The organism is Streptomyces sp. NPDC059534 (assembly GCF_042743475.1).
Taxonomy (GTDB): Bacteria; Actinomycetota; Actinomycetes; order Streptomycetales; family Streptomycetaceae; genus Streptomyces.
Window position 1 is genome coordinate 114,015 of record NZ_JBHWAQ010000014.1, and the last position, 56,796, is coordinate 170,810.

Annotated in this window: 51 protein-coding genes (2 of these 51 running past the window's edge); 23 read left to right on the forward strand and 28 right to left on the reverse strand. The window is 72.4% G+C overall.

The window, feature by feature from the left end:
• The 5 genes from glgP to ACFVZH_RS18615 all read right to left on the reverse strand — a co-directional run.
• A protein-coding gene (gene glgP / locus ACFVZH_RS18595) for an alpha-glucan family phosphorylase (protein ID WP_384898440.1) crosses the window boundary here: on the reverse strand, positions 1–33 show its 5' portion. Its footprint begins 2,523 nt before the window's first position; only the first 33 of its 2,556 coding nucleotides appear in the window; it begins with the start codon at positions 31–33; its stop codon lies off the left edge, out of view.
• Positions 34–145: 112 nt separating this feature from the next.
• Positions 146–1,498 carry an FAD-dependent monooxygenase gene (locus ACFVZH_RS18600; RefSeq protein WP_384898441.1) on the reverse strand — a complete coding sequence of 451 codons (1,353 nt, stop codon included), beginning with the start codon at positions 1,496–1,498 and terminating at the stop codon, positions 146–148.
• 23 nt (positions 1,499–1,521) lie between these two features.
• On the reverse strand, positions 1,522–2,658 hold the full coding sequence (locus tag ACFVZH_RS18605; protein WP_384898442.1) for a monodechloroaminopyrrolnitrin synthase PrnB family protein: 1,137 nt from the start codon (positions 2,656–2,658) through the stop codon (positions 1,522–1,524).
• Positions 2,659–2,764: 106 nt separating this feature from the next.
• Positions 2,765–4,195: a 4-hydroxyphenylacetate 3-hydroxylase family protein gene (locus ACFVZH_RS18610; RefSeq protein WP_384898443.1), complete on the reverse strand. Its 1,431-nt coding sequence runs from the start codon at positions 4,193–4,195 to the stop codon at positions 2,765–2,767.
• Positions 4,196–4,335: 140 nt separating this feature from the next.
• Positions 4,336–5,304 (reverse strand): AraC family transcriptional regulator, encoded by a 969-nt coding sequence (locus tag ACFVZH_RS18615; RefSeq protein WP_384898444.1) that lies wholly within the window; start codon positions 5,302–5,304, stop codon positions 4,336–4,338.
• A 116-nt stretch (positions 5,305–5,420) separates the two neighbouring features.
• Here ACFVZH_RS18615 and ACFVZH_RS18620 point away from each other — a divergent pair, with 116 nt between their 5' ends.
• The 5 genes from ACFVZH_RS18620 to glgB all read left to right on the forward strand — a co-directional run bounded on the left by ACFVZH_RS18620 (position 5,421) and on the right by glgB (position 14,936).
• A complete protein-coding gene (locus ACFVZH_RS18620; protein WP_384898445.1) occupies positions 5,421–6,362 on the forward strand; it encodes an SDR family oxidoreductase in 942 nt (313 codons plus the stop codon).
• A gap of 417 nt (positions 6,363–6,779) precedes the next feature.
• Positions 6,780–8,765, forward strand: coding sequence for an alpha-1,4-glucan--maltose-1-phosphate maltosyltransferase (locus ACFVZH_RS18625; RefSeq protein ID WP_384898446.1), 1,986 nt, complete (start codon positions 6,780–6,782; stop codon positions 8,763–8,765).
• Entirely contained in the window at positions 8,762–10,456 is a 1,695-nt protein-coding gene (gene treS / locus ACFVZH_RS18630; RefSeq protein WP_384898447.1) for a maltose alpha-D-glucosyltransferase, read from the forward strand. Before ACFVZH_RS18625 ends, treS begins: the two co-directional genes overlap by 4 nt.
• Positions 10,457–10,702: 246 nt before the next feature.
• Positions 10,703–12,052 (forward strand): maltokinase, encoded by a 1,350-nt coding sequence (locus ACFVZH_RS18635; protein ID WP_384898448.1) that lies wholly within the window; start codon positions 10,703–10,705, stop codon positions 12,050–12,052.
• 616 nt (positions 12,053–12,668) lie between these two features.
• On the forward strand, positions 12,669–14,936 hold the full coding sequence (glgB, locus tag ACFVZH_RS18640; protein ID WP_384898449.1) for a 1,4-alpha-glucan branching enzyme: 2,268 nt from the start codon (positions 12,669–12,671) through the stop codon (positions 14,934–14,936).
• Here glgB and ACFVZH_RS18645 read toward each other — a convergent pair.
• The 4 genes from ACFVZH_RS18645 to ACFVZH_RS18660 form a co-directional block, all read right to left on the reverse strand.
• Positions 14,923–17,184 carry a HelD family protein gene (locus tag ACFVZH_RS18645; protein ID WP_384898450.1) on the reverse strand — a complete coding sequence of 754 codons (2,262 nt, stop codon included), beginning with the start codon at positions 17,182–17,184 and terminating at the stop codon, positions 14,923–14,925. The genes glgB and ACFVZH_RS18645 overlap by 14 nt on opposite strands.
• A gap of 162 nt (positions 17,185–17,346) precedes the next feature.
• Positions 17,347–17,685, reverse strand: coding sequence for a thioredoxin family protein (locus ACFVZH_RS18650; RefSeq protein WP_384898509.1), 339 nt, complete (start codon positions 17,683–17,685; stop codon positions 17,347–17,349).
• A gap of 5 nt (positions 17,686–17,690) precedes the next feature.
• On the reverse strand, positions 17,691–18,107 hold the full coding sequence (locus ACFVZH_RS18655) for a MerR family transcriptional regulator (RefSeq protein ID WP_384898451.1): 417 nt from the start codon (positions 18,105–18,107) through the stop codon (positions 17,691–17,693).
• Between the two features lie 55 nt (positions 18,108–18,162).
• Complete coding sequence (locus tag ACFVZH_RS18660) at positions 18,163–18,687, reverse strand: Lrp/AsnC family transcriptional regulator (RefSeq protein ID WP_384898452.1); 525 nt, start codon at positions 18,685–18,687, stop codon at positions 18,163–18,165.
• A gap of 67 nt (positions 18,688–18,754) precedes the next feature.
• Here ACFVZH_RS18660 and ACFVZH_RS18665 point away from each other — a divergent pair, with 67 nt between their 5' ends.
• Positions 18,755–19,651: an NAD-dependent epimerase/dehydratase family protein gene (locus ACFVZH_RS18665; RefSeq protein WP_384898453.1), complete on the forward strand. Its 897-nt coding sequence runs from the start codon at positions 18,755–18,757 to the stop codon at positions 19,649–19,651.
• Positions 19,651–20,553 (forward strand): aldo/keto reductase, encoded by a 903-nt coding sequence (locus ACFVZH_RS18670; RefSeq protein ID WP_384898454.1) that lies wholly within the window; start codon positions 19,651–19,653, stop codon positions 20,551–20,553. The genes ACFVZH_RS18665 and ACFVZH_RS18670 overlap by 1 nt, the downstream gene beginning before the upstream one ends.
• Positions 20,554–20,626: 73 nt before the next feature.
• Here the strand turns inward: ACFVZH_RS18670 and ACFVZH_RS18675 are convergent, their stop codons facing one another.
• Positions 20,627–22,009 (reverse strand): cation:dicarboxylate symporter family transporter, encoded by a 1,383-nt coding sequence (locus tag ACFVZH_RS18675; protein WP_384898455.1) that lies wholly within the window; start codon positions 22,007–22,009, stop codon positions 20,627–20,629.
• A gap of 169 nt (positions 22,010–22,178) precedes the next feature.
• On the opposite strand from ACFVZH_RS18675, the gene ACFVZH_RS18680 reads away from it, so the two are divergent.
• The 6 genes from ACFVZH_RS18680 (at position 22,179) to ACFVZH_RS18705 (ending at position 27,272) form a co-directional block, all read left to right on the forward strand.
• A complete protein-coding gene (locus ACFVZH_RS18680; RefSeq protein ID WP_384898456.1) occupies positions 22,179–23,885 on the forward strand; it encodes an ATP-binding protein in 1,707 nt (568 codons plus the stop codon).
• On the forward strand, positions 23,882–24,577 hold the full coding sequence (locus ACFVZH_RS18685) for a response regulator (protein WP_384898457.1): 696 nt from the start codon (positions 23,882–23,884) through the stop codon (positions 24,575–24,577). Before ACFVZH_RS18680 ends, ACFVZH_RS18685 begins: the two co-directional genes overlap by 4 nt.
• A 146-nt stretch (positions 24,578–24,723) precedes the next feature.
• Complete coding sequence (locus ACFVZH_RS18690) at positions 24,724–25,356, forward strand: helix-turn-helix domain-containing protein (protein ID WP_384898510.1); 633 nt, start codon at positions 24,724–24,726, stop codon at positions 25,354–25,356.
• Between the two features lie 9 nt (positions 25,357–25,365).
• Complete coding sequence (locus tag ACFVZH_RS18695) at positions 25,366–26,106, forward strand: tyrosine-protein phosphatase (RefSeq protein WP_384898458.1); 741 nt, start codon at positions 25,366–25,368, stop codon at positions 26,104–26,106.
• Between the two features lie 109 nt (positions 26,107–26,215).
• Positions 26,216–26,788 (forward strand): NIPSNAP family protein, encoded by a 573-nt coding sequence (locus ACFVZH_RS18700; protein ID WP_384898459.1) that lies wholly within the window; start codon positions 26,216–26,218, stop codon positions 26,786–26,788.
• Between the two features lie 226 nt (positions 26,789–27,014).
• Positions 27,015–27,272: a hypothetical protein gene (locus ACFVZH_RS18705; protein WP_384898460.1), complete on the forward strand. Its 258-nt coding sequence runs from the start codon at positions 27,015–27,017 to the stop codon at positions 27,270–27,272.
• A gap of 10 nt (positions 27,273–27,282) precedes the next feature.
• Here ACFVZH_RS18705 and ACFVZH_RS18710 read toward each other — a convergent pair whose 3' ends face one another.
• Positions 27,283–28,410 carry a helix-turn-helix domain-containing protein gene (locus ACFVZH_RS18710; RefSeq protein WP_384898461.1) on the reverse strand — a complete coding sequence of 376 codons (1,128 nt, stop codon included), beginning with the start codon at positions 28,408–28,410 and terminating at the stop codon, positions 27,283–27,285.
• A gap of 451 nt (positions 28,411–28,861) precedes the next feature.
• Positions 28,862–29,887: an ATP-dependent 6-phosphofructokinase gene (locus ACFVZH_RS18715; RefSeq protein ID WP_384898462.1), complete on the reverse strand. Its 1,026-nt coding sequence runs from the start codon at positions 29,885–29,887 to the stop codon at positions 28,862–28,864.
• Positions 29,888–30,189: 302 nt separating this feature from the next.
• Between ACFVZH_RS18715 and pta the strand changes: the two genes are divergently transcribed.
• From pta to pyk, 3 genes are all read left to right on the forward strand, one after another.
• Positions 30,190–32,283, forward strand: coding sequence for a phosphate acetyltransferase (pta, locus tag ACFVZH_RS18720; RefSeq protein WP_384898463.1), 2,094 nt, complete (start codon positions 30,190–30,192; stop codon positions 32,281–32,283).
• Positions 32,280–33,545, forward strand: coding sequence for an acetate kinase (locus ACFVZH_RS18725; protein ID WP_384898464.1), 1,266 nt, complete (start codon positions 32,280–32,282; stop codon positions 33,543–33,545). The genes pta and ACFVZH_RS18725 overlap by 4 nt, the downstream gene beginning before the upstream one ends.
• A gap of 82 nt (positions 33,546–33,627) precedes the next feature.
• Positions 33,628–35,058, forward strand: coding sequence for a pyruvate kinase (gene pyk / locus ACFVZH_RS18730; RefSeq protein WP_384898465.1), 1,431 nt, complete (start codon positions 33,628–33,630; stop codon positions 35,056–35,058).
• Positions 35,059–35,140: 82 nt separating this feature from the next.
• Here the strand turns inward: pyk and ACFVZH_RS18735 are convergent, their stop codons facing one another.
• The 4 genes from ACFVZH_RS18735 to ACFVZH_RS18750 all read right to left on the reverse strand — a co-directional run bounded on the left by ACFVZH_RS18735 (position 35,141) and on the right by ACFVZH_RS18750 (position 39,360).
• Positions 35,141–36,436: a hypothetical protein gene (locus ACFVZH_RS18735; RefSeq protein WP_384898466.1), complete on the reverse strand. Its 1,296-nt coding sequence runs from the start codon at positions 36,434–36,436 to the stop codon at positions 35,141–35,143.
• Positions 36,426–37,007, reverse strand: coding sequence for a DUF6114 domain-containing protein (locus ACFVZH_RS18740; protein WP_384898467.1), 582 nt, complete (start codon positions 37,005–37,007; stop codon positions 36,426–36,428). Before ACFVZH_RS18740 ends, ACFVZH_RS18735 begins: the two co-directional genes overlap by 11 nt.
• A 118-nt stretch (positions 37,008–37,125) precedes the next feature.
• Positions 37,126–37,791, reverse strand: a complete 666-nt coding sequence (locus tag ACFVZH_RS18745) for a DUF6230 family protein (RefSeq protein WP_384898468.1) — start codon at positions 37,789–37,791, stop codon at positions 37,126–37,128.
• Positions 37,792–38,394: 603 nt separating this feature from the next.
• A complete protein-coding gene (locus tag ACFVZH_RS18750) occupies positions 38,395–39,360 on the reverse strand; it encodes a tetratricopeptide repeat protein (protein WP_384898469.1) in 966 nt (321 codons plus the stop codon).
• A gap of 299 nt (positions 39,361–39,659) precedes the next feature.
• Here ACFVZH_RS18750 and ACFVZH_RS18755 point away from each other — a divergent pair, with 299 nt between their 5' ends.
• Positions 39,660–40,286, forward strand: a complete 627-nt coding sequence (locus tag ACFVZH_RS18755) for a TetR/AcrR family transcriptional regulator (protein ID WP_384898470.1) — start codon at positions 39,660–39,662, stop codon at positions 40,284–40,286.
• 115 nt (positions 40,287–40,401) lie between these two features.
• On the opposite strand, the gene ACFVZH_RS18760 is transcribed toward ACFVZH_RS18755, so the two are convergent.
• The 4 genes from ACFVZH_RS18760 to ACFVZH_RS18775 all read right to left on the reverse strand — a co-directional run bounded on the left by ACFVZH_RS18760 (position 40,402) and on the right by ACFVZH_RS18775 (position 44,500).
• Positions 40,402–42,102: a methylmalonyl-CoA mutase gene (locus ACFVZH_RS18760; RefSeq protein ID WP_384898471.1), complete on the reverse strand. Its 1,701-nt coding sequence runs from the start codon at positions 42,100–42,102 to the stop codon at positions 40,402–40,404.
• Positions 42,103–42,173: 71 nt separating this feature from the next.
• A complete protein-coding gene (locus ACFVZH_RS18765) occupies positions 42,174–42,506 on the reverse strand; it encodes a DUF3817 domain-containing protein (RefSeq protein ID WP_384898472.1) in 333 nt (110 codons plus the stop codon).
• A 44-nt stretch (positions 42,507–42,550) separates the two neighbouring features.
• A complete protein-coding gene (locus ACFVZH_RS18770; protein WP_384898473.1) occupies positions 42,551–43,060 on the reverse strand; it encodes a MarR family winged helix-turn-helix transcriptional regulator in 510 nt (169 codons plus the stop codon).
• A 9-nt stretch (positions 43,061–43,069) separates the two neighbouring features.
• Positions 43,070–44,500 (reverse strand): MFS transporter, encoded by a 1,431-nt coding sequence (locus tag ACFVZH_RS18775; protein WP_384898474.1) that lies wholly within the window; start codon positions 44,498–44,500, stop codon positions 43,070–43,072.
• Positions 44,501–44,571: 71 nt separating this feature from the next.
• Between ACFVZH_RS18775 and ACFVZH_RS18780 the strand changes: the two genes are divergently transcribed.
• Both ACFVZH_RS18780 and ACFVZH_RS18785 read left to right on the forward strand, forming a co-directional pair.
• A complete protein-coding gene (locus ACFVZH_RS18780) occupies positions 44,572–45,564 on the forward strand; it encodes a DUF5937 family protein (protein WP_384898475.1) in 993 nt (330 codons plus the stop codon).
• Positions 45,565–45,640: 76 nt separating this feature from the next.
• Positions 45,641–46,657, forward strand: a complete 1,017-nt coding sequence (locus ACFVZH_RS18785; RefSeq protein ID WP_384898476.1) for a glycoside hydrolase family 6 protein — start codon at positions 45,641–45,643, stop codon at positions 46,655–46,657.
• Positions 46,658–46,688: 31 nt separating this feature from the next.
• Here the strand turns inward: ACFVZH_RS18785 and ACFVZH_RS18790 are convergent, their stop codons facing one another.
• From ACFVZH_RS18790 to ACFVZH_RS18820, 7 genes are all read right to left on the reverse strand, one after another.
• On the reverse strand, positions 46,689–48,650 hold the full coding sequence (locus ACFVZH_RS18790) for a galactose oxidase-like domain-containing protein (protein ID WP_384898477.1): 1,962 nt from the start codon (positions 48,648–48,650) through the stop codon (positions 46,689–46,691).
• A 3-nt stretch (positions 48,651–48,653) separates the two neighbouring features.
• Positions 48,654–50,492, reverse strand: a complete 1,839-nt coding sequence (locus ACFVZH_RS18795; RefSeq protein WP_384898478.1) for a glycosyltransferase family 2 protein — start codon at positions 50,490–50,492, stop codon at positions 48,654–48,656.
• A 90-nt stretch (positions 50,493–50,582) separates the two neighbouring features.
• Positions 50,583–51,263 (reverse strand): TetR/AcrR family transcriptional regulator, encoded by a 681-nt coding sequence (locus ACFVZH_RS18800; RefSeq protein ID WP_384898479.1) that lies wholly within the window; start codon positions 51,261–51,263, stop codon positions 50,583–50,585.
• Positions 51,260–51,943, reverse strand: a complete 684-nt coding sequence (locus tag ACFVZH_RS18805) for a DUF4166 domain-containing protein (protein ID WP_384898480.1) — start codon at positions 51,941–51,943, stop codon at positions 51,260–51,262. Before ACFVZH_RS18805 ends, ACFVZH_RS18800 begins: the two co-directional genes overlap by 4 nt.
• On the reverse strand, positions 51,940–52,662 hold the full coding sequence (locus ACFVZH_RS18810) for a hypothetical protein (RefSeq protein ID WP_384898481.1): 723 nt from the start codon (positions 52,660–52,662) through the stop codon (positions 51,940–51,942). The genes ACFVZH_RS18805 and ACFVZH_RS18810 overlap by 4 nt, the downstream gene beginning before the upstream one ends.
• A gap of 159 nt (positions 52,663–52,821) precedes the next feature.
• Positions 52,822–53,115 carry an MTH1187 family thiamine-binding protein gene (locus ACFVZH_RS18815; protein ID WP_384898482.1) on the reverse strand — a complete coding sequence of 98 codons (294 nt, stop codon included), beginning with the start codon at positions 53,113–53,115 and terminating at the stop codon, positions 52,822–52,824.
• Positions 53,112–53,456: a DUF3817 domain-containing protein gene (locus ACFVZH_RS18820; protein ID WP_384898483.1), complete on the reverse strand. Its 345-nt coding sequence runs from the start codon at positions 53,454–53,456 to the stop codon at positions 53,112–53,114. Before ACFVZH_RS18820 ends, ACFVZH_RS18815 begins: the two co-directional genes overlap by 4 nt.
• A gap of 107 nt (positions 53,457–53,563) precedes the next feature.
• Between ACFVZH_RS18820 and ACFVZH_RS18825 the strand changes: the two genes are divergently transcribed.
• The 4 genes from ACFVZH_RS18825 to ACFVZH_RS18840 all read left to right on the forward strand — a co-directional run bounded on the left by ACFVZH_RS18825 (position 53,564) and on the right by ACFVZH_RS18840 (position 56,240).
• Positions 53,564–54,202 carry an AIM24 family protein gene (locus ACFVZH_RS18825; RefSeq protein ID WP_362561796.1) on the forward strand — a complete coding sequence of 213 codons (639 nt, stop codon included), beginning with the start codon at positions 53,564–53,566 and terminating at the stop codon, positions 54,200–54,202.
• Positions 54,202–54,852, forward strand: coding sequence for an AIM24 family protein (locus ACFVZH_RS18830; RefSeq protein ID WP_384898484.1), 651 nt, complete (start codon positions 54,202–54,204; stop codon positions 54,850–54,852). The genes ACFVZH_RS18825 and ACFVZH_RS18830 overlap by 1 nt, the downstream gene beginning before the upstream one ends.
• Positions 54,849–55,631 (forward strand): AIM24 family protein, encoded by a 783-nt coding sequence (locus tag ACFVZH_RS18835; RefSeq protein ID WP_384898485.1) that lies wholly within the window; start codon positions 54,849–54,851, stop codon positions 55,629–55,631. Before ACFVZH_RS18830 ends, ACFVZH_RS18835 begins: the two co-directional genes overlap by 4 nt.
• Positions 55,632–55,763: 132 nt before the next feature.
• Complete coding sequence (locus tag ACFVZH_RS18840) at positions 55,764–56,240, forward strand: MarR family winged helix-turn-helix transcriptional regulator (protein WP_384898486.1); 477 nt, start codon at positions 55,764–55,766, stop codon at positions 56,238–56,240.
• A 70-nt stretch (positions 56,241–56,310) separates the two neighbouring features.
• Here ACFVZH_RS18840 and meaB read toward each other — a convergent pair whose 3' ends face one another.
• On the reverse strand, positions 56,311–56,796 hold the 3' portion of the coding sequence (gene meaB, locus ACFVZH_RS18845) for a methylmalonyl Co-A mutase-associated GTPase MeaB (protein WP_384898487.1). Its footprint extends 471 nt past the window's final position; 486 of the gene's 957 nt are visible here — the last part of the coding sequence; its start codon lies off the right edge, out of view; the stop codon is at positions 56,311–56,313.

The window sequence follows — 56,796 nt, forward strand, 5'->3', positions numbered from 1 at the left end:
GGGACGCACGGTGAATCGACGGATTGCCTTCACGTTGTCCACCTTCGCAGGCGAGTACGGAGCGGAGCGGGCGCACCACGCTGTGCGTCCGGCGTGCCGCCGACGTTAGGTCACGGCGGGGGCGGCGCTGCCACGGCGCACGGGGTCATGCGGTGGGCACCGTCACCTCGTACGGGGAGCCCAGGTTCACCGTCCGCGGGTCGAAGGCGCCGGTGGCCGCGTACCGGCTCGCGACGGCGGCGAGTTCCTCGGCGGGGATGACGTCGTGGATGTCGGTGAAGCCGTGCGGGGCGCGCGCGTGGGCGAGGCCGATGACGGCCTCGGGGCCGAGTTCCCGGTTGGCCTGCTGGAGCGCGGTGGTGACGGGCCGCCGCTCGCGCTCGTACGCGGCGAGGCCCTCGGCGGGGTCGGCGTGGTGCGCCAGGGCGTGGGCGAGGGCCCGGGCGTCGACGACCGACTGCGTCGCCCCGTTGGAGCCGACGGGGTACATGGCGTGGGCGGCGTCGCCGATGAGGGTGGTGCGGCCGTGGCTCCAGCGGTCGAGGGGGTCGCGGTCGACCATCGGGTACTCGTGTGCGGAGTCGGCGGCGCGCAGCACGTCGGGGACGCTGACGCCGTCGAACTCCCAGCCGTCGTAGAAGGGGAGGAACGTGTCCACGGGGACGGCGCGGTTCCAGTCGCCCCGCAGCCGCTCGGCCGCGGACGCGCAGGCGGCCCCGGCCGGCCGGGCCAGCGCCCAGTTGACCAGCACCTCCCGGCCCGGCCCCGTCGGCCGGCCCATCGGGTACACGACGGCCTTCTGCCGGTCGTCGCCCGCGATCAGCATGAAGGAGCCGACCGCCCGGGCGGGCATCCGGGACACCCCCCGCCACACCAGCATCCCGTTCCAGGGCGGGCAGCCCTCGCCCGGGTGCAGCGCCGCGCGGACCGCCGAACGGATGCCGTCCGCGCCCACCAGCACGTCCGGTTCGAGGGAGGCGCGGCCCCGCACGGCCCCGTCCCGGTGTTCGAGGAACAGCCGCGGCCGGCCGCCCGGCAGCAGCTCCACCCCGCTCACCCGGACCCCGGTCACCAGGGCCGCGGGTCCGAGCCTGGCCCGTACCGCCCCGGCGAGGACCTGCTGGAGATGGCCTCGGTGGACCGACAGCTGGGGCCAGCGGTACCCCGCGCCGAGGCCGCGCGGCTCGCGCGCGATCAGGCCGCCCGACCGGTGGTAGTAGCGCAGCTCGCGGGTGCGCAGGGCGCCCGCCTCCAGTGCGTCGAGCAGTCCCAGCGCGTCGAGTTCGCGGACCGCGTTCGGCATCAGGTTGAGCCCGGCGCCGACCGGCCGGATCGCGGGCGCCGCCTCGACGACCGTCACCCGCTCGAATCCGGCGGCGTGCAGGGCGAGCGCGGCGGTGAGACCGGCGACCCCGCCGCCGGCGATCACGATGTGCGGGCTCTGCCCGTGGAAGGACGGGGCGGGGACCGGGGCGGGTGACACGGGGTGGGGCGACATCTCGGCTGCTCCTCTTCGCGTCGTTAGGCGGCGGTCGGCCCGGCGGGGGCGGCCGCGGCGGGACGGCGTCGCACGGTCGTGCGGCGCACCATGGTCTCGTTCTCCCTGGTCAGGTCCAGGATGGAGCGCAGGAGCGCGACGGGGGCCCCGCCGCTGCCCTCCTCGTACAGGCGCACGTCGTCGCGGTACGCCTTGCGGGCGATGCCGAGGTGCCGGGCGCGGAACGTCTTGAGGATCCGCAGCACGCGGCCGAGGGCCTCCGCGCTCGCGGCCAGCGGCGGCGGCAGCCGGTCCGCCCCCACCCGGCCGACCGCCGCCGCCAGCTTGCTCACCGCGGAGACGCCGCCCCGGTGGCGGTCGTGGAAGTCCCGCCAGGCGGGCAGTCCGTACGGCACCGACTCGGCGAGGAAGGCGTCGTACGACGGGTCCGTGCGGTCGCACTGCCACAGCGTCAGGTCGACCAGCCAGAGCGGCACCTGGGCGGCGGCCGGGCCCAGGTAGTCGCGGCCGCCCACCTCGACCTCCTCGAAGTACGGGCGCAGCGTCAGCGCGAAGTACTCCGGCGAGACCTCGGCGACGGTGAGGTCGATGGAGTCCACCATGGCCCGTACCCGGTGGGCGATCCGGTCCAGGGCGCACGCGAATCCGGCGTCGTGGGGTTCGAGCCGGGCCACCCGGGCGCAGTCGTCGAGCGCCCCGGCCAGGCCGGGGAAGACCATCCGCACCGCCTCCTGGAGGAGCGCCTCCGCCGGGTGACCGGTGTACGAGCGGCGGCGGGGGCCCACCGGGTTCCAGGTCGTGTAGTGGTGGACGGTGTCCCGGGGCACCATGTCCGTGCGGCGTCCGAGGAGTTCGAGCACGGGCAGTGCCTCCGGGACGGCGGCCAGCGGCTGCACGCCGTGCCGCTTCAGCGAGCCCAGCAGGATGCCGAGGTCCCGCATCGCCGCCGCCGCGCCCGCGACGCTCCACAGCGCGGCCCGCTCCCGGTCCGGCAGCAGCGTGCGCAGCGCGACCGTGAGCGCGGCGACGTCGGCCCGCTCGTTCATCCGCGGCACCGCGGCGAGCAGCGCGTCGGCGCCCAGCGGGTCGGCGGCGCGTATGTCCTCGGTGCGGTGGCGCGGGTCGCCGAGCAAGACCGGCTCCTCTCGGGTTCGGCTCACTCGCCGGTGGTGGACGACAGGGGGTGCTCCGGGGACCGTTCCGGGAGGTGGAGCCGTACGGAGAGGAGGGCGAGCGGGCCCCGCCGCGGCCCGGGTGGTGGTGCGCTCACCGGGCGGTCCCGAGGCCGTAGCCGTCGAGGCACGCCTGGGCGAGGTTCTCGCACTCCCCGGCGGAGCCGGCCCAGGTCTGCATGGTCAGGTAGACGTGCGGGGCGCCGTGGTAGAAGCGTTCGTACTGCTCGTGGCGACCGGCGAACTCCGAACCGAGCGCGTCCCAGGCCAGTTTGAGGAGTTTGACGCGGTCCTCGGCCGGATGGCCTGGGGCGGCGAAGTAGCGGTGGACGAGCGGCCCGAGTTCGGGGTGGAGGAGGTCGCGGCCGCTCGCGGGGAGCTGGACGAGGGCCCCGCCGGCGAGCAGCTTGATGTCCTGGACCGCCCGGGGGTACAGCTCGCCGGCCATGATCCGCTGGGCGTAGGAGATCTCCTGGCCGGGGCGGACGCCGCCGCGGCCCCCGTCGACCTCCTCGTACGAGGCTTCCGCGGCGAGGACGAACGCCTTGGCCTGGGCGACCATGCCGAGGAGCCGGCCGAGGGCCTGGGTGACGGGCGGCAGGTTCTCGGTGCCGTGGGAGCGGCTGACGAGGATGGCGAGACCGGTGAGGAAGGAGAGCTTGGTCCAGAAGCGGGTGGCGGACTGGTGGACGAGGTTCAGGTAGGCGGGGGTCTGCCACCAGATGGCGCCGGTGGTGGCGGGGTCCCGGTAGGTGAGGACCCGTTCCCAGGGCACGAAGACGTCCTCGCAGACCAGCATCGCGTCGTTCTCGTCGTACCGGGAGGACAGCGGGTGGTCGAAGACGGAGCGGGACCGGCCCTCGTAGGAGGTGCGGGAGATCAGGCGGACGCCGGGGGTGCCGGGCCGCACGGCGAAGGTCACGGCGTGCTCGGTGTCGCCCTCGGCGAGCGGTTCGATCGTGCCGACGAGGAGTTCGTCGGCGAAGGCCGCGCCGGTGCCGACGGTCTTGGCGCCGCGGACGACGATCCCGCCGTCGCGTTCCGCGACGACCCGCAGGGTCCGGTCGTCCTCGCCGCCCCCCGAGGGCGGGTTGGTGAGGGTCAGGGCGGTGTGCAGGTCGCCCTCGGCGAGCCGGCGGTGGAAGGCGAGCGCGTGCGCGGCGCCGTCGAAGCCGGCGCCGGTGAAGACGGCAGGCGCGGCGGCGAACCCGGCCGCGCCGGCGGCCAGGTAGTCGGGGGTGCGGCCGAGGAAGCCGTAGCTGGCCTCGGCCGTCGTGCGGAAGGCGCGGCGGCGGGCGACGAGGTCCTCGTAGGAGCGGGGGACGGCGTAGGCGCGGCGCACCCCGTCCCGGACGAGGACGGGGTGGTGGACGGGGTCGTCGGCGAGGTCGTACAGGCCGGCGAAGGAGGCGGCGGAGGAGCGGAACGCGGGGTGCGTGGTGACGTCCTCGACCCGCTCCCCGTCGAGCCAGACCGCCCGCCCGTCGCGCAGTCCCTCCAGATACTCCTGCCCGGACCTCGTCACCGGTCGCCTCGCCTCTCCTCGGGTGTCACGGCTGTGCCGGTCCCGAGCCTGTCCCGGCGCGTTCCGCCCGGACAATGAGCGTCCGTCCAGGGCTCCTTAAGAACCGTCCAGCCGTCCCCGAAGATGTCAGGTCGGGCGGATCAGGCGGCCCTGGCCTCGCCCGCGCGGTGTTCGCCGGGGGTCACCCCGAACCACTTGCGGAAGGCGAGGTGGAAGCCGACGGCGCTCTGGTAGCCGACGCGGGCGGGCACCGCCGACTGGGGCAGCGAGGTCTCGGCGAGGAGCCGGCCGGCCTCCTGCATGCGGCGGGCGGCGAGGTACCGGGCGGGAGAGTCGCCGACCAGGTCGCGGAAGGCGGCGGTGAAGGCGGACCGGGACATGCCGACCTCCCGCGCGACGGAGTCGATGGTCCAGGGTTCGGCGAACCGGGTGGCCATGATGACGACCGCGCGGCTGATCCCGGGGTGGCGCAGCAGCGGCAGCGAGGCCGGGTTGTCGGCGAGTTCGCGGAGCAGCGGGCGCAGCGCGAGGACGAGCGCCATCTCGAAGGCGCGCAGGGTGATGAGCCGGTCGCCGGGTCCGACGGGCCGGTCGGGCGCGGCGAGCAGCCGGAGGGTGTCGCGGAGCAACGGTTCGCGCGCGACCTGGGCGCCGTCGAGGACGAGCGCCCAGGGCAGCGAGGTGTAGAGGCCGGTGGCGGCGCTGGCGTCGTAGTGGAGTCCGGCGCACAGCAGCCGGCTCTCGGGTCCGGTGCCGTCGATGACGATCTCGCCGGAGGTGCCGGGATGCCGTTCGGGCAGGACGGCCTTGAGGGGGAGGCCCTGGCGTTCGGGCCGGTCGGAGAGGCGGTGCGCGGTGCCGGTGGGGAAGACGACGAGGTCGCCCGCGTGCAGTTCGACGGGGGGCTCGTCGTCGGTGGTGATCCAGCAGTCGCCTTCGACGACGTAGTGGAGGACGGCGCAGCTGCGCTCGGCGTCGCCCTCGATGGCCCAGGGGGCGCGGACGTGCCAGCGGCTGTCGAAGACTCCGGTGAGCCGGAGGGGTTTCAGCAGTTCGCTGAGGAGGTCTTCCCCGTGCTGGTCGTGACGGTCGGTTCCCACGGTTTCCATGGACGATCCTTCAACTTCCGCCCCGGTTTGTTAATTGAACGGCCGAAGCCGCCGCGGCGAGCCTGGAAGACGCCGACACGACAGCGGTGACAGCCTAGCGAAGGGCCTCAGAACACATGTCCAGTGAGATTCCGATGCGGGTGGCCGTGGTGGGTGCGACCGGCTTCCAGGGCGGCGCGGTCACCCGGCTCCTCGCGGAGCGCCACCACCGGGTGCGGGCCCTGACCCGGCGCCCCGAGGCGGACCGGCCGCCGGTGCCCGGCGCGGTCTTCGTCGCCGGCGATCTGGCGCGGCCGGCGGCGGTGCGGCGGCTGTTCGAGGGGACGACGCACGCGTTCGTCACGATGCCGCTGGTGTACGACGCCGAGCGGGTGGAGGCGTACGCGCGTCATGTCGCCGAGGCCGCCCTGGCGGCGGGGACGCTCCGGCTGGTGTTCAACGCCAACACCCGCCTTCCGCTGGGTCCGACGGACGTTCCCGCCTTCGAGACGCGGCGCCTGGCGGAGCGGGTGCTGCGGGACAGCGGGGTGCCGCTGGTGGTGATCAGGCCGCCGGTGTACCTGGACAACCTGTTCTCGCCGTGGAACGGTCCCGCGCTGGTCGACGACGGGGTACTCGCCTATCCGCTGCCGGAGTCCGCGCGGACGGCGTGGCTGTCGCACCGGGGCCTGGCGGAGGCGGCGTTCGCGGCGCTGACCCGGGATGGCCTGGAGGGCCGGACGTTCGACATCGGCGGCGAACGGTCCCTGACGGGCGGGGAACTGGCGGCCGCCTTCGGCCGGGGGCTCGGGCGCGCGGTGCGGTACGAGGAGCTGGATCCGGTCGTCTTCGAGCAGTCCCTCGCACAACTCCTGGGCCGGGAGACGGCCGCCGGGGTGGCCGGGATCTACCACTACATGGCGACCGGCGCCGATCCGCTTCTGCTGGCGGACGACGACGGGGTCTCGGCCGAGGCCCTGGAGGTCGGCCAGGCCCCGGTGGAGGAGTGGGTGGCCCGCCAGCCCTGGCAGGTGTGGGCCACGGACGCGGAGGAACCGGACGCCTCACCGCGCCCCTGACGACAACGCCGCCTCACCGCGCCCCTGACGGCAGTGGCGCGTCACCGCGTCACAGGCGCCCCGGACGCCTCGCCGCGCCACCGGCCGGACGGCCGGAAACAGAGCCCCGCCCCACAAAGGCGGGGCTCGTTTCTTGTCCGGCCCGGGTCCTTGCCGGTGCGGCTACGCCCGAGTAGTTAACAAAGCGCCGGATTGCCCGCCCGGGGACGGTGGAAGGCTCCTGCGGTACACCCCCGAAACCGTCCCCCGTGACCCCCGTACACACCGTGGACCCCCGTACTCCCTGTGGACCCGCCATCCGAGTGAACGCGGACAGGAGCGGCCATGCCCGCAACCCGCCGGCCGTCGACGGAGCTAGAAAGAGCGCACCACCACCCGCACCCCCGTAACCCGTCAGGTGATGCTGTGAATCCGCTCATGGGACGCATTCCCGTACTGGACGTACGCCCGCTGGTCGACTGTGGCCGGCACCCCGCGAAAGCGGTCGCCGGAGAGACCTTCGAGGTGACGGCGACCGTCTTCCGCGAGGGCCACGACGCGGTCGCCGCCAATGTCGTGCTGCGCGGCCCCTCCGGCCGCCCAGGCCCGTGGACCCCGATGCGCGAACTGGCCCCCGGTACCGACCGGTGGGGTGCCGAGGTCACCCCGGACGCCGAGGGCCTGTGGACGTACACCGTCGAGGCGTGGAGCGACCCGGTGGCCACCTGGCGCCACACGGCGAGGATCAAGATCCCGGCCGGGATCGACTCCGAACTGGTCCTCGCCGAGGGGGCCGAGCTGCACGAGCGCGCCGCGAAGGGCGTCCCGAAGAAGGGCGGCGGCCGCGAGGCGGTGCTCGCGGCCGCGGACGCGCTGCGCGACCCGTCCCGGCCGGCCGCCGTCCGGCTCGCGGCGGCGCTGGCGCCCCGGGTCGTCGACTCCCTCGAACGCCACCCGCTGCGCGAACTCCTCTCCTCCTCTCCCGCGTTGCCGCTCCAGGTGGAGCGGGAGCGGGCCCTCTTCGGCTCCTGGTACGAGTTCTTCCCGCGCTCGGAGGGCGTGCGGAAGGTCAGGGGCCGCACGGTGCCGGGGAACTTCCGCACCGCGGCCGAACGCCTGCCGGCGATCGCGGCGATGGGCTTCGACGTGGTGTACCTGCCCCCGGTGCACCCGATCGGCGAGACGCACCGCAAGGGCCCGAACAACTCCCTGTCGGCGTCCCCGAACGACGTGGGCGTGCCCTGGGCGATCGGTTCGCCCGAGGGCGGGCACGACGCGCTCCACCCGGACCTCGGCACGTTCGACGACTTCGACGCGTTCGTGGCGCGGGCCCGGGAGCTGCGCCTGGAGATCGCGCTGGACTTCGCGCTCCAGTGCTCCCCGGACCACCCGTGGGTGGAGAAGCACCCGGAGTGGTTCCACCACCGCGCGGACGGCTCGATCGCGTACGCGGAGAACCCGCCGAAGAAGTACCAGGACATCTACCCGATCGCGTTCGACCAGGACATGGACGGGATCGTCGCGGAGACCGTGCGGGTGCTGCGGTTCTGGATGGACCACGGCATCCGGATCTTCCGGGTGGACAACCCGCACACGAAGCCGGTGGTGTTCTGGGAGCGGGTGATCGGCGAGATCAACCGGGCGGACCCGGACGTGATCTTCCTGGCCGAGGCGTTCACCCGGCCGGCGATGATGCGGACGCTCGGGGCGGTCGGCTTCCAGCAGTCGTACACGTACTTCACCTGGCGCAACACCAAGGAGGAGCTGACGGAGTACCTCACCGAGCTGTCCGGGGAGACGGCCGCGCAGATGCGGCCGAACTTCTTCGTGAACACCCCCGACATCCTGCACGCCTACCTCCAGGAGGGCGGCCGGCCCGCGTTCGAGGCGCGCGCGGTGCTCGCCGCGACGCTCTCGCCGTCCTGGGGCATGTACGCCGGGTACGAGCTGTGCGAGAACGCCGCGCTGCGGGACGGCAGCGAGGAGTACCTCGACTCGGAGAAGTACGAACTCCGGCCGCGCGACTGGGAGTCGGCGGAGCGGGTGGGGGCGACGATCACACCGCTGATCACCGCCCTGAACCGGATCAGGCGCCGTCATCCGGCGCTCCGACGCCTTCGGAACCTGTCGTTCCACGACACCGACAACCCCCAGGTGATCGCGTACTCGAAGCGCTCGGGTTCGAACATCGTTCTGGTGGTCGTCAACCTCGACCCGCACCACACCCAGGAGGCTTCACTCTCGTTGAACATGCCGGAACTCGGCCTCGACTGGCACGAGACCGTGCCGGTGCGCGACGAGCTCACCGGCGATACCTACCACTGGGGCAGGGCCTGTTACGTGCGCCTGGAACCGGGTGTCACACCCGCGCACGTCCTCGTCCTGCGACCGTCCCCGCAGACCGGAGGGTCACCCACATCATGACCGTCAACGAGCCCGTCCCCGACACCTTCGAGGACACCCCCGCCAAGGACCGCGACCCCGACTGGTTCAAGCGGGCCGTCTTCTACGAGGTCCTCGTCCGCTCCTTCCAGGACAGCAACGGGGACGGAGTCGGCGACCTGAAGGGCATCACGTCCAAGCTGGACTACCTCCAGTGGCTGGGCGTCGACTGCCTCTGGCTGCCGCCGTTCTTCAAGTCCCCACTGCGGGACGGCGGCTACGACGTCGCCGACTACACCTCGGTGCTCCCCGAGTTCGGGGACCTCGCCGACTTCGTCGAGTTCGTCGACGCGGCGCACCAGCGCGGAATGCGCGTGGTCATCGACTTCGTCATGAACCACACGAGCGACCAGCACCCGTGGTTCCAGGAGTCGCGGCGCGACCCGGACGGACCGTACGGCGACTACTACGTCTGGTCCGACGACGACAAGCAGTACGCGGACGCCCGGATCATCTTCGTCGACACCGAGTCGTCCAACTGGACCTTCGACCCGGTGCGCAAGCAGTACTACTGGCACCGGTTCTTCTCGCACCAGCCGGACCTGAACTACGAGAACCCCGCGGTGCAGGAGGAGATCCTCTCCTCGCTGAAGTTCTGGCTGGACCTGGGGATCGACGGGTTCCGGCTCGACGCGGTGCCGTACCTGTACCAGCAGGAAGGCACCAACTGCGAGAACCTCCCCGCCACCCACGCCTTCCTCAAGCGGGTCCGCAAGGAGATCGACGACCACTACCCGGACACGGTGCTGCTCGCCGAGGCCAACCAGTGGCCGGAGGACGTCGTCGACTACTTCGGCGACTTCCGCTCGGGCGGCGACGAGTGCCACATGGCCTTCCACTTCCCGGTCATGCCGCGGATCTTCATGGCCGTACGGCGCGAGTCCCGCCACCCGGTCTCCGAGATCCTGGCCAAGACCCCGGAGATCCCCTCCGGCTGCCAGTGGGGCATCTTCCTCCGCAACCACGACGAGCTGACGCTCGAGATGGTCACGGACGAGGAGCGCGACTACATGTACTCCGAGTACGCCAAGGACCCGCGGATGCGGGCCAACATCGGCATCCGGCGCCGGCTCGCCCCGCTCCTCGACAACGACCGCAAGCAGATGGAGCTGTTCACCGCGCTGCTCTTCTCGCTGCCGGGCTCCCCGGTGCTGTACTACGGCGACGAGATCGGCATGGGCGACAACATCTGGCTGGGCGACCGCGACGGGGTCAGGACCCCGATGCAGTGGACCCCCGACCGGAACGCCGGCTTCTCCTCCTGCGACCCCGGGCGGCTCTACCTGCCGACCATCATGGACCCGGTCCACGGCTACCAGGTGACGAACGTCGAGGCCGGGATGGCCTCCCCGTCCTCGCTCCTGCACTGGACGAAGCGGATGATCGAGATCCGCAAGCAGAACCGGGCCTTCGGCACGGGGACGTACACGGAACTCCCGGCGTCCAACCCGGCGGTGCTCGCCTTCCTCCGCGAGGACGGCGACGATCTGGTCCTCTGCGTGAACAACTTCTCGCGGTTCGCGCAGCCGACCGAACTCGACCTCCGCCGCTTCGACGGCGTGCGGCCGGTGGAGCTGATCGGCGGGGTGCGGTTCCCGGCCATCGGCCAGTTGCCCTACCTCCTGACCCTTGCGGGACACGGCTTCTACTGGTTCCGTCTCAAGAAGGGCTGACCGACGGTCAGTTCGGATTCGTCCGGGGTGGGACGGTTTTCACCCGTCCCACCCCGGGCACTGTGACCCACACACGTTCCACGCCACGATTCAGGTCCATCCGGGCCCACTTGGCGGACCCGTACGGATCTTCCCCTCCCGACACGTCCCGCACATCCGGACAGCCATAGCCGCAATCCGGGACACTCTGCGCATTTGAACGCACACGAAACCCAACTGCGCGCCCCGGGGAAAGGACGCGATGCCATGCCGGAGACCGCATCCACCACCCGGGCCCCGGACGCCCTCCTTCCGTCCCTCGCCCCCCTGCTCCACGAATGGCTGCCACGGCAGCGCTGGTTCGCGGGCAAGGGCCGCCGGGTCACCGGATTCACGCTGGACGCGGCCACCGAGCTGCTGCCCCTGGACGGCGCGGGCCCCGGCCTCCTCCACCTCCTCGTACGGGTCGAACAACCGGGACGCCCGGCCGGGACACCCGCCGACTGCTACCAACTCCTCCTGGGCGTCCGCACCCAGCTGCCGCCCCGCCTCGCCCCCGCCCTGATCGGGCGGATCCGGCAAGGGCCCCTCGCCGGACGAGCCGTGTACGAAGGGCTGCGCGACCCTCGGCTCGCCGGACTCCTCTACGAGCGGCTGCGCACCCCCGGCCGGACCGGCCCCCTGCGCTTCCACGCCACCACCGCCCTGCCCGCCGCGCTCGCCCCCCGCATGCTCGACGCCGAACAGTCCAACTCCTCGATCGTCTACGGCGATTCGTACATCCTCAAGATCTTCCGCCGGGTCAGCCCCGGCGCCAACCCCGACCTGGAACTCCCCCTCGCCCTCAGCCGGGCCGGCTGCGCACGGGTCCCGGCACCCGTCGCCTGGTTCGAGTCCGGAGCCTCCACCCTCGGCGTCCTCCAGCCCTACCTCCGCGACTCACGCGACGGCTGGAGGCTCGCGCTCGACGCGCTCGCCGACGGCCGCGAGTTCACCGGCGAGGCACGGGCCCTCGGCCGCGCCACCGCCGAGGTGCACCTCGCCCTCGCCGAAGCCCTGCCCACCCGCCGGCTGGAACGGGCCGAGACCGAGCAGCTGGCGGCCGCCATGGACCGGCGCCTGCACGCGGCCGCCCAGGCGGTCCCCGCGCTCCTCCCCCACGTGCCCGGCCTCCGGGCCGTCTTCGCCGCGGCCGGCGGCGCGGACGGCACCGGAGTCCTCCAGCGCATCCACGGCGACCTGCACCTCGGACAGACCCTCCGCGGGTCCGACGGCGGCTGGGCCGTCATCGACTTCGAGGGCGAACCCGCGAAACCGCTCGACGAGCGGCGCAGCGTCCAGCCCACCGTCCGCGACGTGGCCGGCATGCTCCGCTCCTTCGACTACGCGGCCCGCACCCACCGCCCCTGGAACGCCGACTGGGCGGCCCGCTGCCGCGCCGCGTACTGCACCGGATACGCCGAGGCGGCCGGCGCCGACCCCCGCACCGATCCGGCACTGCTCCGCGCCTACGAGACCGACAAGGCCGTCTACGAGGTCGTCTACGAGGCGCGGCACCGTCCCGACTGGCTCCCCGTCCCCATGTCCGCCATCGAACGCCTCTCCACCACCCCATGACCCCACCCCACCCGCCCACCGACCCGCACACCCGTGCGACCGCGGGCCCCGGCGCCCCGCCCCGGGCCCGCCTCCGTGTGAGCCCGGGCCCCGGCGCCCCCGCCCTGCCGCACGCCCGCGCGGGCGCCGTACCCGGCGCCCCGCCCCGGGCCCACCCCCGTGTGGACGCCGACCCCGAGGCCCCACCCGGGGCCCACCCCCGTCTGACCACCGGCCCCGGCGCCCCGCTCCGGCCCCACCTCCGTGTGGGCAATCGTCCCGCTGGGCGGGACGGGTGGGCACACGGGACGGCGCCCCCTGCCGGGCCTAGGCATTCCGTGCCTGAGCCCGTACCCCGGGTGCGGCGCCGCCGTGGGTTGTGCCCACCCGTTCCGCCCCAGCGGAACAGTTGCCCACAACGCGTGGAGACGGCGACGGGCCCCTCGGCCCGGCAGTGGCACGGCCCGTGTCGTGTGGAGGTGGTGGGGGTACCCCGATCGGAGCAGTGGGGGGCGGGGCGGGGGGCCGTGCGGCCTGGGGCGTCGGGGAGGGCGCCCGTTCGGCCGAGTGTCCCGGCGCCTCGTCGAGACGTTGCGCATCCGTACCCCCGTTCCCCTCGCCCTTCAGGAGGCCCCCGGTGACCGCCCGATCCGCAGGCAAGTCGTCCCGCAGCAAGAAGACGCCCGCGCCGGACCGGGCCGCGGTACGCGAGGCGCCACCGCTCGATCCGGGCGACCGGGCCCGGCTGCTGGCCGGTGAGCACCACGACCCGCACGGGGTGCTCGGCGCGCACCCGGTGCGGGGCGGTGTGGTGGTCCGGGCGCTGCGGCCGTTCGCCCGTGAGGTGACGGTGGTGGCGAAGGGCCGCCGTGTCCCGCTCCGCGCGGACGGCGACGGCCTCTTCTCGGGCCTGCTGCCGCTGCTGCGCAAGGTCCCGGCGTACGAGCTGCGCGTGCGGTACGAGGAGGGCGCGGAGGAGATCGTCCTGGAGGATCCGTACCGTTTCCTGCCGTCTCTCGGCGAGCTGGACCTGCATCTCATCGGGGAGGGCCGGCACGAGGAGCTGTGGACGGCGCTGGGCTCGCGGGCGATGGTCCACGAGGGCGTCGCCGGCACCCGGTTCGCCGTGTGGGCGCCGAACGCCCGCGGGGTGCGGGTCACGGGCGACTTCACGTGCTGGGACGGCACGGGGCTGCCGATGCGGTCGCTGGGTTCCACGGGCGTGTGGGAGCTGTTCGTGCCGGGGATCGGCGAGGGCGCCGTCTACAAGTTCGACATCACGCGCCCGGACGGTTCGCACACCGTGCGCGCGGATCCGATGGCCCGCCGCGCGGAGTGCCCGCCGAACACCGCGTCGGTCGTCACGGAGTCGCATCACACCTGGGACGACGCGGAGTGGATGGCGCGGCGCGGGGCGCGTCCGCATCACGAGGCGCCGCTGTCGGTGTACGAGCTGCATCTGCCGTCGTGGCGTCCCGGTCTGTCGTATCGGGAGCTCGCCGAGCAGCTGCCGGAGTACGTGCGCGACCTGGGCTTCACGCATGTGGAGTTCATGGCCGTCGCCGAGCACCCGTTCAGCGGTTCCTGGGGCTACCAGGTGACCGGTTTCTACGCGCCGACGGCCAGGTTGGGCACTCCGGACGACTTCAGGTACCTGGTGGACGCGCTGCACCGGGCCGGGATCGGGGTCCTGATGGACTGGGTGCCGGCGCACTTCCCGAAGGACGACTGGGCGCTGGCCGAGTTCGACGGGCGCCCGCTGTACGAGCACGAGGACCCGCGCCGCTCGCACCATCCGGACTGGGGGACGCTGGAGTTCGACTACGGCCGCAAGGAGGTGCGGAACTTCCTGGTGGCGAACGCGGTGTACTGGTGCCAGGAGTTCCACATCGACGGGCTCCGGGTGGACGCGGTGGCGTCGATGCTCTACCTGGACTACTCGCGAGAGCACGGCGAGTGGCTGCCGAACGAGTTCGGCGGCCGGGAGAACCTGGACGCGGTGGCGTTCCTGCAGGAGATGAACGCGACCGTGTACCGGCGCTGCCCGGGGATCGTGACGTTCGCCGAGGAGTCGACGGCCTGGGACGGTGTGACGCGGGCGACGGACCAGGTGGGTCCGGGCGGCTTCGGCGGTCTCGGGTTCGGCATGAAGTGGAACATGGGCTGGATGCACGACTCGCTCGGCTATGTGGAGAAGGAGCCGGTGCACCGCAAGTACCACCACCACGAGATGACGTTCTCGATGGTGTACGCGTACAGCGAGAACTACATCCTGCCGATCTCCCACGACGAGGTCGTGCACGGCAAGCGGTCCCTGGTGTCGAAGATGCCGGGCGACTGGTGGCAGCAGCGGGCGAACCACCGGGCGTACCTGGGGTTCATGTGGGCTCATCCGGGCAAGCAGCTGCTCTACATGGGGCAGGAGTTCGCGCAGGGCGCGGAGTGGTCGGCGGAGCACGGCCCGGACTGGTGGCTGCTCGACCCGGCGTACGGGGCGGAGGCGGACCACCGGGGCGTGCGGGACCTCGTGCGGGACCTGAACACGGTCTACGCGGCGAGCCCGTCCCTGTGGGAGCGGGACACGGCCCCGGACGGCTTCCAGTGGGTCGTCGGGGACGCGGCGGAGGACAACGTCTTCGCGTTCCTGCGCTTCGACGCGTTCGGCTCGCCGCTGCTCGCCGTCTCGAACTTCTCGCCGGTCGTCCGGCACGACTACCGGATCGGGGTGCCGGACACCTTCGCGGCCTGGGCGGAGGTCCTGAACACGGACGCGGCCCGGTACGGCGGCGGGGACGTGGTGGGCACCGACCCGGTGAAGACCGAGTCGGTGCCGTGGCACGGCCGTTCGGCGAGCCTGCGGATGACGCTGCCGCCGCTGGCGACGGTCTGGCTCAGGCCGGCGTGATGTCCGGCGCGGCGTCCGCGGGCCGGATGATCCCCAGGCGCTGAGTGGCCCGGGTCAGTGCCACGTACAGGTCGTTGACACCGTGCGGGGCGCCGGCCCGGATGGCGTCCGGGTCGACGACGAGGACGGTGTCGAACTCCAGGCCCTTGGCCTGCCGGGGGTCGAGCAGGACGACGGGCCGCGTGAGGTCGGGCTTCGGGCCGTACGCGGCGTCCGGGAGCGCGGCGAGGAGTCCGGGGTGGAGGGCGGGCGGGGCGATGACGGCGAGCCTGCCCTCGGCCCCGGCCTCGGCGGCCACCGCGTCGGCGGCCTCCTTCACCGGGTCGTCCACCGTCCGGTCCCAGGGTTCCACGCCGGTGGAGCGCACCGAGCGGGGCGGCTCGAACCCGGGGTCGGCGGCCCGCCGCACCTCGGCGGCGACGTCCATGATCTCGGCGGGCGTGCGGTAGTTGACGCCGAGCCGGACGTGGTCCCAGCGGTCCTCGACGTACGGGCCGAGGATGCTCTCCCAGGCGCCGACGCCGGCCGGGTCGCCGGTCTGGGCGGGGTCGCCGACCAGGGTCATGGAGCGGTTGGGGCTGCGGCGCATGAGGAGCCGCCAGGTCATCGCGGAGAGTTCCTGTGCCTCGTCGACGATGATGTGGCCGAAGGCCCAGGTGCGGTCGGCGGCGGCGCGTTCGGCGGCGGTCCGGTGGTCGGCCTCCTCGTGCCGTTCGGCGAACCGCTCGGCGTCGATGATGTCGTGCGCGGAGAGGACCTCGGAGGCGTCCTTGTCGAGTTCCTCCTTGTCCTCGAACTCGTAGGTGCGCGAGGCGAAGGAGACGTCGAGGACGCCCTGGGCGTACTGGATCTGCTTCTGCCGTTCGGCCTCCTCGGCGGCGCGGGCGGCGGAGTCGTCCTCGCCGAGGAGTTCGGCGGCCTCGTCGAGGAGGGGGACGTCGCCGGGGGTCCAGGGTCCGCCGTCGCGGCGGATCGCCGCGGCGGCGGCCTCGGGGAGGTGGGTGGGCTCGGCGAGGTAGTCGGCGAGGAGGTCCTGCGGGGTGAGGGCGGGCCAGAGGGTGCCGATCGCCGTGTACACGTCGGGGTTGGCGGCGATGCCCTTGGCGAGCAGGGCGATGTCGTCGGGGCCGAGGAAGTTGGGGCCGCCGTAGGGGTCGGCGCCGATCCGGTCGGCGAGCTGTTCGGCGAGCGCGTCGAGGATCCGGAAGACGAAGTACGGCCGGGCGAGGTTGTGCGGGAGGGCGGTCTCGCGGGCCTTGTGGCGGGCCTCCAGGGCCATGTCCCAGTCGATGACCAGGTCGCCGTCGTCGTGCGGGACGATCAGCGGCTCGCCGCGTGCGGGGACCTGCTGGCGGTCGCGTACGGCCGCGGCGAGGGCGTCGGCCATGGCGGCGGAGCCCTTGACGGCGGCGGCTTCCGGGGTGTCGGTGCCGGTGGCGCGGACGCCGGGGAACAGCTCGGCGGGGGTGGCGAGGAGGACGCCGGTCTCGCCGAGGGAGGGCAGGACGTTGCCGATGTAGCCGAGGAAGGCGGGGTTGGGGCCGACGATGAGGACGGCCCGCTTGGCGAGCTGCTCGCGGTGGGCGTAGAGGAGGTACGCGGCCCGGTGCAGGGCGACGGCGGTCTTGCCGGTGCCGGGGCCGCCCTCGACGACGAGGACCCCGCGGTGCGGGGAGCGGATGATGGCGTCCTGCTCGGCCTGGATGGTCTGCACGATGTCGTGCATCCGGCCGGTGCGGGCGGCGTCGAGCGCGGCGAGCAGCACTTCGTCGGCGTCCCGGCTCTCGTGGCCGGTGCGGGTGGCGTCGGCGAGGTCGAGGACCTCGTCGTGGAGCGCGGTCACGGTGCGGCCGAGGGCGGTGATGTGCCGGCGGCGGGTGAGGCCCATCGGCTCGTAGCCGGTGGCGAGGTAGAAGGGGCGGGCGATCTCGGCGCGCCAGTCGACGACGAGCGGGGTGCGGTTCGGGTCGTCCTCGCGGAGGCCGAGCCGGCCGATGTGGTGGTCGCGCCCGTCCTTGAAGACGAGCCGGCCGAAGCAGAGTCCGCTCTCCCCGGCGTTGAGCGCGGCGAGCAGACCGGACTGCTCGGCGACGAGCACGTCCCGTTCCAGCCGGCCCTGGTTGCCGCCCGTCCCGGGGGTGCGCAGGGCCCGGTCGACAGCGGCTTCCGCCTGGTCCCTGAGGTCGTCGAGCCGTGCGTACAGATCGGTGATGAATTGCTGCTCTTTCCGAAATTCCTCGGTTGACAATTCGACTCCCGGCGCGATACAGTGCGTTTATTGAACTTCTCCGCGTCCTTGGCGTGTCCGGACACGGAATCCATGAATATACGCGACACAATGCCCCGACTGTCAATTCTAGTCGGGGCATTTCTGTATGTCCTGATCCGCCGGAGCGGCCCCGCGCGGGGCTCAGTCCAGTACGTCCTCCAGTTCCGCCAGGAGGCGGCGCTTCGGGCGGGCGCCGACGAAGGACCTCACCGGCTCGCCCGCACGGAACACCATGAAGGTGGGGGTTCCGAGGACCCCGTACGTCAGCGCGGTCCCCGGGTTGCGGTCCACGTCGATCTCGACGATCCGCAGCCGTGCCGCCTCCTCGGCGGCGATCGCGCCGAGCACCGGCTTCATCTGCCGGCAGGGTCCGCACCACCGTGCGGTGAAGTTCACCAGGACCGGCAGTCCCGCCGCGAGCACCTCCGTGCCGAAGTCCGCGTCCGTGACCTCGGCCACGGCCTCCCCGTACGTCGTCATCTCCGTCACCCGTCCCTCTCCGTTTCCGTCTCGGCGTCGAGTTCGCACCGGGGCTCCGGGCCGTGCGGCAGCTCCGCCTCGGCCCGCAGCAGCTGGGCGCCCATCCGGGCGCGTACCTCGCGGAGCTCGGCGATGAGCGCGTCCAGCTCGGCGACCTTCCGCCGGTAGACGGCGATCGACGCGGGACAGGAGTCCCCCGCCGGATGGCCCGCGCGCAGGCAGTCGACGAACGGCCGCGTCTCCTCCAGCTCGAACCCGAAGTCCTGCAGGGTCCTGATCTGCTGGAGGAGCCGCAGGTCGTCCTCGTCGTACGTGCGGTACCCCTGCTCCGTACGCCGGGCGGTCAGCAGACCGCGGGACTCGTAGTAGCGCAGAGTCCGCGTGGTCGTACCGGCCCGCTCGGCCAGCTCTCCGATGCGCATGTCCCCGACCGTAAGCCTTGACGCCGACGTCAGGGCAAGGAACCGGGGCGGGCGGTCAGGGGCGCGCCGACGGAAGGAGGGGTTTGCGGACCACCGGGGACGACAGGACGATCGAGGTCGTGGTGCGGCCGAGCGCCGAGGTCTGCTCCAGGACCTCCTCCAGGTGGATCGTGTCGGTGACGGCGACCTTGAGGATCCAGCAGTCCTCGCCGACCACGTGGTGGACCTCCAGGACCTCCGGGCGCGCGGTGAGCTCCAGGGTGCGGGGGTGCTTCAGGGTGTAGCCGCCGTGCGGGTTCACCCGGATGAACGCCTGGATGCCGTACCCGAGCCGGGCCGGGGAGACATGGGCGCCGTAGCCGGTGACCGCGCCGCTCGCCTCCAGGCGGCGGACCCGTTCGGTGACGGCCGCGGGGCTGAGCCGGACGCGGCGGCCGAGTTCGCTGAGCTTGATGCGGCCGTCGGTCTGGAGGAGGTCCAGGATCTGCCGGTCGATGGGGTCGAAAGCGGTCGCCGAGGTTTCGTCGGCGGCGGCGCGCGCCTGCCGTGGTTCCTTCGGCGGGACGGCCTGCACTCCCATGTTTCCCCCTTCATTCAGCGAGCGCACAACGTAACACTTGTCCCCGGAAGCAAAGGAGTTGGGATTCATGGACATTCTGGTCATCGGCGGAAACCGCTATTTCGGAAAGCGGCTCATCGCGCTGCTGCGGGAATCCGGGCACCGGATCACGGTGCTCAACCGGGGCTCTTCCGCGGCTCCCGCGGGAATCGAGCAGCTGGTCGCCGACCGCGACGACGAGACCGCTCTGGAATCCGTTCTCGCGGGCCGTTCCTTCGACGTCGTCGTGGACCAGGTCTGCTACACCCCGCGCCAGGCGGAGATCGCCCGCCGCGTCTTCGCGACGCGCACCCGACGCTATGTGATGACGTCGACGGTGGAGGTGTACGCGTACGAGGACTCGGCCGTGCCGGTCGCCGAGTCGGCCCTCGACCTGGGCACGGTGACCGTCGACACCGGCCTGGCCTGGGAGGACCCGGAGTTCCGCGAGGCGCACTACGGGGAGGGCAAGCGGCAGGCCGAGGCGGTGTTCGCGGCCGGCTCCCCGTTCGCCTGGGCGTCGGTGCGGGTGGCGCACGTGCTGGGCGGCGAGGACGACTTCACGGGCCGCCTCGACCACTACGCGCGGCGCATCCGCGCGGGCGAGCCGATCGCCGTGCCGGCCGTGAACCACCCGGCGACGTACGTGTACGTGGAGGAGATCGCCGCGTTCCTCGCCTGGGCCGTCGAGGGGGAGTTCACCGGACCGGTGAACGCGCATTCCCACGGGCCGCTCACCACGGCCGACCTCTGCGCCGAGATCGAGAAGAGGGTGGGCGGCCGCACGGTGTTCCGGACGGTGGAGGTCGGCGAGGTCTCGCCGTTCTCCTTCGCGCGCTCGTACGCCATGGACAATTCCCGTGCCGAATCGCTCGGATATTCCTTCACCCATTCCGGCGCGTGGCTCTCCCGGGCCGTCGCCGAGACCGTCGGGGCGGTGCGCTGATGCGGTACCGGATGCTGGGGGACGTACGGGTCTCGGCGGTCGGGCTCGGCACGATGCCGCTCTCCATCGAGGGTCGGCCGAACGAGGCCCGGGCCGTCGCCACCGTGCACGCCGCCCTCGACGCGGGGGTGACCCTCCTCGACACCGCCGACTCCTACCACCCGCCGGACGGCGCGCCGGGCGAGGGCGAGCACCTCGTGGCGCGGGCCCTGGCCTCGTACGGCGGCGGCACCGACGGCGTCCTGGTGGCGACGAAGGGCGGCCGGGGGCGGACGGCGGACGGCGGCTGGACCGTGGACGGCCGCCCCGGGCACCTGCGGCGGGCGGCGGAGGGCTCGGCGCGGCGGCTCGGCGGCGACGCGATCGGCCTCTACCAGCTCCACAAGCCCGACCCGGCCGTCCCGTACGCCGACTCCCTGGGCGCCGTACGGGAGTTGCTCGACGCGGGCACGGTCCGGCTCGCGGGGATCTCCAACGTCGACACCGGACAGATCCTGCTGGCCCGCGAGATCCTGGGCGACCGGCTGGTCTCCGTACAGAACCGGTACTCGCCGGCGGTCCGGGACAGCGAGGCGGAGCTGCGGCTCTGCGCGGAGCTGGGCCTCGCCTTCCTGCCGTGGAGCCCGCTGGGCGGGATCTCCCGGTCCTCCCTCGACGGGGTGTCCGCCCTGGAGGAGGACCCGGAGTTCGGCGCCTTCCACCGGGTGGCACGGGAGCGCGGTGTCAGCCCGCAGCGGGTGGCGCTCGCCTGGCTGCTCGCCCGCTCGGGGACGGTGCTGCCGATCCCCGGGGCGAGCCGGCCGGAGACCGTACGGGACTCGGCGGGTGCGGCGGACCTGCGTCTGGGCGCGGCGGAGCTGGCGGAACTGGACGGCGTCGGCCGCCCGGCAGCGCGGAGGTGAGAAGGGCGGCCCCGCCGGGGCCGCCCTTCTCCCGGGGCCCGGATCCGGCTCAAGGCCCGGGACCCGGGGTCCGTCAGACGCCCGCGCGCGCCTTCTCCTCGCCCTCTTCGGACCGCTGGTCCGGGACGGCGGCCGGGGCGTGGTCGTCGACGAGGGTCCGCTCGTCGAAGGGGACGCGGCCCGCGAGGACCTCGGTGACCCGCGCCTTGTCGATCTCCTTCGTCCAGGTGCCGACGAGGACGGTGGCGACGGCGTTGCCCGCGAAGTTGGTCAGGGCCCGCGCCTCGCTCATGAAGCGGTCGATGCCGACGATCAGGCCGACCCCGTCGACCAGCTCGGGCCGGTGCGACTGGAGGCCGCCCGCGAGGGTGGCGAGCCCGGCGCCGGTGACGCCCGCCGCGCCCTTCGAGGCGATGATCATGAAGACGAGGAGCGAGATCTGCTCGCCGAGCGAGAGCGGGTCGCCCATCGCCTCGGCGGTGAAGAGCGAGGCCATCGTCAGGTAGATCGCGGTGCCGTCGAGGTTGAAGGAGTAGCCGGTCGGCACGGTGATGCCGACGACCGGCTTGCTGACGCCCAGGTGCTCCATCTTCGCGATGAGCCGGGGCAGCGCCGACTCCGACGAGGAGGTGGAGAGGATCAGCAGGAACTCGCGGCCCAGGTACTTCAGCAGGGACCAGATGTTGATCCCGGCGACCAGCCGAAGAAGCGCGCCGAGGACGATGAAGACGAAGAGTCCGCAGGTCAGGTAGAAGCCGATCATGATGACGGCGAGCGACTTGAGGGCGGCGGCGCCGGTCGCGCCGACGACGGCGGCGATCGCGCCGAACGCGCCGACCGGTGCCGCCCACATGATCATGCCGAGGATGCGGAAGACGAGCCGCTGGATGTGCCCGATCCCGCGCAGCACCGGCTCCCCCGCCGTCCCCATGGCCTGGAGCGCGAAGCCGGCGAGCAGCGCGACGAGCAGCGTCTGGAGGACCTCGCCGCCGGTGAACGCGGAGACGAGGGTGGTGGGGATAATCCCCAGCAGGAAGTCCGCCGTGGACTCGCTCGCGCCCTCGGCCTGCTGGGCGCCGGCCTCGGCGATCTCCTTGGTCAGGTGGAGCCCGGAGCCGGGCTCCAGGAGGTTGCCGACGAGCAGACCGATCGCGAGGGCCACGGTCGACATCACGAGGAAGTAGCCGAGGGCGAGGCCGCCGACGGCGCCGACCTTCGCGGCCTTCCGGACCGAGCCGACGCCGAGCACGATCGTGCAGAAGATGATCGGCGAGATCATCATCTTGATCAGGTTGACGAAGCCGGTCCCCAGCGGCTTGAGCTCGACGGCGACACCCGGCGCCAGGAAGCCGACCGCGATGCCGAGCAGTACGGCGCCGATGACGGCCAGATACAGGAAGTGCGTACGGTCCCGCCGTGCGGCCACGGGGTCCTCCTCGTGCTGATGGATGTCCACGTCCCGGTGGACCTCCGCGACTATCCACCAGCCTGTGACCCGGGTCACGGTTGCGTACGTTTCGTTCACGGCCGAAGCGCCGGGCGGGGGACAAGACGGACAAGCGGGAAGAGAACGATTCGGGAACGCGCCTGCCCCGGCGCCCGGTCCGCCGTGCACACTTACCCGCATGCGCCTCCCCCTCCCCCGCAGCCTGGCCGGCCAGCTCTTCGCCATGCAGGTCGTGCTGGTCGCCGTGGTCGTGGCGGGGTGCGCCGTCTTCGCGTACGTCACGGACCGGGCGCAGGCGGAGGAGACCGCGCGGCGGCAGTCCACGGCGACCGTCGCGGCCGTCGCCGACTCCCCGGCCGTGGCCGCCGCCGCCCGCTCCGCCGACCCGACCGCCGTCCTCCAGCCGTACACCGAGTCGCTCCGCCGCCACGCGGACGTCGCCTTCGTGGTGATCATGGCTCCGGACGGCACCCGCTGGACCCATCCGGAACCGGAGCAGATCGGCCGCACCTACCTCGGCCACATCGAGCCGGCGGTGGCGGGACGGACGTTCTCCGAGACCCACCTGGGGGTGCTCGGCCCCTCCGTGCGGACGATCGCGCCCGTCTACGACCACGGCCGCGTCGTCGCCCTGGTCAGCGCGGGCATCACCATCGAGCGGATCAGCGCGCAGGTACGGGAGCAGGTGACCGCGCTCCTCGGCATGGCGGGCGCGGCGCTCGCGCTCGGCGGCGCGGGGACGTACGTCGTCAACGCCCGCCTGCGCCGCCACACGCACGGCATGAACGCGGCGGAGCTGAGCCGGATGCACGACTATCACGAGGCCGCGCTGCACGCGGTCCGCGAAGGGCTCGTGATGCTCGACGGACGACGGCGGATCGCCCTGATCAACGACGGGGCGCGGGAACTCCTCGGCCTGGACGACGGCGTCGTCGGCCGGCCGGCGGCCGAACTCGGCCTGCCCGCACCCCTGACGGGGGCACTGCTGTCCTCCGAGCCGCGCGTCGACGAGACGCACCTGACGGCCGACCGGCTCCTCGTCGTCAACACCCGCCCGGTGGTGGGCGGGCAGCGGCGCGGCACCGTCGTCACCCTCCGGGACAGCACCGAACTCCAGGCGCTCTCCGGCGAGCTGGACTCCGAGCGGGGGTTCACCGAGGCGCTCCGCTCCCAGGCCCACGAGGCGGCCAACCGGCTGCACACCGTCGTCTCGCTCATCGAGCTCGGACGGGTCGCCGAGGCGGTGGAGTTCGCCACCGCCGAGCTGGAGCTCGCGCAGGCGCTCACCGACCGGGTCGTCGACGCGGTGGGCGAGCCCGTCCTCGCGGCCCTGCTGCTCGGCAAGGCGGCCCAGGCCCACGAGCGGGGCGTCGAACTGGTCCTCACCGAGGACAGCCGCATCGACGACGGCCGGGTGCCGGCCGCGCTGCCCTCACGGGACCTGGTGACGATCCTCGGCAACCTCATCGACAACGCGGTCGAGGCGGCCGGCGGCAGCCCCCACGCGCGCGTGACGGTCACCGTCGCCGCCCGGGCCGGCGACGGCGAGCTCCTCCTCCGCGTCGGCGACAGCGGCCCCGGCGTCCGCCCCACCGACCGCGAGGCCGTCCTCGGCCGCGGCTGGTCCACCCGAGGCCCCGGCCGCGGCCTCGGCCTCGCCCTCGTCGGCCAGGCCGTCGCCCGCGCCTCCGGCACCCTGACCGTCGCCGACGCGCCCGCCGGCGGCGCCGAGTTCACCGTACGGCTGCCCCTGCCGGCCTCGTCCGCCCCGTCCGCCCCGGACGGGTCCCCGGCGGACGGGGCCGAAGCGGACGGGTCCCGGGCGGACGGGTGCCGGGCGGACAGGTTCCCGGCGGACCGCTCCCCTGCGGAGGTGACCGCGTGAACGCCGCTCCCCTGCGGGTCCTGGTCGTCGAGGACGACCCCGTCGCGGCCGACGCGCACGCGCTGTACGCGGGACGGGTCGAGGGCTTCACCGTCGTCGGCGTGGCCCATTCGCGGGCCGCCGCGGTGCGGGTCCTCGAACGGACGCCGGTCGACCTGATCCTGCTCGACCTGTACCTGCCCGACGGCCACGGCCTCCAGTTGCTGCGGGCACTGCGGGCGGCCGGGCACGCGGCCGACGTGATCGCCGTGACCTCGGCCCGCGACCTGGCGATCGTCCGCGAGGGCGTGTCCCTGGGGGTCGTCCAGTACGTCCTGAAGCCGTTCGCCTTCGCCACGCTCCGGGACCGGCTCGCGCGGTACGCCGAGTTCCGGGCGGCGGCCGGGGAAGCCTCCGGGCAGGACGAGGTGGACCGGGCGCTCGGCGCGCTGCGCGCCCCGCAGCCGGCCACGCTCCCCAAGGGCCTCAGCGCCCCCACCCTGGAATCGGTCACCCGCACCCTGCGGGCCACACCGGCCGGGCTCACGGCGGCCGAGGCCGGGACGGCGGTCGGGATCTCCCGGATCACCGCCCGCCGCTATCTGGAACACCTGGTCACCGAGGGCCGGGCGGTACGGGCCCCGCAGTACGGTCAGATAGGGCGGCCCGAGCTCCAGTACCGCTGGCTCGACGGCCGGACCCGCGGTTACTGACCGGTTCCGACGTTCCTACGACCCCGCACGTTGGGGGAACGAACCGTAGCCAGCCGTCACCCTCCGCACCTACCGTGACCCGGGTGCACCAACCCTCCCCTCCCTTCGACGCCCCGGCCGCGCGCCGGCTGCGCGAGGACCTCGGCATGGCCCCCGGACACGTCGCCTACGGCCTGCGCGCGCAGTACGGCCTCTTCGTCGCCCCCGAAACCGTCGTCGCCTGGGAGCGCGGCCGGGCCGTCCCCGACGAACAGGAGCTGACCGCGCTCGCCGGCGTCCTGTGGTGCTCCCCCGCCGAGCTGATCGCCACCGCCACCACCCTCCGCGAGCACCGGATGGCCCGCGGCCTCGGCCCCGAGGACCTGGCCCGCCTCGTGGGCGTGAGCGCCCCCGCGTACCAGCGGATGGAGGACGCGGGACAGTGGCGCGGCAACGAGCGCCAGACCGCCGCCCTCGCCGAGGTCCTCGGCCTCGGCCCGCAGGCCCTGGTCACCGCGACCGGCGGCGACGAACGCCTCGCCGAGCTGCTGCGCGACGCCGCCACCACCCGCTGGCAGGCATACGTGAAACCGGCCGTGAAGATCCTCCCCCTGCCCCGGCGGACCCTGGAGGCCGCGCTCCAGCAGCTGCACACGGAGTACCACGCCCGCATGACGGCCTCCAGCAGCTGGGGCGCCACGCGCGCGACCGGCGACGAGGGGCGGGCGTACCTGGACGGGATCACCGGCCACTTCTGGGCGGCCGCGGGGTTCCTGGATCAGGGGGGAGCGGGGACATAGATTGGCCCCGTGAGACGACACATAACGTTCGAACGACTCCACAACTTCCGTGACCTGGGCGGCTATCGGACCGCCGACGGCGGGACCGTGCGGTGGGAGACCCTCTACCGCTCCGACTCCCTCGCCAAGCTGACGGAGGCGGACCCCTCCGATCTGCAGCGCTTCCGCGCGCTGGCCGTGACCACGGTGATCGACCTGCGCTACCCGTGGGAGATCGCCGCCAAGGGCCGCCTGCCGGAGACCGAGGACGTCTCCTGGCACAACCTGTCCATCGAGCACCGCCCCTATGACCAGGCGGAGATCGACCCGGACCTCGACCCGTGGCGCTACCTCGCCGACCGCTTCGCCGAGGTCGCCGAGGACGGCGCGGAGGAACTGCGCACCGCCCTCGAACTGATCGCCTCCACCGACGGACCGCTCGTCTTCCACTGCGCCTCGGGCAAGGACCGTACGGGCCTGCTCGCGGCCCTCGTCCTCGGCCTCCTCGACGTCCCGGACGACGCCATCCTCGCGGACTTCGCCCTCACCGAACTCGCCACCGAGCGGCTGATCGCCGACTGGCGCGCGACGCACCCCGGCCGCGAACTCCGCTGGCCGGGATACGGCCGGGCCCCCGCCGACGTCATCCGGCTCTTCCTCGCGGACCTCCGCGCACGGTACGGCTCGGTCCACGGCTACGTCACCGGCCACGTCGGCCTCGACCCGGCGACGGTGGTACGACTCAGGACCCGCCTGGTGGAACCGGCCTAGGGCCGGTCGGTATCGACTGACCGCAGCTGTCAGCAGCCGGCTATAACCTGCGGCGCATGGACGACAACCGCACCATGGACCGCACGCGCACCGGGGAGCAGGCCACCGCATGAGCATCGTCGAACTCCGGCAGTACACCCTGCATCCCGGCGCGCGGGAAACGCTGATCGAGCTGTTCGAGCGCGAGTTCGTGACCGGCCAGCAGGCGGTCGGAATCACCGTCGGCGGCCGGTTCCGCGACCTGGACGACCCGGACCGCTTCGTCTGGCTGCGCGCGTTCCCCGACATGGCGCACCGCCGGCGCGCGCTGGAGGCGTTCTACACCGGCCCGGTCTGGCGTGAGCACCGCGACACCGCCAACGCCACCATGATCGACAGCGACGACGTCCTGCTGCTGCGCGGCCCGGGCTTCACGCCGAAGCCGGGCACCGGCGAGTCGCTCGCGACCGTCTGCCACCCCACCGACGCCGCCGACTTCGACGCCTACGCCGCCCGGCACCTGGGCCCGGGCCACGCGCTGCACCGCACCGAGCACGCCGAGAACGACTTTCCCCGCCTGCCCGTCCGGACCGGGGAAGACGTCAGGGTCTGGTTCGGCCAGGCCGAACCGGCACCCTGGCCGACCCGGCGGCTGCGACTGGAGCCCGTGAAGCCCTCGGACGCGGCCCGCCGGGGCCAGTAGGAGCTCCCCGCGTCCACGGGGAGGAGTACGGGCCCGGCGGGCGGTGGGACCGGACAGACCGCCCCGGACACCTCGCCGCCGCCGACGCGACCGCGCAGGCGCGGGAAGACACTCGCCCTCGTCGCCGTCCTCCCTCGCACTGCCCTCGCTCGACCGGGACACACAGCGGGACTCCTCCGTCGTCCACGCTGCCGAGGTCTGGTGGAACCTGAAGCTCCCCACGGCCGTGAGGGGCGAGGCGACGGACCGTCAGCGGGCCGCGTGCACCGAGCAGTCGGCGGGCGGCCGCGCGGTGGACCTCGCCTCCGGCGACGAAGCGTCCTGGACGCCCGCGTCGGGCAGCGAGGACTGCGTCCCGCGGGTGCGCGACGGCCATCTCGTCGTCCGCGTCGCCGTCGCGTACAACGACGACGCCGCGGCCGCGAAGGGCTGCGAGCCGAAGGCCGCGGACATCGCCGCGCGCGCCCTCGCCGCCCCGCGCTGACCCCGTCCCGTCAGTCCCGCCGGTCGAAGTCGAAGAGCTGCCCCGCCGCGTCCGGCGCGCAGGGCGCCTGGGCGAGCCGCGCCCAGGCCGCCGAGCGGTCCCCGACCACGGTGACGCAGCTGCCGGGCGTCGCCGAGCCCGCCGGCACGATCCGGAAGCCCTGGACGGGAGTGCCGTACGCCTCCAGGGTGAAGGACTCCACCCGGCTCGGGTCGCCGCACTCCGAGTCCTCGAAGGCGGCGCCGGGTATCCGGCCGCCGGAGGGTATGCCGGAGCAGCCGGGACCGTAGTCGGGATGGTCCGACACGATCCTCCACCTGCCTCCGCCCGTCTCCTCCAGCGAGTACAGCGGCACCCCCGCCCCCGCGCACGGCACCTGGTGGATCTGCCCCGTCCGGGCCCCGCGCCGCTCCCCCAGGCAGTGGTCCGTACCGCTCACCCTGATGCGTACGTCCCCCACCGCCGGCGCGGTCACCATGTGCGGCGGATGCCCCCCGCGTCCGTCCCTCAGCACCGCGACGACGCTGACCCCCGCGAGCACCAGTCCCGCCAGCGCGACCGCCGCGACGACCGTCCGCCGTATCCGGGACCGCGCCCCACTCCCCCCGGCGGCCCCGGCCCCCGGCTCCCCGGGCCACGCCGGCACACCCGACACGTCTCCCGCCGCCGTCCCGTCTCCCGGCGCCACGGCGGCACCCGACTCCGTCCGCCCACCGGTCTCCACCGATCCGGCCGGCCCCGCCTCGCCACCGGCCCCCGCCCCGTCCGTCGGGTCTTCCGGGTCCGTCGAGTGCATCGGGTCCGTCGGGTGCGCCAGGTCCGCCGGGTCCGGGTCTCCGGCCGGATGCGGGCGACGCCCCGCGAGCCGGCCGCGTACGGTCCGCCAGGTCTCCAGCTCCTCCGGTGGGAGTCCGCAGGCGCGGGCGAAGACGGTGAGGAGCTCTTCGCGGGGGAGGGTGGGGCGGGTGAGCATGTTGGCGACGGTGGAGCAGGGCAGGACGTCGCCGTGCGCCTCCGCGCGTGCCGCGAGCTCGCGGTAGGTCAGGCCGGACCAGTCCTTGAGGGCCTGGAGCCGCGCGAGGAAGTCGGCGGGACTCCGTGCCTCCCGCGGGTCAGGGGCCCGTTCGCCCGGCGTCATCCGCGTCTCCCCCTTCCGCCGGACAGGGTTGGGACATGTCCGGGACAGGCCCCAAGCCTTGTTGATCTCCCCTCCGGACTCAAGAGTGGAACCCGGCATTTCCGCGAGGGCCGGTGATGCCCGCACGGACGAGTGGCCCCGACCGTCCACGGGGGGACGGTCGGGGCCACTCACCGCTGTCGGGGTCCCGGCACCGGTCCGGGACCCGTCGGGACGGACGTCCCACCGGTGCGGGCCGTACGTCCGCAGATCCGGGCGGCGCGGCCCCCGGGGCCGGCCTGAAACCGACCCGGCGGGGCCGGGGAAACGGCCGGGAAGACCGACCCGGCGAGGCGGTGGACCCGGCGTGGACGACCGACCCGGCAAGGCGGTGGACCCGGCGTGGACGACCGACCCGGCAAGGCCGCCGGACCCGGCTGGAAGACCGGCCGGGCGCGGCTGAGCGGACCGGCTAGAAGACCGACTCCGCCTCGCGCATGCGGTCCTCGGGGACGGTCTTGAGCTGGGTGACGGCCTCGGCGAGCGGGACCATCTCGACGTTCGTGCCGCGCAGCGCCGTCATGCGGCCGAAGTCGCCGCGGTGGGCGGCTTCGACGGCGTGCCAGCCGAAGCGGGTGGCGAGCACCCGGTCGTACGCGGTCGGCGTGCCGCCGCGCTGGACGTGGCCGAGGATGACGGGGCGGGCCTCCTTGCCGAGGCGCCGCTCCAGCTCGACGGCGAGCTGATTGCCGATGCCCTGGAAGCGCTCGTGACCGAACTGGTCGATCTCGCCCTTCTTGTAGTCCATCGAGCCCTCGGCCGGGTGGGCTCCCTCGGCGACGCAGATGACGGCGAACTTCTTGCCGCGGGCGAAGCGCTCCTCGACCATCTTCACGAGGTCGTCGACCTGGAAGGGGCGCTCGGGCAGGCAGATGCCGTGGGCGCCGCCGGCCATGCCGGACTCCAGCGCGATCCAGCCGGCGTGGCGGCCCATCACCTCGACGACCATGACCCGCTGGTGGGACTCGGCGGTGGTCTTGAGGCGGTCCATCGCCTCGGTGGCGACGCCGACGGCGGTGTCGAAGCCGAAGGTGCGGTCCGTGGACGAGATGTCGTTGTCGATCGTCTTCGGGACGCCGACGACGGGCATGCCGGCGTCGGCGAGCATCCGGGCGGCGGTCAGGGTGCCCTCGCCGCCGATCGGGATGAGGACGTCGATGCCGTACTGCCTGGCCAGGTCGGGGGCGGATTCGGCGGCCTCGCGCAGCCGGTTCCGCTCCAGGCGGGCCGAGCCGAGGATGGTGCCGCCGCGGGCCAGGATGCCGCTGACGGCGTTGAGGTCGAGGGGGCGGAAGTGGCCGTCGAGAAGGCCCTTGAACCCGTCCTCGAAGCCGATGACTTCGTCGTCGTGGCCGGTCAGCGCCCGGTGCACGACCGACCGGATCACTGCGTTCAGGCCGGGGCAGTCGCCGCCTGCGGTGAGAACTCCGATGCGCATCGTGCTGTGTCTCCTGCTCGGTCGCGGTCGGTGGTGAGCATCGCAATTCTCACACGGCGGACCTGGCGGGTGCGCTCGTCGCGGTTCCGCGCGTCCCTCGCGGGGACCCCGCGGAGGGCTTTCGTCCCATGGTTTCGGGCCCTTCGCCCGGCGGGCGACCTAACCATCCACGGAGGTATTGTCAAGGGGGTAATGCCGCCCTATCGGGGCTTTCTGAGCACTGTCGATTGACGCACGGGCCGCGAAGGTGCCGCGAGGGCACCGCTCGGCCCCTTCCGCAGGACTGGACAGGAGACCACGGCGTGACGCGCAGCGTGTACGTGACCGGGATCGACCGCGGTGACGGCCGCCAGGTCGTCGAGCTGGGAGTCATGGAGCTCCTCACCCGCCAGGTGGACCGGGTGGGAGTGTTCCGGCCGCTGGTGCACGACGGACCCGACCGGCTGTTCGACCTGCTGCGCGCCCGCTACCGGCTGACGCAGGACCCCTCGACGGTCTACGGCATGGACTATCACGAGGCGTCGGCGCTCCAGGCCGAGCAGGGCACCGACGAGCTGGTCTCCCAGCTGGTCGACCGGTTCCACACGGTGGCCCGCGACTACGAGGTCGTCCTCGTCCTCGGCACCGACTTCGCCGCCACCCAGCTCCCCGACGAGCTCGCGCTCAACGCCCGCCTCGCCAACGAGTTCGGCGCCTCCGTCATCCCGGTGGTCGGCGGCAAGGGCCAGCCCTCGGAGTCCGTACGGGCCGAGGCGCGCAACGCCTTCCGGGCGTACGACGGACTCGGCTGCGACGTACTCGCGATGATCGTCAACCGGGTGGCGGGCGAGGACCGCGAGGTCATCGCCGAGCGGCTCGGCGCCCGGCTGCCCGTGCCCTGCTACGTCCTGCCGGACGAGCCGGCGCTCGCCGCCCCCACCGTCGCGCAGATCACCCACGCGCTCGGCGCGTCCGTCGTCCTCGGCGACGACGCGGGCCTCGCGCGCGACGCCCTGGACTTCGTCTTCGGCGGCGCCATGCTGCCGAACTTCCTCAACGCGCTGACGCCCGGCTGCCTCGTCGTCACCCCCGGGGACCGGGCCGACCTGGTCGTCGGCGCGATGGCCGCGCACTCGGCCGGCACCCCGCCGATCGCCGGGGTGCTGCTCACCCTCAACGAGCGGCCCAGCGAGGAGATCCTGACCCTGGCGGCCCGTCTCGCGCCCGGCACCCCGGTCGTCTCCGTGGCCGGCAACAGCTTCCCGACCGCGACCGAACTCTTCTCCCTCGAAGGGAAGCTGAACGCCGCGACCCCGCGCAAGGCGGAGACCGCCCTCGGCCTCTTCGAGCGGCACGTGGACACCGCCGACCTGCTCAAGCGGGTCTCCGTGGCGCGCAGCGGCCGGGTCACCCCGATGATGTTCGAGCACGAGCTGCTGGAGCAGGCGCGGGCCGACCGGCGCCGGGTGGTGCTTCCCGAGGGCACCGAGGAGCGGGTGCTGCGCGCCGCCGACGTCCTCATCCGCCGGGACGTGTGCGACCTGACCCTGCTCGGCGACGTCGAGACGATCCGCAAGAAGGCCGCCGACCTGAGCGTGGACCTGCGCGGGACGCAGCTGATCGACCCGCAGACCTCGGAGCTCCGGGACTCCTTCGCCGAGAAGTACGCGGCGCTGCGGGCCCACAAGGGCGTCACCGTCGAGCTGGCGTACGACGTGGTCTCGGACGTGAACTACTTCGGCACGCTGATGGTCCAGGAGGGCCTGGCCGACGGCATGGTCTCCGGTTCGGTGCACTCGACGGCCGCGACGATCCGCCCGGCCTTCGAGATCATCAAGACGAAGCCGGACGCGTCGATCGTCTCCTCGGTGTTCTTCATGTGCCTCGCCGACAAGGTGCTGGTGTACGGCGACTGCGCGGTGAACCCGGACCCGAACGCCGAGCAGCTCGCGGACATCGCGGCCCAGTCGGCCGCCACCGCGGCCCGCTTCGGTGTGGAGCCGCGGATCGCGATGCTCTCGTACTCGACGGGCACCTCGGGTTCGGGCGCGGACGTCGACAAGGTGCGGGAGGCGACCAAGCTGGTCCGGCAGGCCCGCCCGGAGCTGCGGATCGAGGGCCCGATCCAGTACGACGCCGCCGTCGAGCCGTCCGTGGCGGCGACGAAGCTGCCGGGCTCGGAGGTGGCGGGGCAGGCGACCGTCCTGATCTTCCCGGACCTCAACACCGGCAACAACACGTACAAGGCCGTGCAGCGTTCGGCCGGCGCCGTGGCCGTCGGCCCGGTGCTCCAGGGTCTGCGCAAGCCCGTGAACGACCTCTCGCGGGGCGCGCTCGTCAGCGACATCGTCAACACGGTCGCCATCACGGCGATCCAGTCCCAGGTCCCCTCCCAGGGTCAGGAGCTCCCCGCATGACCGCCCCCACTCCCGCATCCGCCCCCCGGTCCGCCACCGCGCCCTCCCGTGTCCTGGTCCTCAACTCCGGCTCCTCGTCGCTGAAGTACCAGCTCCTCGACATGGGCGACGACAGCCGGCTCGCCCAGGGGCTCGTCGAGCGGATCGGCGAGGGGACCTCGCGGCTCGTGCACACCCCGCTCCAGGGCGGGGGCGGCGAGAAGCGCGAGACGACCGGTCCGATCACCGACCACGCGGCCGCGCTGAAGGCGGTCGCCGAGGAGCTGGCGGCGGACGGGCTCGGCCTGGACTCCCCCGAACTGGCGGCGATCGGCCACCGGGTGGTGCACGGCGGGCTGCGGTTCACCGAGCCGACGGTCATCGACGACGAGGTGCTCGCGGAGATCGAGCGGCTCGTGCCGGTGGCGCCGCTGCACAACCCGGCGAACCTCGTCGGCATCCGTACGGCGATGGCGCTCCGCCCCGACCTGCCGCAGGTCGCGGTCTTCGACACCGCGTTCCACACGACGATGCCGGAGGCGGCGGCCCGGTACGCGATCGACGTGGAGACCGCCGACGCGCACCGGATCCGGCGGTACGGCTTCCACGGCACCTCGCACGCGTACGTGTCGCGGGAGACGGCGAAGCTGCTCGGCAAGGCGCCGGAGGAGGTGAACGTGATCGTGCTGCACCTGGGCAACGGCGCGTCCGCCTCGGCGGTGGCGGGCGGCCGGTGCGTGGACACCTCGATGGGCCTGACGCCGCTGGAGGGCCTGGTCATGGGCACCCGCTCGGGCGACATCGACCCGGCGGTCACCTTCCACCTGAAGCGGGTGGCGGGCATGTCGGCGGACGAGATCGACGTCCTGCTGAACAAGAAGTCCGGCCTGGTGGGGCTCTGCGGCGACAACGACATGCGGGAGATCCGCCGCCGGATCGACGAGGGCGACGCCCGGGCGAAGCTCGCCTTCGACATCTACATCCACCGTCTGAAGAAGTACATCGGCGCGTACTACGCGGTGCTCGGCCGGGTGGACGCGGTGGCGTTCACCGCGGGGGTCGGCGAGAACGCGGCGCCGGTGCGGGAGGCCGCGATCACGGGTCTGGAGGAGCTGGGGCTCGCGGTGGACGCGGACCTCAACGCCGTGCGTACGGACGAGGCGCGGATCATCTCGCCGAACTACGCGCGGGTGGCCGTGGCCGTGGTGCCGACGGACGAGGAGCTGGAGATCGCGCGCCAGAGTTACGCGCTCGTTCACGACTCCGCACGCTCGAACGAGTGAACGCCTGAGCGGCCCCGCGCCCATTTGTACTTTCCACCAGCCGGAATATTCCGCAGTGAAACAAACCGATAGGATCCGCCTCATGCGCCGTTCCAAAATCGTCTGCACGCTGGGCCCCGCCGTCGACTCGTATGAGCAGCTGAAGGCTCTCATCGAGGCCGGCATGAACGTGGCCCGATTCAACTTCAGCCACGGATCCCAGGCAGAGCACCAGGAGCGGTACGACCGCGTCCGGCAGGTCTCCGCGGACACCGGGCGCGCCGTCGGCGTCCTCGCCGACCTCCAGGGCCCCAAGATCCGCCTCGAGACCTTCGCCGAGGGACCGGTCGAGCTGGTGCGCGGTGACGAGTTCACCATCACCACCGAGGACGTCCCCGGCGACAAGTCCATCTGCGGCACCACCTACAAGGGTCTGCCCGGCGACGTCTCCAAGGGCGACCAGGTCCTCATCAACGACGGCAACGTCGAGCTGCGGGTGACCGAGGTCGACGGGCCGCGGGTCCGGACCATCGTCATCGAGGGCGGTGTCGTCTCCGACCACAAGGGCATCAACCTGCCCGGCGCGGCCGTCAACGTCCCCGCCCTGTCGGAGAAGGACGTCGACGACCTCCGCTTCGCCCTGCGGATGGGCTGCGACATGGTCGCCCTCTCCTTCGTCCGCGACGCCGACGACGTCAAGGACGTCCACAAGGTGATGGACGAGGAGGGCCGCCGGGTCCCCGTCATCGCCAAGGTCGAGAAGCCGCAGGCCGTCGAGAACATGGCCGCCGTCGTCGCCGCCTTCGACGCGGTCATGGTCGCCCGTGGCGACCTCGCCGTGGAGTACCCGCTGGAGAAGGTCCCGATGGTGCAGAAGCGCCTCGTGGAACTCTGCCGCCGCAACGCCAAGCCGGTCATCGTCGCCACCCAGATGATGGAGTCGATGATCACCAACTCCCGGCCGACCCGCGCCGAGGCGAGCGACGTCGCCAACGCCATCCTGGACGGCGCCGACGCGGTCATGCTGTCGGCGGAGTCCTCGGTCGGCGCGTACCCGATCGAGACCGTGAAGACGATGTCGAAGATCGTCGCCGCGGCCGAGGAGGAGCTCCTCTCCAAGGGCCTCCAGCCCCTGGTCCCGGGCAAGAAGCCGCGCACCCAGGGCGGCTCCGTGGCCCGCGCGGCCTGCGAGATCGCCGACTTCCTGGACGGCAAGGCGCTCATCGCCTTCACCCAGTCCGGCGACACGGCCCGCCGCCTGTCCCGCTACCGGACGCAGCAGCCGATCCTCGCCTTCACCACCGACGAGGGCACCCGCAACCAGCTCACCCTCAGCTGGGGCGTCGAGCCCTTCCTCGTCCCGCACGTCGACAACACCGACGCCATGGTCGACCTCGTCGACGCCGAGCTCCTCAAGCTCCAGCGCTACAACGCCGGCGACACCATGGTCATCACCGCCGGCTCTCCCCCCGGCGTCCCCGGCACCACCAACATGGTCCGCGTCCACCACCTGGGCGGCGCCGACCGCGGCTGACCCCCGCACCACACGCCCGTGGGCCGCACCCCTGCACAGGGGTGCGGCCCACGGGCGTTCGCGCGCGGAAGGACCGGCCGGATCAGTTCGGCTCGATGGTGTTGCGGAGGCCGGGAATCTTGAGGGTGCCGCCGAACTGGCCCGCCTGGCGCAGCTTCACGTTGGTGAAGAAGGCGAAGGGGACGTCGAGCGGGGGCGGGGACTCGGGGCCGAAGGTGATGGGGATGAGGCCGAAGAGGTTGCCCTTGAGTTCCTCGGTGTACATGGTGACCGTGCCGTTGCGGATGGTCGAGGTCGAGCCCTTGTTGGAGCGGACGTGACCGGTGAGGCCCTCGGAGTGCACGGTCAGCTGGTGGAGGTCCTTGATGTCGACCGAGCCGGCGGTGAACTTCAGGACCTTCTTGATCTTGCCGCTGCCGGTCTTGACCTCGACGATGCCGTGGTACTTGAGCCCGTTGAGGGTGAGCAGCGAGCTCTCCAGGCGCCACGGCTCGTCGGGCAGCAGCGCGATGCCCTGCTCCAGGTCGGCGTCCGCGAGGGCCTGCTCGTCGAGCTCGGGGCACGGGAAGCGCGGCTTGGCGCCGTCGGGTATGGACTCGTCCTCGGTGACGTCGAGGCCCTTGGCGCTCTCGGGGAGCTCCTCGACCTTGGCGCCCGCCTCCTCGGCGGCCTTCTCGATCGCCGTCCTGGTCTTCTCGGCGGCCGGGTCCGCGGCCGCCTTCGGCTTGGCGGTCCCGGTGGGGGTCGCGGTCGGCTCGTCGGCGGTGGCCGGCTTCTGGACCGGAGCCTGCGTCTGCTGCGGCGCGGCAGTCGTGGGCGCGGCCGTGGTGGGCGTCGCCGTCGGCTGCTTGTCCGGGCCGTCGAAGAGGTCCTTGAGGGCGTCGCCCACACCCAGCGGGTCCAGCGGGTTCCTGGACTTCGTCGGCGTGGGGGTGGCCGTCGGGGTCGGCGTCGCGGTCGGCTCGGGGGCGGTCTTCGCCCGCTCCTGCGTCTGCCGCGTGGCCGCCTGCCCGGTCTCCGTCGCGGTCGGCGTCGGGGTCGCGGTGGCGGTCGGGGTGACCGTGGCCGTGGCGGTCGCCGAGGGCGTGTCCGTCGGCTTCGCGGTCTGCGTCGGCGTCGGCTTGGCCGTCTCGGTCGCCTCCGGCGTCGGCTCGTCCGAGCGCGTCACACAGGGGCCGGGCGCGAAGGGGATGTCCTTCTCGTCTGCGAGGGCGAGCTTGGGCGTGAGGCCCATGCCCACGAACACCGCGGTCGGCATGGCGGCCAGCGCCATCGCCTTGCCCGCGGGGCCCTGGATCCTGTTCAGCAGCGACTTGCGCGGGGCCGCGTGCCGCGGACCCTCCTTCGCGAGCGCCGACTGATTCTCGTCACCCCGCACTGTTCCTCCCGCCCTTGGCGTCGATCGTCGTGTCGGTCAGCTGGTGCTCCGCCTCGCGCTGCTCCGGGACACCGGCCGCGGGGACGGCCTCGGTCTCCGGCTCGTGCTCGGGCTCCGCACCGGCCTCGTGGGAGGCTTCGGGCTCACCGTCGTGCTGTGCGTCGGCGGTCTCCTCGACGGGGGGCGCGGGGGCCCAGGCGGCGGACATGCCGCCTCCGATGAGGGCGAGCAGGAACCCGATGACGAGGCCACCGAAGTTCGACACCGGGATGGAGACGAGCGCCAGCACGATCGACGCGATGCCCGCGAACACCCGGACGATGGGCTGGAACCACATCGTCAGACCGAGCGTGATGAGCAGGACGCCGATGATCAGCGCGCCGGCTCCGGCGGTCGTCTGCATGGCGAGCGTGACGTTGCCGAGCCGCATGTCCCCGTACGGGAGGTAGGCGATCGGCACGCCGCCGATCATGGTGAGCAGTCCCGCCCAGAAGGGCCGGGTCTGCCGCCAGACCTTGAACCGGTTGTCCTGGTGGGGGACTTCGCGGGAGGCGGGGATCTCGGCGCTCATGGAACAGCTCCCTGGAAGCGGTGTTGCTAGAAAGATTGAAGACAAGGAACCTGGCGGGTGGGACCGCACGCGGCGGTCCCACCCCAAGGACGGATCGGTCCTGGTGGACCGGTCGGTCCTAGTAGCACTCGGCTCCGGGGCCGCGGTGCAGCGACAGGTGCAGGTCGGGGAGCTTGAAGGTGCCGGCCGTGGTGGCCCACGCCTTCTGCTCCACGTTGTTCAGGGTCGCCTGCTCGGCGCGCTGGCCGAAGCCGTACGGGTTCGCCTTGGTGTTGGGCTGGATGCCCGGCTTGCCCGGAGCCTTCGCGAGGGCACCGGCCGCGACGCCGATGTCGATGTTGGTGAACTCGGCGTCGGCCTTGAGCTCGGAGACATCGAGGTAGATGCCCTTCGCGTAGACCTTGTCCTCGTCCTTGCCGGACTTCACGGCCTCGGTGCCGGCCGTCAGGCGAAGGGTGACGTCGCCGACGAACGGGATCTTCGGCGTGACGACGGACTGGCACATGTTGGTGATGCGGGCCTCGGAGAAGCCGGACACCGCCACCGGGGCGGCGAAGTCCTTGCCCTCGAGGTCCTTGCCGGCGTCGACGCTGCCGTACTGGACGAAGTCCGAGCCGACGAGGCTGTCTGCCTTAACCTTGAATTCCTGGCCGGAGATGCTGAAGGACGCGGCGAGCGCGCCCTGGGCCAGGCCGACACCGATCGCGGCCGTCGCGGCCACACTCGGGACCATGACGACGGCGAACCGCTTCCATCTGGTCCCGCCACGAACCTGGGACTTCATGAGAATTCCTCCTTCTCGGACGTACATCTCCGGAAGGGCCAGGGGCCCGTCCTGGGATGGGAGAAGAGCTACGTCCTCGGGAAGGAGAGCGCCGAGGCATCAGGCGGCGCGTTGCGCGTCCGAATCACCGGCGATCACCCCCGAGCGACAACCATGGGCCACGCCTTTGCGCGTGACCTGAGTTGGACAGGCCCCACTCGGTGAGAGCGGGAACCCCCCTGTCCACGACCGGCGCCTGGGCACCGGTCCACCCGGTGGGGACCTTCGCCGCGCTCCCGGTTGGTTTGCCGGGCGGTGCGGTTCGGACCGAGCGTGGCCGATCGTGGTCCATTCCCGGCCCCCGCACAAGGGGGTTCGTTACTCGCTAGTAACGGGTGGATAACCGGGCGATGGCGGGGCGATGCCGGACGGGCACTCAGGGTGCGGTCGAGTGACCGCCGATATCGGCAGATCGCCGGATGAATCCGGACAGAATCACGGATTCGATTTACTACAAGTAACAGCGGCCGCGATTACCAAGTTTTGGTAAAGCGCGGCCGCTGTCTGTCGCTCTGTCGCCAAATCGTCGGACGATCCGGCGCCCTGCGCGGGGGCGGAAATACCTCAGAACAGCACGCGGGCGAGGGCCTGGCGGCCCGCCGTCACGCGCGGGTCGTCGGCGCCGATCACCTCGAACAGCTCCAGGAGCCGCAGGCGCGCCGCGTCCCGGTCCTCGCCGGCCGTGCGGCGGACGGTCTCCACCAGACGCCCGAAGGCGTCCTGCACATGACCACCCACGAGGTCGAGGTCGGCGGCGGCGATCTGGGCGACCACGTCGGCCGGGTTGTCCGCCGCGTTCTTGCGGACGACGCCCGGGTCCAGGTCCTGCACCCGCTGGAGGAGTTCGGCCTGGGCGAGGCCGAGCTTGGCCTCGGGGTGCGCCGGGTCGTCGGCCAGCACGTTCTTGTACGCCTGGACGGCGCCGCCCAGGTCACCCGCGTCGAGCGCGGTCAGCGCCGCTTCGAGGAGGGCGTCGTACGGGCCGGCCGGCTGCGCGGCGGGGGCCGCTTCGTCGGCGTCCGCGTCCACCACGATGCCGGTGAGGCCGAAGCGCTCCTCGCCGATCTGGATCAGCTGGTCGAGGGTCTCGCGGATCTGGGCCTCGGGCACCGCGCCCTGGAAGAGCGGCAGCGCCTGACCGGCGACCACCGCGAAAACGGCCGGAATTCCCTGGATGCCGAACTGCTGCATCAGCATCTGGTTGGCGTCGACGTCGATCTTCGCGAGCAGGAAGCGGCCGTTGTACTCGACGGCGAGCCGCTCCAGGAGGGGGCCGAGCTGCTTGCACGGCTCGCACCACTCGGCCCAGAAGTCGAGGACGACCGGGACCTCGGCGGAGCGCTGGAGCACCTCGCGCTCGAAGCCGGCCTCGTCGACGTCGATCACCAGGGCGGACGGGGAGACGGCGGCGGAACCACCCTGCCGGGCTGCTTCGGCGCGCACCTGCTCCGCCTTGGCCTTGGCCTCTCCGGCCGCCTTCACCGCGGCGAGGTCGACGACGCCGCTCATGGACATGTTTCGGGGCTGCATGGGTACATCCTCCCCCTTCCGCGCGCGTAACCGGTAAGCCATGGCTGAACCGTGCCGTCCGCAGGTCTCCCGCCGGTGTGCGAGACGTGCGGACGACACGGTTCTTCGTCTTCGGTTCGCGCCGGGTCCCCACCCGGCGCTGTGGTTGTCGCTCAGGCCGCTCAATGCCTTTCGCTACAGGTCGTAGCGTAACTCTCCGGGGGGAGCCGCAGGGAGAGCGGGGGCGCGATCCGTACGGTGAACTGCCTCACATCGCACGCCTCTGGCGCGATACCTACCGGCGGGTATGGTCGGTTTCCATGTGTAGCCGCACCAACCCCCGCAGCAGCCGTACCGGGCGCCCCCGCTCTCCCGAGGCCGACACGGCCATCCTGGAGGCGACCCGGGCCGCTCTGGTCGAGCTGGGCTGGTCCAAGCTCACGATGGGGGACGTCGCCGGCCGCGCCGGGGTCGCGAAGACGACCCTGTACCGCCGCTGGGCCAACAAGAACGAACTCGTGGTGGACGCCGTCGCCGTCCTCTTCGACGAACTCGAACTGCCCGACCTGGGTTCCCTCCAGGCCGACATCGAGCACGTCGTCCTCCAGTTCGCGGCGCTCCTCGAACGCCCCGAGACCAAGACGGCGCTGATGGCCGTCGTCGCCGAGTCCACCCGCGACGAACCGCTGCGCGAACGCATCCGCGCCTCGATCGTCGACCGCCAGAAGCGGCTGGTCCTGGCGGGCCGCATGCGGGCGCAGCAGCGCGGCGAACTCCCGGCGCACCGCGATCCGGTCGCCACGGACGCCACCGACGACCTGATCTTCGACGTGATCGCCGGCGCGGTCGTCCACCGCGCCCTGGTCAGCGCCGAACCCGTCGACGAGGCGTGGGTGGCCCGCCTCTCCGCCCTCCTCGTGGGCGGCCTGGGCGCGGTCGCGTCCTGAGGGACCGGGAACACCACAGGGGCGGTACGGGAGTTCCCGTACCGCCCCTGTCGCACGAAGCCCGGGGCCCGGAAGCCCTGGATCCCGGAAGACCGGGGCCCGGAGGCCCGGGGTCCTAGAAGCCCGGGGGCTCCGTGTAGACGCCCCACTCGTCGCGCAGGGCGTCGCAGATCTCGCCGAGGGTGGCCTCGGCGCGGACGGCCTCCAGCATCGGGACGATCATGTTCGAGCCGTCCCGGGCCGCCGCCAGCATCGCGTCGATGGAGGCGCGGACCTTGGCGTCGTCACGGCGCTCCTTGCGCTCGCCGAGGACCCGGACCTGCTCCCACTCGACCTCGTGGCTGACGCGGAGGATCTCCAGGTCGCCGGTGACGGAGCCGTGGTGGACGTTGACGCCGACGACCCGCTTGTCGCCCTTCTCCAGGGACCGCTGGTACTGGAAGGCGGACTCGGCGATCTCGCCGGTGAACCAGCCGTCCTCGATGCCGCGCAGGATGCCGGAGGTGATCGGGCCGATCGGGTGCTGGCCGTCCGGGTGGGCGCGGCGGCCGCGCTCCCTGATCTGGTCGAAGATCTTCTCGGCGTCGGCCTCGATGCGGTCGGTGAGCTGCTCGACGTACCAGGAGCCGCCCAGCGGGTCGGCGACGTTGGCGACGCCGGTCTCCTCCATCAGCACCTGCTGGGTGCGGAGCGCGATCTCGGCGGCCTGCGCGCTGGGGAGCGCGAGGGTCTCGTCGAGGGCGTTGGTGTGGAGGGAGTTCGTGCCGCCGAGGACGGCGGACAGGGCCTCGACCGCGGTCCGTACGACGTTGTTGTACGGCTGCTGGGCAGTGAGGGAGACACCGGCGGTCTGGGTGTGGAAGCGGAGCCACTGGGCCTTGTCGGTCTTGGCGCCGTAGACCTCCTTCATCCAGCGGGCCCAGATGCGGCGGGCGGCGCGGAACTTGGCGATCTCCTCGAAGAAGTCGAGGTGGGCGTCGAAGAAGAAGGAGAGGCCGGGGGCGAAGACGTCCACGTCGAGGCCGCGGCTCAGCCCCAGCTCGACGTAGCCGAAGCCGTCGGCGAGGGTGTACGCGAGCTCCTGCGCGGCCGTCGCCCCGGCCTCGCGGATGTGGTAGCCGGAGACGGAGAGCGGCTTGTACGCGGGGATGCCCTGCGCGCAGTGCTCCATCAGGTCGCCGATGAGGCGCAGATGGGGCTCGGGCTCGAAGAGCCACTCCTTCTGCGCGATGTACTCCTTGAAGATGTCGGTCTGCAGCGTGCCGTTGAGGACGGCGGGGTCGACGCCCTGCCGCTCGGCGGCGACCAGGTACATGCAGAAGACGGGCACGGCGGGGCCGGAGATCGTCATCGAGGTGGTGACGTCGGCGAGCGGGATGTCCTTGAAGAGGACCTCCATGTCGGCGGCGGAGTCGATGGCGACACCGCAGTGGCCGACCTCGCCGAGGGCGCGGGGGTCATCGGAGTCGCGGCCCATGAGCGTGGGCATGTCGAAGGCGACGGAGAGGCCGCCGCCGCCGGCCTCCAGGATCATCTTGTACCGCTCGTTGGTCTGCTCGGCGTTGCCGAACCCCGCGAACTGGCGGATGGTCCAGGTCCGGCCCCGGTAGCCGGTCGGGTGGAGTCCCCGGGTGTAGGGGTACTCACCGGGCCAGCCGATGCGCTCGAACCCCTCGTAGGTGTCGCCGGGGCGGGGCCCGTAGACGGGCTCCACGGTGTCCCCGGAGAGCGTGGTGAAGTCGGCGTCCCGCTTGCGGGCCTTGTCGTAACGGGCCTGCCAGCGACGGCGGCCTTCCTCGATGGCGTCAGCGTCCATGCTTCGAATTTACTAGGACGTCCTAGTAAATGTCGACGGCAAACCTCCGCACATGTGTGCGGAGGTGGGGGTCAGACCTTGACCGGCTCCGGCCGCACGCCGCTGACCAGCGGAAGCGTCTCGCGGACGACCTTGCGCTCGACGAAGAAGGCGGCGAAGGGGATCGTCCCGGAGAGCAGCACCCAGAGGAGCTTCCCGAACGGCCACTTGGCCTTGGAGCCCAGGTCGAAGGCGAAGACCAGGTAGATGATGTAGAGGACGCCGTGGGCCTGGGAGACCGCGAAGGTCACGTCCTCGCCCATGTCGAACCCGTACTTGAAGGTCATGCACACGCAGAGCACGAGCAGCATGACGGCGGTCACGTAGGCCATGACGCGGTAGCGGGTCAGCACGCTGGATTTCATGCCGTCGAGCGTAACGGCACGTTCCGGGCGATCTTCGCGGGGGGCTACTTCTCCTCGAAGTCGTCCGCCGCGACCCGCAGCGGGCGCAGCATCGCGAAGATCTCCGCGCACTCCTCGGCGTCGTACGCGCCCAGGCCGAACTCCATCTCCATCAGGTCGCGGGTCGCGGACTCCACGACCTCGCGGCCCTTGTCGGTGATGGAGGCCAGGGTGCCGCGGCCGTCGTTGGGGTTGGGCCGCTTGTCGACGAGGCCCGACCTCACGAGGCGGTCGACGGTGTTCGTCACCGAGGTGGGGTGCACCATCAGCCGCTCGCCGATCTTGGACATCGGCAGCTCACCGGCCTTGGAGAAGGTGAGCAGCACCAGGGCCTCGTACCGCGCGAAGGTCAGCCCGTACGGCTTGACCACGGCGTCGACCTCCGCCAGGAGGATCTGGTGGGCGCGCATGATCGAGGTGATCGCGGCCATCGAGGGGACCGGGCCCCAGCGCTTCTGCCAGAGTTCGTCGGCTCGGGCGATGGGGTCGAAGGGGAGACTGAGCGGCTTCGGCACGCGTCGACCTTACCGACTGGTCATATGCCGGTCAGCCCCGTCTCGCCTTTCGGTCGCCCGCAGCTCGGCGACGGCGGCGACGACACAGAGCGTGCCGAGGACGCCCGCGCCGGCGACGACCGTGTGGACGGCCGCGAACTCGGCCGCGATCCCCGCCGCGGCCATCCCGACGCCCTGGACGGTCATCATGCCCGCGGTCATCAGGGTCATCGCCCTCCCCCGCTGCTCCTCGGGGACGGCGGCGACGAACCAGGCGTCGAGGCCGAGGGTGTACGCGCCGGTGGCGCCGGCCAGGAAGAGGGCGAGGGCCGCGAGGGCGAGGCCGGGCCGGGGGGCGTAGAGGAGGTACGGCAGGACGCTCAGGACCGCGAGCGGCAGCACGATCCGGGAGCGGGCCGCGGCGGAGAGGAACGATCCGGCGAAGAGCTCGCCCGCGATGGTGCCGACGGGCAGCGCGCACATGAGCAGGCCGAGGGCCACGGTGGAGACATCGATCTCGTCGGCGTAGGGGGCCGCGAGCGCCTCGGGCACGACGGCGAAGAGCGGCGGCACCCAGAACATCACCATCAGGGCGCGCACGCGCCGGTTCCGCAGGACCGCCCAGGTGCCGGAGAGCCCGCTCCCGGTCCCCCCGGCCGCTCTGGCCGGGCGGCGGGCGGTGCCCAGGCGCAGCAGCAGCGCGGAGACGACGAAGGTGGTGGCGGTGACGGCGAGGGCGCCGCGCGGCGGTACGGCGGTGAGCAGGACGCCGCCGACGGCGAAGCCGGTCAGGAGGGCGCTCTGCGAGACGATCCGCAGCAGCGAGCGGCCGAGGACGAAGAGGTCGCCCTCGCCGAGGATGTCGGCCAGGGTCGCCATCCGGGTGCCGTTGAAGACGGGCGAGACGACGGCGATGGCGCAGCGCAGCGCGAGCAGTACGGCGACCGGGGTCGCCGGGACCACCATCGTGGCGACGCAGGCCGCGCAGACGAGGTCGCAGACGACGAGGATCCGCCGGGGCGGCAGCCGGTCGGTGAGACCGGCGAGCAGCGTGCCGCCCACGAGGTAGGGGAGGAACCCGAGCGCGAAGGTGAGGGAGGAGAGGAGCGGGGAGCGGGTCAGGTCGTAGACGAGCACCGTCAGCGCCAGCTCGCTGACGACCACCCCGAGCAGCGAGAACAGGTGCGCCACGAACACGAACCGGAACTCCCGCACCGCGAACACGGCACGGTAGCCGGGTCCGGGCCCGGAGCCGTCGGCGGTGGCGACGGCGGTGGCGGTGGCGGTGGCGGTGGCTCCGGCGACCGGACCGGGCGCCGGATCCCCGGCGGTGACATCGGCCGGGCCGGCAGCCGGGGCCGTGGCGGTGGCGGTCGCCGGGGCGGACGGGGTGACCGGTGCGGGGGCGGCGGCGGCGGGCGGCGGCGTCGGTTCCGGCGTCCGGGTGTCGTTCGTGGGCATGGACGGAGCGTGCCGGGCGCGGGGGCCCGGCCCTAGACTTTCGGCCGCAGACGAATGTCCGGGGAGGGCCCGTGCCGTACCACCTGCGTTTCGGGGAGGCCGATCCCCTGCGGATCCGGTTCGCGGTCTCGCCGCTGTGGGAGACGCACTCCGCCGTGCGGGTCCTCGCGCGGCCCCGGCAGCAGGGGTACCACCTGCCGTGGATGCGGCGGATCGCGGGCGCCGCGCGGGAGCTCGACCTCGGGCCGCTCCAGCTGCTCATGCCGCTGCACGGGCACAGTCCGGACTTCCTCTATCCGCCGCCGATCAGGCCGGTCGCCTCCTTCGAGGAGGAGATCGCGGCCGTGCGGGAGACCGATCCGGCGCTCGCGCTCGACGACTTCGAGCGGGCGCTGGCCGAGACGCCGGGGGCGGCCGGGACGGCGGCGGGACGGCGGATGCTCGCCGATCCCGCCGGGGCGGTGGGGTGGCTAGCCGATCTCCTGGAGGACGCCTGGGAGGCGCTGATCGCGCCCGACTGGCCCCGGCTGCGGGCGCTCCTGGAGGCGGATGTGGCGTACCACTCGCGGCGGCTCGCGGAGGGCGGGCTCGAACGCCTCCTGGGCGAGCTGCATCCGTCCTTCGACTGGGCCGCCGAGTCGGCCACGCTGCGGGTGGCGTACGCCGGGGACCACCACCGGCCGCTGGACGGGCAGGGCCTCGTCCTGCTGCCGTCGGTGTTCACCTGGCCGGACGTGGTGAGCGGCTTCGATCCGCCGTGGCAGCCGACGGTGGCGTATCCGGTGCGCGGGATCGGGGGGCTGTGGGCGGAGCCCGCCGGGCGCGCGTCGGAGGCGCTCGGCCGGCTGCTCGGCCCGGTGCGGGCGGACGTGCTGTGCGCCTTGACCGAGCCGATGGGGACCACGGCGCTCGCGCATCTCCTCGGCCGGGCGCCGTCCACCGTCTCCGCGCACCTGGCGGTGCTGCGGGACGCGGGGCTGCTGACGTCCCGGCGCTACGGCCACCAGGTGCTGTACGAGCGGACGCCGCTGGGGATCGCGGTGTCGCAGCCCGGCACCGACTGAGCACCGTGCCACGATGGCCCGGAATGTCACTTCACGCGCGGTTCCGTACCGTCTTGTACCCGACCCTGGGGGCCGGATGTCCCGCCGCATCGTCTCCGCAGCCGCCCTGGCCCTCGTCTCCGCGCTGCTCCTGACCGGGTGCGGTGAGGACGGGCCGGCGAAGGGCCCCGTGGGCCCGCCGTCCACGCGCGGCGAGACCGCGGCCCCCTCGTCGGGCTCCCCCTTCTGGGTGGACCCGGAGAGCGACGCGGCCAGGCAGGTGCGCCAGTACGAGGCGCAGGGCAGGACCGAGGACGCCCGAGTCCTGAAGCGGATCGCGGACCGGCCGGTCGCGGACTGGCCGGCCGGCGACGATCCGGTGCCGGAGATCACCCGCGCGGTGCGGGGCGCGGCGGCCGAGAACCGCACGGCCGTCTTCGCCGCGTACAACATCCCGCACCGCGACTGCGGGATGTACTCGGCGGGCGGTGCGCACGACGGGGAGGCGTACCGGAGCTGGGTCGACGCGTTCGCCACGGCGATCGGCGACGCCTCGGCGATCGTGGTCCTGGAGCCGGACGCGGTGCCGCACCTCGTGGACGGCTGCACCCCCTCGCAGTACCACGACGCGCGCTACGAGCTGCTGGCCGGGGCGATCGAGCGGCTGAAGCGGCAGCCGCACACCCGGGTCTACCTGGACGCGGGCAATCCGGCGTGGATCGACGACCCGGGCAAGCTGGTGGAGCCGCTGCGCCGGGCGGGGGTCGCGCGGGCGGACGGCTTCTCCCTGAACGTGTCCAACTTCCAGCGGAACGACCTCGTGAAGGGCTTCGGGGCCACGCTCTCGCGGCTGCTCGGCGGCGCCCACTTCACGGTCGACACGAGCCGGAACGGCGACGGCCCCCTCCCGGGCGACGGGGAGGAGGCATGGTGCAACCCGCCGGGGCGGGCCCTCGGCGTACCGCCGACGGACCGGACCGGGGACGATCTGGTCGACGCCTATCTGTGGATCAAGCGCCCCGGCGACTCGGACGGCCCGTGCCGGGGCGGCCCGTCCGCCGGCACCTGGTGGCCGGACTACGCCCTGGGGCTGGCCCGCAGGGCGAAGTCCTAGGCCCTGTCCTGGGTCTCACTCCCCCTGAGCCTCACTCCACCTGGATCCACTTCGCCTCGGACGGGATGCCGTTCTCGTCGGTGACGAAGAGCATGTACCAGCCGGGCGGGACGAGGGTCCTGTCCTGCGGTACGTCGACGGTGAGGGTCAGCCCGTCCTGGCCCTTCGTCAGGCCCAGCGCGATGGAGCGCTGTTCGACGTCGGTGGTGTGGGTGACGGCGCTGGGCCGCATCAGCCGGGCCCCGGCGATCCGGCCGGCGTCCTTCGTCTTGAAGGTGGCGCGGCCGTTCTGGTCGAGTTCCGGCGATCCCTCCCCCAAGACGGGGCGGTCCGCGCCCGCCCTGTGGAGGTAGGGCGGGGTGAAGACCTCGATGCGCTGCTCGAAGGTGCCGAGCCTGGTGTTGTCCTTGTCGTCGAAGAGGGGGTCGGAGCCGAAGGTGGCGACCCGGCCGTCGGGGAGCAGCAGCGCCTCGGAGTGGTAGTTGCGGCCGACGGTGGGTTCGGCGGCCTCGGCGAAGGCGTTGCTCCGGGGGTCGTAGAACTGGGCCTTGAGGATGTCGCTGCCGCTGCGGCCCCGGTAGTCCTCGGATCCGCCGGTGGTGAAGACGGAGTCGTCGGGCATGAGGACGCTGCTGAGGTAGCGGGTGCCCTGCGGGAGCGAAGGACCGTCGGTGAAGGCGGGGTTCTCCCGGGAGAGGTCGACGATCGCGGTGCGGGCGGTGGACTTCGAGGACTCGCCGACCCCGCCGCCGCCGAGGAGCATGACCTTCTGGTCCTGGGCGGGTGGCAGCAGCAGCGAGGCGGAGGTCTCCAGCCGGTCGGGCTCGGTGAGGCCGCCGAGCTTGGTGAAGGAGTTCTTCTTCAGGTCCCACAGGCCGGGTTCGCGGCCCTTCCCGGCGGGGCCGTAGCCGGCGTTGGAGCCGGTGTAGAGGAGCTTGCCGCCCTGGGTGAGGAAGAGGGAGGGGTAGGTGGGGAAGTAGCGGAAGGGGCCCTTGGACCACTTCTTGGTCTCGGGGTCGTAGTACTCGTTGTCGCCGGGGACGACGTCCCCGACGTCGTTGAGTCCGGAGACGGCGAGGACCTTGCCGTCGTCGAGGGTGACGAGGGTGGGGTACCAGCGGGCGTCCTTCATGGGGGCGACCGGGATGTACTTCTCGGCCTTGGGGTCGAACTCGTAGGCGCCCTTGATGCCCTGGAAGTCCTGCTTCTCGGTGGTGAGCTTCTGGGCGAGGCCGTAGACGTTGTCGGCGGCCTCGCCCTCGAGGCCGACGATCTCGTACTGCGCGGCCTCGGTGGTGAGGGCCTGCGGGCCCTCCTCGCGCGCCTCGACGAAGACGCGCGCCTCGGCGGCGGTCACCTTGGTCTCCCACGGCTTCATCTGGCCGCTCTTGAAGTAGGAGATCTCGAACTCGCGCTTGGCCTTGGGGACGGTGACGTCGGACGTGGAGACGTACTCGACGCCGGACGGGGAGCGGAAGACGGTCCCCTTCCTGAGGGTGACCGCCGTGTCGGGACTCTCGTTCTTGACCCGCATGCCGCCGCCGGCCTTCTTCACCTCGCCGTCGAGGATCTCGTAGCGGGCGGTGCCGCCGGCGACGAGCAGCCGTCCGTCGGGGAGCTGGGAGTGGCCGGAGCAGAAGAAGTCCTCGGGGGTGGGGATCTTCTTGAAGGTGTTCTTCACCGGGTCCCAGAGGATGGACTCGAAGGTCCCGGCGTCGAAGTTCTTCTGGCTGTTGCCCGATCCGGCGATCAGGAGCACCTTGCCGGTGTGCAGGAGCGCCGCGTGGATGGCGTTGATGCGGTAGCGGTCGGGGACGGCGACCTCGGCCCAGGAGCCGTACTTCCGCATGTACCCGGGCTGGGCGATCTTGTACGCGTGGTACTTCTCCTCCGCGAAGGAGACGGCGGCGGGGGCGTTGAGCGCGGCCAGGAGGGCGACCGCCGCGGTGCCGAGCAGGGGCTTCCTGAACTTCTTCGACGGCCGGTGGGCCATGGCTCAGTTCCCTCCGGTCGTCGTGGGCGAGGGGCCGGCGGGGGCGGGCGGGACCGCCGTGACGGCGGCGCGGACCTCGATTCCCTCGCGGACCTCGACCCCCGCGCGGGGGTGGGCCGTTCCGCGGGCCCTCGCGCGGGCGCGGGCCTGCTCGCGGACGCGCAGGGAGCGGCGTTCGCGCACGGCCGTGAAGGCCCACAGGGCGACCGGGGCCAGGGTGATGAGCAGCGCGAGGACGGCCCAGGTGCGCATGGCGGCGTGGGTGTGGCCGTAGTGGACGGAGGCGACCAGCGAGGCGACGAGGATCGCGGCCCAGGCGAGGTGGACGCGGAAGGTGAGGAGCCGGTCGGGGCTGGCCTCGCCGCCCTTGGGGGTGACGACGAAGCGGCCTCGGGTGCGCAGGACCGCCGAGCCGAGGGACGTGAGGTAGAGGGGCGCGGAGAGCGCGGACATCGCCATGCCGGCGAGGCCGCCGGAGCCCTCGGGTTCGTGGGGCGAGACGTTGTGGCGCCGGTTCCAGAGGTAGAGGCCGATCTGGAGGGCGACGGCGTCGCTGTAGATCATCAGCCACACCTGGGTGGAGACCTGGGTGCCGGAGGCTCCGAGCCAGAGGTACAGGACGCAGCTGAGGATGCCGAGGAGCCAGTTGGCGGCGGTCATCGGGTAGTAGACGAGCATCAGGGTGTAGTTGAGGAGGCGGCCCGGCGGGGTGCAGAACGGCGCCTTCCAGTACTGCCTGACGATCGTCTCGTAGGTGCCCCGGGACCAGCGGAGCTGCTGGGAGAAGAAGTCTGTCCAGGAGGCGGGGCCCTCGCCGACGGCGAGGACGTCGGGGGTGTAGACGGAGCGCCAGAAGTGCCCGGTGCCCGGGTTCCTCCTGCGGTGCAGCTCGAAGCCGGTGGCCATGTCCTCGGTGATCGAGTCGTACAGGCCGCCGATCTGCTGCACGGCGGAGATCCGGACGACGTTGTTGGTGCCGACGAACATGGGTGCGCGGTAGCGGTTCCCGGCCCGCTGGATGAGCGCGTGGAAGAGGAACTGCTGGGACTCGGCGGCCTTGGTGACGACCCTGGTGTAGTTGCCGTACACCTGCGGGCCGACGACGAAGGCGATGTCGGGGTCGCGGAAGTAGCCGAGCATCCGCTCCAGGAAGTCGGGGAGCGGGACGTGGTCGGTGTCGACGGAGGCGAAGTAGTCGTAGTCGCCCCCGTGCCGGGCGAGCCAGGCGTTGTAGTTGCCGTGCTTGGTCCTCGCCTTGTGGACGCCCTTGCCGCGGTTCCACTCGGGGACGCCGGCGCGGGTGAAGTGGCATACGCCCAGCTCCGCGCAGAGCGCCTTGGCCTCGTCGGAGTCGCCCTCGTCGAGGAGCCAGATGTCGAGCGGCCCGTCGTGCCGCAGCCGCACGGCGCCTTCGAGGGTGCGGCGGACCATGGAGAGCGGTTCCTTGCCCGGGACGTACGTGGTGAGGAAGGCGACCCGGGTGCCCCGCTCGGCGGTCACGGGTATCGGGTCGCGGGCGACCAGGGTGGCGTGGGCGATCGACGTGACGTTCACCAGCATGAAGAAGCAGATGAGGCCGATCGACACGAGCATCACGGTGTCGTACGGCACGCGCCAGGTGTCGTCGCCCTCGCGGACGGTCCAGTGGCTCGGCCAGACGAGATAGGCCAGGAGCAGCGCCGAGAGGAGCGGCGCGAGGCACATGAGCAGGACGGCTCGTATGCGGTGCGGCTCCTTCGAGAGCAGACTCCGGTACTGCACCGTGTAGGCCGCCGGGTCCGGCTCCGTGAGCGGCCCGGCGAGTCGGCTGTAGGTCTCGTAGTCGTAGCCTCCCGACCGCACGGTACCTCCAGCTGTCTCGAACAGGTCGATATCCCAACGAAAGGGGACATCGCCCGGCGTGTCGAGCCGAGTCGTCCGAGTGAGCGTTTTTTACCGGCCGCGACCGCTCTGTCGACGGAGCGTGTACGTGACGGCCCTGCGGGCGACCGGGTTCAGCGACTCGACGGCGGACATCAGGGCGCCGAGCTGCTCCAGTGCGGTGAAAGCGGCCTCCGCGCCCTCGGGGTCGACCCCCTCGTAGAGGCCGAGGCCGACGAAGGAGGCGCCGACCGCACGGGCGAGCCCGGCGGGGTCGGTGAACTCGGCGAGCGGTGTCCCCGCGAGGACGCGGACGAGGACCTGTTCTATCTCGGCGATCCACAGGTCGAGACCCGCGGCGGTGGCGGGCACCAGCCGCGGGTGGGCCTGCGCCCCCGCCAGCAGCTGCCCTAGGAAGGCCACGTGCCCGGCCGCCCGCTCCTCCTCGTGCATCTCGCGCCCGAAGGCGAGCAGTTCGTTGAGGCTGCCGATGGTGCGGAGCCGCTCGCGGTGCCGGGCGACCCGCCGCTCGGCGCCGTGTCGGCAGGCGGCGGCGAGCAGCTCGTCGACGGAGCCGAAGTGGTAGAAGACCAGGGCCTGGTTGACCCCGGCGGTGGTCGCGATGGCGCGCGCGGACGCCTTGGAGATGCCCTGTTCGACGAGGGTGCGCAGGGCGCCTTCGAGCAGCTTCTCCCGGGTCTCCTGGCTCCGGGCGTCCAGCGCCTTCCCGCCCGCCGCGGTCTTCCCGCTCACGCCCGTACCTCCTCGCGCACCGGGCGCAGCCCTGCGCGCACCCCCCGGGAGCGTACGTCGGCGTATTCGGCGGCGAACGACCCCTGGTAGCCGAAGAGCGGCCCGAAGTGCCGGTTGACCACCCGGACGTCGATGCGGAAGCGCCCGGTGCGCTCGTCGAAGGACTCGCGCACCTCGGCGCGGCCGCCGATCAGTTCCGGTACGCGCACGTCCAACGGACCTTCGCGGAAGCGGTGTTCGCCGGAGGTGATGAGGAGCGAGCCGTCGGGCCGGGCGGTCGGGTGCAGATCGCTGGCGAGGTGCTGGTGGGTGCCGAGATAGTCGAGGACGCAGTCGCGCTCGGGGCTGTGGACCATCGTGGCGTCGAAGCGCCGGGGCCCGCCGGGCAGGGCGAAGGTCCGGACGAAGGTGACGGTCTCCCGCCCGTACGTGTCGGCGTAGGGCACGTTCTCGATGCGGAAGGGGACGTCGCGGCCGGTGCGGGGCAGCAGGATGTTCCGCAGCCCGCCGGCCGCGAGGAACGGCTTCACGAACGCCCGGCCGTGCCAGATGCGGTCCATGACGCCGCGTCCGACGCACATCTCACCGCTCGCGAGTCCCACCGAGAAGCGCCGCTGGAGCTCCGGGTGCAGCCGCTCGAACTCGGCGTCCCCCATGGCCGTACGGAAGATCGAGGTCACGGCTGCTCCAGGGTGGCGAGGAGCCGGGGCTCCCGGGTGGGGGCGGGCGGGGTGCGCAGACAGCGCCGGGCCGCGGGGGCGCGCGACGAGGGCGGCAGGAGGAGGGCGGCGGCGAGGCCGAGGACGGCGAGCGGCACGGCGCCGAGCGATACGAGTCCCAGCGGCAGCGAGGCGAGCGTGAACGGTACGGCCACGAGCAGCAGCCGGGCGGCGAGTTCGAGCAGCCAGCGGTCCCGGGAGCGCGCCGGGGTCACCCCCTGCTCGCACCAGAGCCGCAGCCGGTCGAAGGACCACGCGGTGGCCCAGCCCATGAGGGGCCGGAACGCGAGCCGGTCGGCGGCGCGGCCGAGCCGGCCCCAGCGCGGCCGGTAGTCGTAGCCGGTGAGGAAGCGGACGCCGTCGGCGGTGGGGACGTAGCGCCAGTAGCCGCTGCCCTCGGCGAGGAGCGAGAGCGGGTGCGGCGAGGCGAACCGGAGGGCGGAGACCCGGTCGCCGCCGGCCCGGTGGCGCTCCCCCGCGGAGACACCGGTGCCGGCGACGACCAGGAAGGGCAGCACGCGGGTCGCGTACCGGAAGCGCTCGGGTTCGCCCTCGGCGTGCGGGAGGTAGGCGATCTCGGTGAACCGCAGGTCCCACTGCTGCTGGCGCGCGGGGTCCCGCGTGTGTTCCCAGAGCGTCTCCAGGTCCGCGCGCACATGCGTCTCGATGTAGAGACCCATCGGTGTCCCCCCCCTGCTCGACCGGCATTTTGAGCGACCGCTCAAAACTGCCCCGGGGGTGAAGGTAACCGATTTTGAGCAGTCGCTCAACCGGGTGACGGCAAGAAGCCCCCGGCCCTGGGATCAGGACCGGGGGCTCCCCTGGCGTGCGGGTCGGCGTCAGGCGCCGAGGTGGCGCTCCACCGTCCGGACCTTCGACGTGAGGCCGTCCGTGACACCCGGCCGGATGTCGGCCTTCATGACCACCGAGACGCGCGGCGCACGCGCTTCCACGGCGGCGACGGCACGCTTCACGACGTCCATCACCTCGTCCCACTCGCCCTCGACGGAGGTGAACATGGCGTCGGTGCGGTTCGGCAGCCCGGACTCCCGGACGACCCGGACGGCGTCGGCGACGTACTCGCCGACCTCCTCCCCCACACCCAGCGGGGTCACCGAGAACGCGACGATCATGCGTTGACCACGCCTTCGCGACGGGCGCGGGAGGCCATGACCGCGGCCTCGGCCTCGCGCTTGAGCTTGCGCTCGGCGTAGAAGCCGCCCAGCGGCAGCACCGAGAGGACGAAGTAGAGCGCGGCGGTCTTGACGTCCCACTTGGTGCGGTTCCAGGCGTCCAGCCAGAACAGCACGTACAGGACGAACAGCACGCCGTGGACCGCGCCCATGACCGGCACCGCGTTGAAGTCCGTCGTCCGCTTGAGCACCGAGCAGACCAGCAGGAGCAGGAACGAAACGGCCTCCGGCGCCGAGACGAGCCGGAGCCGGTGGAGGGAGGAAGCGGTCTTGATGTCCACGGAGGGGGTCACCTTCGTTCGATCTTGTGAACGGATGCACAAGGGCCCGTCCATTGTGCACGCCGACTTTGCTGTCTCTTTAGGCGGGGGCCCAGTACCTTCCTCGGGTGGCAACGTTCCGACTCCAAGGCAGCAAAGTGCTCGCCGTCTCCATGACAGGCGACTCCGTCAAGGCGAAGAACGGCTCGATGGTCGCCTACGACGGCCAGATGGCGTTCAAGAAGATGAGTGGGGGCGGTGAGGGCCTGCGCGGCATGGTGACCCGCCGGCTCACCGGCGAGCAGATGGAGGTGATGGAGGTACGCGGCCAGGGAACCTGCTGGTTCGCCGACCGGGCCTCCGAGATCAACCTCGTCTCCCTGCACGGCGACAAGCTCTGGGTCGAGGCGAGCAACCTGCTCTGCACCGACGCGGGGCTGCGCACCGGCACCACCTTCACGGGTCTGCGCGGCGGGGCCACCGGCAACGGCCTCTTCACCACGACCGTGGAGGGCACGGGCCAGGCGGCGATCATGTCCGACGGCCCCGCGGTGGTGCTGCGGGTGACCCCGCAGTACCCGCTCCAGGTCGACCCCGGCGCGTACATCGCCCACCAGGGCAACCTCCAGCAGCACTTCCAGTCGGGTGTGACCTTCCGCACCCTCATGGGCGAGGGCGGCGGCGAGGCGTTCCAGATCCGCTTCGAGGGGGACGGCCTCGTGTACGTCCAGCCGAGCGAGCGGAACACGATCGGAGGTGACGTCTGATGCCGTTCCGCGAGATCAACTCGAAGATGGTCGAGGCGACCGTCGTCCCCGGGCAGCGGATGTTCAGCCAGCGCGGCGCGATGCTCGCGTACCGCGGCGACGTCACTTTCACGCCGAACACGGCGGGCGGCCAGGGCGGCCTGATGTCGATGATCGGCCGCCGGGTGGCCGGCGAGGCGACCCCCCTGATGACCGTCGAGGGCAGCGGCACGGTGATGTTCGGGCACGGCGGCCACCACATCCAGGTGATCGGGCTCACCGGCGACACCCTGTACGTCGAGGCGGACCGGCTGCTCGCCTTCGACGGCACCCTGGAGCAGGGCACGATGTTCATGGGCTCGCAGGGCGGCGTCATGGGCATGGTCCGCGGCCAGGTGACCGGCCAGGGCCTCTTCACCACCACGCTCAAGGGCCACGGCGCGGTGGCGGTGATGGCGCACGGCGGCGTGATCGAACTGCCCATCACCCCGGGCCGCCCGGTCCACGTCGACCCGCAGGCGTACGTGGCCCACCACGGCGACGTGCGGAACAAGCTCTCCACCGCGCTCGGCTGGCGCGACATGGTGGGCCGCGGCTCCGGCGAGGCGTTCCAGCTGGAGCTGAGCGGCAGCGGCAGCGTGTACGTCCAGGCATCGGAGGAGAAACTGTGAGCACCCCGGTGATCCACGACCCGACGACCCTTCCGTCGGACGACAACGTGAACCCGTACACCTTCTGCGTGGAGCTCAAGGGCTCCCAGTGGTTCCTGCAGAAGGGGAAGATGATCGCCTACTACGGGCGGATCGAGTTCAACGGCATCGGCCACGGCAGGCTCGACCGGCTGGTCCGGACGTCCTTCCACTCGCCGCTGCACGCGAGCGACTGGGTGGTGGCCGAGGGCAGCGGCAAGATGCTGCTCGCGGACCGCGCCTTCGACGTGAACTCGTTCGACCTCGACAAGGGCAACCTGACGATCCGCTCGGGCAACCTGCTCGCGTACCAGCCCACGCTCGCGCTCAAGCAGTCGATCGTGCCGGGCTTCGTCACCCTGATCGGCACCGGCAAGTTCGTCGCCGCCTCGAACGGCCCGGTCGTCTTCATGGAGCCCCCGATGCGGGTCGACCCCCAGGCCCTGGTCGGCTGGGCCGACTGCCCCTCACCCTGTCATCATTACGACCACGGCTACATGACCGGCGTGATGGGCGGCGTACGCGCCCTGACGGGTCTCGGCGACACCTCCGGCGAGGAGCACCAGTTCGAGTTCGTCGGAGCGGGCACGGTCCTCCTCCAGTCGACGGAGCTCCTCATGGCGGAACGGGCCATCGGAGGACCCCCCGCGCAGGCGGGTGTCCCCGGCGGCCAGGCGCACGGTTCCGGCCAGGCCGTGCCGGGTTCGGTACCACGCCTTCCCGGCCAGCTCGGGGACCTCCAGCGTCGCTTCGGTCTGTGAGCGGTAGTCTGCGGAGTGTGACGCCCTCGAACGTCTGCGCCCGCGCCGGGGCATCGGGTGTCCGGCGGGTGGTGCCCGGCGTCACGCTCCCACACTTCGTCAAGAATTCAACTTCTTAGGTAGAATCCATACATGGAGACCGAGACGGCCACCCCGTGGCTCACCGACGGCGAGCAGTGCGCCTGGCGCACGTTCCTGGACGTCCAGCGGATGCTGGCCTACCAGCTGGAGAGGGACCTCCAGCCGTTCGGGCTGACGATGAACGACTACGAGATCCTGGTGAACCTCTCGGAGTCGGCGGAGCGGCGGCTGCGCATGAGCGACCTGGCCGCGGCCACCCTCCAGTCGAAGAGCCGGCTCTCCCACCAGATCACCCGCATGGAGAACGCCGGGCTGGTCCGCCGCGAGAACTGCGAGTCCGACCGCCGCGGGCTCTACGCCGTGCTGACCGACGACGGCATGGAGACCATGCGCAAGGTCGCCCCGCACCACGTCGAGTCGGTGCGCAAGCACTTCATCGACCAGCTCAGCACCGCGGCACTCGGCGACCTCCACGAGTCGCTGAAGCCGGTCGCGGAGCAGCTCCGCGGCCGCCGCGGCAAGCCGTGACCTGACGGACGACGGGAAGGGCCTCTCCGGATCGACCGGAGAGGCCCTTTGCCGTGCGTACCCGGAGGCGTCAGTTGCCCGTGAGGCTCGCGATCAGCTCGTCGGAGGCCGCGTACGGGTCGAGGGCGCCCGCCACGATCCGCTCGGCGAGCGCGTCGAGACGCCGGTCGCCGTGCAGGTCGCCGATGCGCTCGCGCAGGGCCGTGACCGCGATGGCCTCCACCTCGCCCGCCGCGCGGGCCCGGCGGCGCTCCGCCAGGACCCCGTGCTCCTCCATCCAGGCGCGGTGCTTCTCCAGCGCCTCCACGACCTCGTCGATGCCCTCGCCGCGCGCCGCGACCGTCTTGACGATCGGCGGCCGCCAGTCGCCCGCGCCCCGCGCCTCGCCGAGGCCCAGCATGTGGTTGAGCTCGCGGGCGGTGGCGTCGGCGCCGTCCCGGTCGGCCTTGTTCACCACGTACAGGTCGCCGATCTCCAGGATGCCCGCCTTGGCGGCCTGGATCCCGTCGCCCATGCCCGGCGCGAGGAGGACGACCGAGGTGTCGGCCTGGGAGGC

Bases quoted from the DNA above. Each gene is read 5' to 3' on its own strand.
- ACFVZH_RS18765 (WP_384898472.1), bottom strand. From the start codon at position 42,506: ATGAAATCCAGCGTGCTGACCCGCTACCGCGTCATGGCCTACGTGACC.
- ACFVZH_RS18785 (WP_384898476.1), top strand. From the start codon at position 45,641: ATGTCCCGCCGCATCGTCTCCGCAGCCGCCCTGGCCCTCGTCTCCGCG.
- ACFVZH_RS18750 (WP_384898469.1), bottom strand. From the start codon at position 39,360: ATGCAGCCCCGAAACATGTCCATGAGCGGCGTCGTCGACCTCGCCGCG.
- ACFVZH_RS18790 (WP_384898477.1), bottom strand. From the start codon at position 48,650: ATGGCCCACCGGCCGTCGAAGAAGTTCAGGAAGCCCCTGCTCGGCACC.
- ACFVZH_RS18615 (WP_384898444.1), bottom strand. From the start codon at position 5,304: ATGGAAACCGTGGGAACCGACCGTCACGACCAGCACGGGGAAGACCTC.
- ACFVZH_RS18815 (WP_384898482.1), bottom strand. From the start codon at position 53,115: ATGATCGTCGCGTTCTCGGTGACCCCGCTGGGTGTGGGGGAGGAGGTC.
- ACFVZH_RS18810 (WP_384898481.1), bottom strand. From the start codon at position 52,662: ATGGGTCTCTACATCGAGACGCATGTGCGCGCGGACCTGGAGACGCTC.
- ACFVZH_RS18655 (WP_384898451.1), bottom strand. From the start codon at position 18,107: ATGCGCATCGGAGAGCTGGCCGAGCGGGCCGGTACGACCACGCGGACT.
- ACFVZH_RS18760 (WP_384898471.1), bottom strand. From the start codon at position 42,102: ATGGACGCTGACGCCATCGAGGAAGGCCGCCGTCGCTGGCAGGCCCGT.
- ACFVZH_RS18830 (WP_384898484.1), top strand. From the start codon at position 54,202: ATGCCGTTCCGCGAGATCAACTCGAAGATGGTCGAGGCGACCGTCGTC.
- ACFVZH_RS18700 (WP_384898459.1), top strand. From the start codon at position 26,216: ATGAGCATCGTCGAACTCCGGCAGTACACCCTGCATCCCGGCGCGCGG.
- ACFVZH_RS18680 (WP_384898456.1), top strand. From the start codon at position 22,179: ATGCGCCTCCCCCTCCCCCGCAGCCTGGCCGGCCAGCTCTTCGCCATG.
- ACFVZH_RS18650 (WP_384898509.1), bottom strand. From the start codon at position 17,685: ATGACGACGTACGGGGAGGCCGTGGCCGAGGTCACGGACGCGGACTTC.
- ACFVZH_RS18690 (WP_384898510.1), top strand. From the start codon at position 24,724: ATGGCCCCCGGACACGTCGCCTACGGCCTGCGCGCGCAGTACGGCCTC.
- ACFVZH_RS18840 (WP_384898486.1), top strand. From the start codon at position 55,764: ATGGAGACCGAGACGGCCACCCCGTGGCTCACCGACGGCGAGCAGTGC.
- ACFVZH_RS18670 (WP_384898454.1), top strand. From the start codon at position 19,651: ATGCGGTACCGGATGCTGGGGGACGTACGGGTCTCGGCGGTCGGGCTC.
- ACFVZH_RS18620 (WP_384898445.1), top strand. From the start codon at position 5,421: ATGTCCAGTGAGATTCCGATGCGGGTGGCCGTGGTGGGTGCGACCGGC.
- ACFVZH_RS18625 (WP_384898446.1), top strand. From the start codon at position 6,780: ATGGGACGCATTCCCGTACTGGACGTACGCCCGCTGGTCGACTGTGGC.
- ACFVZH_RS18665 (WP_384898453.1), top strand. From the start codon at position 18,755: ATGGACATTCTGGTCATCGGCGGAAACCGCTATTTCGGAAAGCGGCTC.
- ACFVZH_RS18725 (WP_384898464.1), top strand. From the start codon at position 32,280: ATGACCGCCCCCACTCCCGCATCCGCCCCCCGGTCCGCCACCGCGCCC.
- ACFVZH_RS18745 (WP_384898468.1), bottom strand. From the start codon at position 37,791: ATGAAGTCCCAGGTTCGTGGCGGGACCAGATGGAAGCGGTTCGCCGTC.
- ACFVZH_RS18740 (WP_384898467.1), bottom strand. From the start codon at position 37,007: ATGAGCGCCGAGATCCCCGCCTCCCGCGAAGTCCCCCACCAGGACAAC.
- pyk (WP_384898465.1), top strand. From the start codon at position 33,628: ATGCGCCGTTCCAAAATCGTCTGCACGCTGGGCCCCGCCGTCGACTCG.
- ACFVZH_RS18775 (WP_384898474.1), bottom strand. From the start codon at position 44,500: ATGCCCACGAACGACACCCGGACGCCGGAACCGACGCCGCCGCCCGCC.
- ACFVZH_RS18635 (WP_384898448.1), top strand. From the start codon at position 10,703: ATGCCGGAGACCGCATCCACCACCCGGGCCCCGGACGCCCTCCTTCCG.
- treS (WP_384898447.1), top strand. From the start codon at position 8,762: ATGACCGTCAACGAGCCCGTCCCCGACACCTTCGAGGACACCCCCGCC.
- ACFVZH_RS18755 (WP_384898470.1), top strand. From the start codon at position 39,660: ATGTGTAGCCGCACCAACCCCCGCAGCAGCCGTACCGGGCGCCCCCGC.
- ACFVZH_RS18660 (WP_384898452.1), bottom strand. From the start codon at position 18,687: ATGGGAGTGCAGGCCGTCCCGCCGAAGGAACCACGGCAGGCGCGCGCC.
- ACFVZH_RS18715 (WP_384898462.1), bottom strand. From the start codon at position 29,887: ATGCGCATCGGAGTTCTCACCGCAGGCGGCGACTGCCCCGGCCTGAAC.
- ACFVZH_RS18600 (WP_384898441.1), bottom strand. From the start codon at position 1,498: ATGTCGCCCCACCCCGTGTCACCCGCCCCGGTCCCCGCCCCGTCCTTC.
- ACFVZH_RS18710 (WP_384898461.1), bottom strand. From the start codon at position 28,410: ATGACGCCGGGCGAACGGGCCCCTGACCCGCGGGAGGCACGGAGTCCC.